Origin of the sequence: Actinacidiphila oryziradicis, assembly GCF_005047355.1 — a bacterium.
Taxonomy (GTDB): Bacteria; Actinomycetota; Actinomycetes; order Streptomycetales; family Streptomycetaceae; genus Actinacidiphila; species Actinacidiphila oryziradicis.
In genome coordinates this window covers 60503-118173 of record NZ_SUMC01000014.1, presented here as the reverse complement: position 1 = coordinate 118173, position 57671 = coordinate 60503, and the positions used below count along the sequence as shown (strand labels likewise).

Annotated in this window: 47 protein-coding genes and 2 pseudogenes (1 of these 49 cut by a window edge); 30 read left to right on the top strand and 19 right to left on the bottom strand. The window is 70.6% G+C overall.

What is annotated here, in order from left to right; all coding sequences use genetic code 11:
* The 9 genes from FCI23_RS17260 to FCI23_RS17220 all read left to right on the top strand — a co-directional run.
* Nucleotides 1-1403: the 3' portion of an APC family permease gene (locus FCI23_RS17260; protein ID WP_136724785.1), read on the top strand. The gene continues 175 nt to the left of window position 1, outside the view; 1403 of the gene's 1578 nt are visible here — the last part of the coding sequence; the start codon falls outside the window, past its left edge; it ends in the stop codon at nucleotides 1401-1403.
* A gap of 12 nt (nucleotides 1404-1415) precedes the next feature.
* The gene (locus tag FCI23_RS17255) at nucleotides 1416-3398 is read left to right on the top strand and encodes a primary-amine oxidase (protein WP_136724784.1); all 1983 of its coding nucleotides are present in this window, start codon (nucleotides 1416-1418) and stop codon (nucleotides 3396-3398) included.
* 481 nt (nucleotides 3399-3879) lie between these two features.
* On the top strand, nucleotides 3880-11292 hold the full coding sequence (locus FCI23_RS17250) for a type I polyketide synthase (RefSeq protein WP_136724783.1): 7413 nt from the start codon (nucleotides 3880-3882) through the stop codon (nucleotides 11290-11292).
* Nucleotide 11293: 1 nt separating this feature from the next.
* A complete protein-coding gene (locus FCI23_RS17245) occupies nucleotides 11294-16315 on the top strand; it encodes a type I polyketide synthase (RefSeq protein ID WP_136724782.1) in 5022 nt (1673 codons plus the stop codon).
* A gap of 65 nt (nucleotides 16316-16380) precedes the next feature.
* Nucleotides 16381-16635, top strand: coding sequence for an acyl carrier protein (locus FCI23_RS17240; RefSeq protein WP_136724839.1), 255 nt, complete (start codon nucleotides 16381-16383; stop codon nucleotides 16633-16635).
* Nucleotides 16636-16638: 3 nt separating this feature from the next.
* Nucleotides 16639-17460, top strand: a complete 822-nt coding sequence (locus tag FCI23_RS17235; RefSeq protein ID WP_136724781.1) for an alpha/beta fold hydrolase — start codon at nucleotides 16639-16641, stop codon at nucleotides 17458-17460.
* Nucleotides 17457-18668, top strand: a complete 1212-nt coding sequence (locus FCI23_RS17230) for a glycosyltransferase (protein WP_136724780.1) — start codon at nucleotides 17457-17459, stop codon at nucleotides 18666-18668. The genes FCI23_RS17235 and FCI23_RS17230 overlap by 4 nt, the downstream gene beginning before the upstream one ends.
* The gene (locus tag FCI23_RS17225; RefSeq protein ID WP_136724779.1) at nucleotides 18665-19768 is read left to right on the top strand and encodes a class I SAM-dependent methyltransferase; all 1104 of its coding nucleotides are present in this window, start codon (nucleotides 18665-18667) and stop codon (nucleotides 19766-19768) included. Before FCI23_RS17230 ends, FCI23_RS17225 begins: the two co-directional genes overlap by 4 nt.
* 563 nt (nucleotides 19769-20331) lie before the next feature.
* Nucleotides 20332-20709, top strand: a complete 378-nt coding sequence (locus tag FCI23_RS17220) for an RNA-binding S4 domain-containing protein (RefSeq protein WP_136724778.1) — start codon at nucleotides 20332-20334, stop codon at nucleotides 20707-20709.
* A 247-nt stretch (nucleotides 20710-20956) separates the two neighbouring features.
* Here FCI23_RS17220 and FCI23_RS17215 read toward each other — a convergent pair whose 3' ends face one another.
* Nucleotides 20957-21211 carry a DUF5372 family protein gene (locus FCI23_RS17215; protein ID WP_265737748.1) on the bottom strand — a complete coding sequence of 85 codons (255 nt, stop codon included), beginning with the start codon at nucleotides 21209-21211 and terminating at the stop codon, nucleotides 20957-20959.
* A 4-nt stretch (nucleotides 21212-21215) separates the two neighbouring features.
* Here FCI23_RS17215 and FCI23_RS17210 point away from each other — a divergent pair, with 4 nt between their 5' ends.
* From FCI23_RS17210 to FCI23_RS17185, 6 genes are all read left to right on the top strand, one after another.
* Nucleotides 21216-21389 (top strand): integrase core domain-containing protein, encoded by a 174-nt coding sequence (locus FCI23_RS17210; RefSeq protein WP_136724776.1) that lies wholly within the window; start codon nucleotides 21216-21218, stop codon nucleotides 21387-21389.
* Between the two features lie 145 nt (nucleotides 21390-21534).
* Nucleotides 21535-22434, top strand: a complete 900-nt coding sequence (locus FCI23_RS17205; RefSeq protein WP_136724775.1) for an ABC transporter ATP-binding protein — start codon at nucleotides 21535-21537, stop codon at nucleotides 22432-22434.
* A complete protein-coding gene (locus FCI23_RS17200; protein ID WP_246143772.1) occupies nucleotides 22434-23351 on the top strand; it encodes an ABC transporter permease in 918 nt (305 codons plus the stop codon). The genes FCI23_RS17205 and FCI23_RS17200 overlap by 1 nt, the downstream gene beginning before the upstream one ends.
* A gap of 54 nt (nucleotides 23352-23405) precedes the next feature.
* Nucleotides 23406-24512, top strand: a complete 1107-nt coding sequence (locus FCI23_RS17195; protein ID WP_136724774.1) for an ABC transporter substrate-binding protein — start codon at nucleotides 23406-23408, stop codon at nucleotides 24510-24512.
* Between the two features lie 394 nt (nucleotides 24513-24906).
* Nucleotides 24907-26514 (top strand): sensor histidine kinase, encoded by a 1608-nt coding sequence (locus FCI23_RS17190; protein ID WP_246143771.1) that lies wholly within the window; start codon nucleotides 24907-24909, stop codon nucleotides 26512-26514.
* The gene (locus FCI23_RS17185) at nucleotides 26511-27194 is read left to right on the top strand and encodes a response regulator (protein ID WP_136724772.1); all 684 of its coding nucleotides are present in this window, start codon (nucleotides 26511-26513) and stop codon (nucleotides 27192-27194) included. The genes FCI23_RS17190 and FCI23_RS17185 overlap by 4 nt, the downstream gene beginning before the upstream one ends.
* Nucleotides 27195-27279: 85 nt before the next feature.
* On the opposite strand, the gene FCI23_RS17180 is transcribed toward FCI23_RS17185, so the two are convergent.
* Nucleotides 27280-27963: a GntR family transcriptional regulator gene (locus FCI23_RS17180; protein ID WP_136724771.1), complete on the bottom strand. Its 684-nt coding sequence runs from the start codon at nucleotides 27961-27963 to the stop codon at nucleotides 27280-27282.
* A 187-nt stretch (nucleotides 27964-28150) separates the two neighbouring features.
* On the opposite strand from FCI23_RS17180, the pseudogene FCI23_RS59685 reads away from it, so the two are divergent.
* Nucleotides 28151-28453: pseudogene (locus FCI23_RS59685) on the top strand (cyclase family protein); the annotation flags it as partial.
* A 79-nt stretch (nucleotides 28454-28532) separates the two neighbouring features.
* A complete protein-coding gene (locus tag FCI23_RS59680; RefSeq protein WP_246143770.1) occupies nucleotides 28533-28859 on the top strand; it encodes a copper amine oxidase in 327 nt (108 codons plus the stop codon).
* Here the strand turns inward: FCI23_RS59680 and FCI23_RS63765 are convergent.
* Nucleotides 28842-29129, bottom strand: a complete 288-nt coding sequence (locus tag FCI23_RS63765; protein ID WP_407645978.1) for a hypothetical protein — start codon at nucleotides 29127-29129, stop codon at nucleotides 28842-28844. The two genes, FCI23_RS59680 and FCI23_RS63765, sit on opposite strands and share 18 nt — an antisense overlap.
* Before the next feature lie 260 nt (nucleotides 29130-29389).
* Between FCI23_RS63765 and FCI23_RS17170 the strand changes: the two genes are divergently transcribed.
* Entirely contained in the window at nucleotides 29390-30115 is a 726-nt protein-coding gene (locus tag FCI23_RS17170; RefSeq protein ID WP_407645977.1) for an IS200/IS605 family accessory protein TnpB-related protein, read from the top strand.
* Between the two features lie 55 nt (nucleotides 30116-30170).
* On the opposite strand, the gene FCI23_RS17165 is transcribed toward FCI23_RS17170, so the two are convergent.
* Nucleotides 30171-31535 (bottom strand): GH1 family beta-glucosidase, encoded by a 1365-nt coding sequence (locus tag FCI23_RS17165; protein ID WP_136724770.1) that lies wholly within the window; start codon nucleotides 31533-31535, stop codon nucleotides 30171-30173.
* 94 nt (nucleotides 31536-31629) lie between these two features.
* Here FCI23_RS17165 and FCI23_RS17160 point away from each other — a divergent pair, with 94 nt between their 5' ends.
* The 3 genes from FCI23_RS17160 to FCI23_RS17150 all read left to right on the top strand — a co-directional run bounded on the left by FCI23_RS17160 (nucleotide 31630) and on the right by FCI23_RS17150 (nucleotide 35127).
* Nucleotides 31630-32295: a TetR/AcrR family transcriptional regulator gene (locus FCI23_RS17160; RefSeq protein WP_136724769.1), complete on the top strand. Its 666-nt coding sequence runs from the start codon at nucleotides 31630-31632 to the stop codon at nucleotides 32293-32295.
* A gap of 396 nt (nucleotides 32296-32691) precedes the next feature.
* Complete coding sequence (locus FCI23_RS17155) at nucleotides 32692-33990, top strand: Dyp-type peroxidase (RefSeq protein ID WP_136724768.1); 1299 nt, start codon at nucleotides 32692-32694, stop codon at nucleotides 33988-33990.
* A gap of 84 nt (nucleotides 33991-34074) precedes the next feature.
* Nucleotides 34075-35127, top strand: a complete 1053-nt coding sequence (locus FCI23_RS17150; RefSeq protein ID WP_169316822.1) for a YVTN family beta-propeller repeat protein — start codon at nucleotides 34075-34077, stop codon at nucleotides 35125-35127.
* A gap of 31 nt (nucleotides 35128-35158) precedes the next feature.
* Here FCI23_RS17150 and FCI23_RS17145 read toward each other — a convergent pair whose 3' ends face one another.
* The 3 genes from FCI23_RS17145 to FCI23_RS59670 all read right to left on the bottom strand — a co-directional run bounded on the left by FCI23_RS17145 (nucleotide 35159) and on the right by FCI23_RS59670 (nucleotide 35802).
* Nucleotides 35159-35383 carry a helix-turn-helix domain-containing protein gene (locus FCI23_RS17145; RefSeq protein ID WP_246143769.1) on the bottom strand — a complete coding sequence of 75 codons (225 nt, stop codon included), beginning with the start codon at nucleotides 35381-35383 and terminating at the stop codon, nucleotides 35159-35161.
* A 39-nt stretch (nucleotides 35384-35422) separates the two neighbouring features.
* Nucleotides 35423-35608, bottom strand: a complete 186-nt coding sequence (locus FCI23_RS59675) for a hypothetical protein (RefSeq protein WP_246143768.1) — start codon at nucleotides 35606-35608, stop codon at nucleotides 35423-35425.
* Nucleotides 35609-35673: 65 nt separating this feature from the next.
* Nucleotides 35674-35802: an IclR family transcriptional regulator C-terminal domain-containing protein gene (locus FCI23_RS59670; protein ID WP_246143767.1), complete on the bottom strand. Its 129-nt coding sequence runs from the start codon at nucleotides 35800-35802 to the stop codon at nucleotides 35674-35676.
* A 132-nt stretch (nucleotides 35803-35934) separates the two neighbouring features.
* On the opposite strand from FCI23_RS59670, the pseudogene FCI23_RS17135 reads away from it, so the two are divergent.
* Nucleotides 35935-36087 (top strand): annotated as a pseudogene (locus FCI23_RS17135) (FAD-dependent oxidoreductase); the annotation flags it as partial.
* 403 nt (nucleotides 36088-36490) lie between these two features.
* Nucleotides 36491-38338 carry an ArnT family glycosyltransferase gene (locus FCI23_RS17130; RefSeq protein ID WP_169316821.1) on the top strand — a complete coding sequence of 616 codons (1848 nt, stop codon included), beginning with the start codon at nucleotides 36491-36493 and terminating at the stop codon, nucleotides 38336-38338.
* On the opposite strand, the gene FCI23_RS17125 is transcribed toward FCI23_RS17130, so the two are convergent.
* The 3 genes from FCI23_RS17125 to FCI23_RS17115 form a co-directional block, all read right to left on the bottom strand.
* Entirely contained in the window at nucleotides 38308-38733 is a 426-nt protein-coding gene (locus FCI23_RS17125) for a YchJ family protein (protein WP_136724765.1), read from the bottom strand. The two genes, FCI23_RS17130 and FCI23_RS17125, sit on opposite strands and share 31 nt — an antisense overlap.
* A 74-nt stretch (nucleotides 38734-38807) precedes the next feature.
* Nucleotides 38808-39623: an SAM-dependent methyltransferase gene (locus tag FCI23_RS17120; protein WP_136724764.1), complete on the bottom strand. Its 816-nt coding sequence runs from the start codon at nucleotides 39621-39623 to the stop codon at nucleotides 38808-38810.
* A 70-nt stretch (nucleotides 39624-39693) separates the two neighbouring features.
* Entirely contained in the window at nucleotides 39694-40497 is an 804-nt protein-coding gene (locus tag FCI23_RS17115; protein WP_136724763.1) for a trypsin-like serine peptidase, read from the bottom strand.
* A gap of 286 nt (nucleotides 40498-40783) precedes the next feature.
* Between FCI23_RS17115 and FCI23_RS17110 the strand changes: the two genes are divergently transcribed.
* Both FCI23_RS17110 and FCI23_RS17105 read left to right on the top strand, forming a co-directional pair.
* Complete coding sequence (locus tag FCI23_RS17110) at nucleotides 40784-41839, top strand: MBL fold metallo-hydrolase (RefSeq protein WP_246143765.1); 1056 nt, start codon at nucleotides 40784-40786, stop codon at nucleotides 41837-41839.
* Nucleotides 41840-42002: 163 nt separating this feature from the next.
* Nucleotides 42003-42248: a thioesterase II family protein gene (locus FCI23_RS17105; RefSeq protein ID WP_136724762.1), complete on the top strand. Its 246-nt coding sequence runs from the start codon at nucleotides 42003-42005 to the stop codon at nucleotides 42246-42248.
* A gap of 11 nt (nucleotides 42249-42259) precedes the next feature.
* Here FCI23_RS17105 and FCI23_RS17100 read toward each other — a convergent pair whose 3' ends face one another.
* The gene (locus FCI23_RS17100; RefSeq protein ID WP_136724761.1) at nucleotides 42260-42868 is read right to left on the bottom strand and encodes a GNAT family N-acetyltransferase; all 609 of its coding nucleotides are present in this window, start codon (nucleotides 42866-42868) and stop codon (nucleotides 42260-42262) included.
* A gap of 110 nt (nucleotides 42869-42978) precedes the next feature.
* On the bottom strand, nucleotides 42979-43437 hold the full coding sequence (locus tag FCI23_RS17095; protein ID WP_136724760.1) for a MarR family winged helix-turn-helix transcriptional regulator: 459 nt from the start codon (nucleotides 43435-43437) through the stop codon (nucleotides 42979-42981).
* A gap of 155 nt (nucleotides 43438-43592) precedes the next feature.
* On the opposite strand from FCI23_RS17095, the gene FCI23_RS17090 reads away from it, so the two are divergent.
* Together FCI23_RS17090 and FCI23_RS17085 are read left to right on the top strand one after the other, a co-directional pair.
* Nucleotides 43593-44822: an MFS transporter gene (locus FCI23_RS17090; protein WP_136724759.1), complete on the top strand. Its 1230-nt coding sequence runs from the start codon at nucleotides 43593-43595 to the stop codon at nucleotides 44820-44822.
* Nucleotides 44823-45027: 205 nt separating this feature from the next.
* The gene (locus tag FCI23_RS17085) at nucleotides 45028-46437 is read left to right on the top strand and encodes a putative hexosyltransferase (RefSeq protein ID WP_136724758.1); all 1410 of its coding nucleotides are present in this window, start codon (nucleotides 45028-45030) and stop codon (nucleotides 46435-46437) included.
* A 15-nt stretch (nucleotides 46438-46452) separates the two neighbouring features.
* Here the strand turns inward: FCI23_RS17085 and FCI23_RS17080 are convergent, their stop codons facing one another.
* From FCI23_RS17080 to FCI23_RS59665, 4 genes are all read right to left on the bottom strand, one after another.
* The gene (locus FCI23_RS17080; protein ID WP_136724757.1) at nucleotides 46453-46704 is read right to left on the bottom strand and encodes a hypothetical protein; all 252 of its coding nucleotides are present in this window, start codon (nucleotides 46702-46704) and stop codon (nucleotides 46453-46455) included.
* A 399-nt stretch (nucleotides 46705-47103) separates the two neighbouring features.
* A complete protein-coding gene (zwf, locus tag FCI23_RS17075) occupies nucleotides 47104-48588 on the bottom strand; it encodes a glucose-6-phosphate dehydrogenase (protein ID WP_136724756.1) in 1485 nt (494 codons plus the stop codon).
* Nucleotides 48585-49619, bottom strand: coding sequence for a phosphogluconate dehydrogenase (NAD(+)-dependent, decarboxylating) (gene gnd / locus FCI23_RS17070; RefSeq protein WP_136724755.1), 1035 nt, complete (start codon nucleotides 49617-49619; stop codon nucleotides 48585-48587). The genes zwf and gnd overlap by 4 nt, the downstream gene beginning before the upstream one ends.
* A gap of 26 nt (nucleotides 49620-49645) precedes the next feature.
* Nucleotides 49646-50320, bottom strand: coding sequence for a hypothetical protein (locus FCI23_RS59665; RefSeq protein ID WP_246143764.1), 675 nt, complete (start codon nucleotides 50318-50320; stop codon nucleotides 49646-49648).
* Between the two features lie 94 nt (nucleotides 50321-50414).
* Between FCI23_RS59665 and FCI23_RS56415 the strand changes: the two genes are divergently transcribed.
* Both FCI23_RS56415 and FCI23_RS17055 read left to right on the top strand, forming a co-directional pair.
* Complete coding sequence (locus tag FCI23_RS56415; protein WP_169316819.1) at nucleotides 50415-50561, top strand: hypothetical protein; 147 nt, start codon at nucleotides 50415-50417, stop codon at nucleotides 50559-50561.
* A 52-nt stretch (nucleotides 50562-50613) separates the two neighbouring features.
* Nucleotides 50614-51648, top strand: a complete 1035-nt coding sequence (locus tag FCI23_RS17055) for a Gfo/Idh/MocA family protein (RefSeq protein WP_136724754.1) — start codon at nucleotides 50614-50616, stop codon at nucleotides 51646-51648.
* Between the two features lie 268 nt (nucleotides 51649-51916).
* Here FCI23_RS17055 and FCI23_RS17050 read toward each other — a convergent pair whose 3' ends face one another.
* The 3 genes from FCI23_RS17050 to FCI23_RS17040 all read right to left on the bottom strand — a co-directional run bounded on the left by FCI23_RS17050 (nucleotide 51917) and on the right by FCI23_RS17040 (nucleotide 56197).
* On the bottom strand, nucleotides 51917-53344 hold the full coding sequence (locus tag FCI23_RS17050; protein WP_136724753.1) for a chitinase: 1428 nt from the start codon (nucleotides 53342-53344) through the stop codon (nucleotides 51917-51919).
* A 76-nt stretch (nucleotides 53345-53420) separates the two neighbouring features.
* Nucleotides 53421-54608, bottom strand: a complete 1188-nt coding sequence (locus FCI23_RS17045; protein WP_136724752.1) for an alginate lyase family protein — start codon at nucleotides 54606-54608, stop codon at nucleotides 53421-53423.
* 344 nt (nucleotides 54609-54952) lie between these two features.
* On the bottom strand, nucleotides 54953-56197 hold the full coding sequence (locus FCI23_RS17040; RefSeq protein ID WP_136724751.1) for an ROK family transcriptional regulator: 1245 nt from the start codon (nucleotides 56195-56197) through the stop codon (nucleotides 54953-54955).
* Between the two features lie 138 nt (nucleotides 56198-56335).
* Here FCI23_RS17040 and FCI23_RS17035 point away from each other — a divergent pair, with 138 nt between their 5' ends.
* Nucleotides 56336-57655, top strand: a complete 1320-nt coding sequence (locus tag FCI23_RS17035) for an ABC transporter substrate-binding protein (protein WP_136724750.1) — start codon at nucleotides 56336-56338, stop codon at nucleotides 57653-57655.
* The last annotated feature ends 16 nt before the right edge of the window (nucleotides 57656-57671 follow it).

Sequence of the window (57671 nt, the reverse complement as noted above, 5' to 3'; positions counted from 1 at the left end):
TGGGCGGCGGCTACGCCGCGCCGGCCGCGTTCCTGCTGGCTACCCTCGCGCTGACGATCTTCTCCGTCGGCTACATCGCGATGAGCCGCCGGGTGACCTCCGCCGGTGGCTTCTACACCTTCATCACCAGGGGCCTCGGCAAGATCACCGGCGTTGGCTCCGGCGTGCTGATCGCGCTCTGCTACATGCTCTTCTCGGCCTCGGTCATCGGCGTGATGGGCTACTTCGCGGCGACCAGCGTCGAGTCCTGGACCGGTGTGAAGATCCCGGTGTGGGTCTACATGTTCGCCGCGCTGGCCCTGATGACCGTGCTGGCCTGGTTCCACATCGAACTGACCACCAGGATCCTGGGCGTCTCCCTCGTCGCGGAGGTCCTGGCCCTGGTCATCCTCTCGGCGGGTGTGCTGTTCAAGGGCGGGGCACATGGCCTGTCCGCCAAGCCCATGAACCCGGCCGCGGTCTTCGGCAACACCGCCGCGGCCCACACCTTCGGCACGGCCGCCGCCGGTGTGGCGCTCTTCGCCGCTTTCTGGTCCTGGGTCGGCTTCGAAATGGCGCCGAACTACGCCGAGGAGTCCCGCGATCCGCACCGCATCGCCAAGACCGCCACCTACGGCTCGGTGATCGGCCTCGGCGTGCTGTACATGATCGTCTCCTACGCCTTCGTCTCCGGCTGGGGCCTGTCCCAGTCAGCCCAGGCGGTCAAGGACCAGATCGCGGGCAAGTACGCCTCGGCCTTCTACCCGCTGGCCGAGACCTTCGTCGGGCACTGGCTCGTGGTGGTGATGCAGGTGCTGGCCATCGTCAGCCCCTTCGCGTGCGCCATGGCGTTCTACAACACCGCCGCCCGGTACCTGTTCTCGCTGGGCCGCGAGGGTGTGGCGCCCGCGCCGCTGGCCCGTACCTCCAAGCACCACAGCCCGGCCGTCGCGTCCATGACCGTCACGCTCCTGGTCGGCGCGATCGTCCTGGGCTTCACCGTCTACGACAGCAGCACTATGGCCGCCCTGACCAAGCTGGGCACCTGGGCGCCGCTGATGGGCGTGCTCGGCATCCTCGGAGTGCAGGCACTGACCTCGTTCGCGATCATCCGTTACTTCCTCACCGCCGCCCGCGACAGCTTCCACTGGCTGACCACTCTGGTCGCCCCGGTCGTCGGCGCCGCGGCCATGATCGGCGCCTGCTATCTGCTCATCGACAACCGCACGGTGCTGGCCGGTGCGGGTGACGTGCCGTTCATCAAGTACCTGCCCGAGGTCGTCATCGTGATGTTCCTGCTCGGCGTCGGCATCGCTCTGTGGATGCGGGCGAAGAAGCCCGGACAGTACGCGGAGCTGGGCCACTTCAGCCTCGCCGATCCGGCTGACGAGGCCGCGGCCAAGGCCGAGCCCGTCCTGGGTTGAGGAGATCCCCGTATGACCGCTACCTTTCCGGCGCCCACTGTGCATGTGGGTCACCCACTGGAACCGTTGTCCGCCGGGGAGGTCGCGGTGGCGAGCGCCCTGCTGCGCGAGCTGAAGGGCCTCGCGCCGACGGCCCGCTTTGTCTTCGTCACCCTGCACGAACCTCCCAAGCCCGAGGTGACGGCGTGGCGGCCAGGCGACACACCGCTCCCGCGCGAGGCGTTCGTGGTGCTGTACGAGCGCGCGGAGCGGCACACCTACGAGGCGGTGGTGTCGCTCACCACCGGTGACCTAGTCGACTGGCGCCACATCGAAGGCGTGCAACCCTCCATCACCGCGGAGGAGTTCCTGTCCTGCGAGGACATCGTCCGCGCCGACCCGCGCTGGCAGGAGGCGATGCGCCGGCGCGGCGTCGAGGACTTCTCCCTCGCGATGATCGACCCGTGGGCGTCGAGCTGGACCGGCCCGGAGGACGACGCGTCGGTGCGGCGCATCGCCCGGCCGCTCACCTGGGTGCGTTCGGCGCCGGGCGAGCACGGCTACGCCCGGCCGGTCGAGGGCCTGATCGTCGTCGTCGACCTGGACGAGGGCGCGGTGGCCGAGGTGCAGGACCACGGCGTCGTACCGCTGCCGCCACGGCCGGGGAACTACGAGGCGGAGTTCCAGTTCGCGCCGGAGAACGTGCCCGCGTACCCGGCGTACCGCGACGGCGTCCGGGCGATCGAGATCACCCAGCCGGACGGACCCAGCTTCACCGTGGACGGACACGAGGTGCGCTGGCAGAAATGGCGGCTGCGGATCGGCTTCACACCGCGCGAAGGGCTGGTGCTCCACCAGGTCGCGTACGAGGACCGGGGCACCGTCCGCCCCATCCTCTACCGCGCTTCCCTGTCCGAGATGTACGTCCCGTACGGGGACCCGGCGCCGACCCACCGTTTCAAGAACGTTTTCGACCAGGGCGAGTACGGCGTCGGCTGGCTCGCCAATTCCCTCACTCTGGGTTGCGACTGCGTCGGGCACATCCGTTACTTCGACGGGGTCGTCAATGATCAGGACGGCAAGGCGGTCACCATCCCCAACGCCGTCTGTATGCACGAGGAAGACGCGGGCATCGCCTGGAAGCACACCGACTTCCGCACCGGTGCGGTCGAGGTGCGGCGCAGGCGGCGGCTTGTCATCTCCTCGATCGCTACTGTCGGCAATTATGAGTACGGCTACTTCTGGTACCTGTACAACGACGGCACGATCGAGTATGAGGTCAAGCTGACCGGTGTCATCTCGACGGCGGCGCTCCCGGTCGGGGAGAAACCCCGGCACGGGACGCTGGTGGCACCCGGCCTTTACGGACCGCACCACCAGCACTTCTTCTGCGTCCGTATCGACATGAGCATCGACGGCCCGGCCAACTCCGTTGTCGAGATCGACTCCGTCACCAGCCCGCCCGGCCCCGGCAACCCGCATCGCAACGCCTGGGAGACCCGGGCCACGGTCCTGGCGTCCGAGTCCCTCGCCCAGCGGCGGATCGACCCGTTCAGGGCCCGTTACTGGAAGATCGAGAACCCCGGCCGGCTCTCCGAACTCGGCGAGCCCACCGGCTACGCCCTGATGCCCGGCAGCAACACCGTGCCGATGTACGCGCCGGACGCGGTCTTCGCTGACCGGGCCGGCTTCACTGCCAGCCATCTCTGGGTCACCGCCTACGACCCCGCCGAGCGCTACGCCGCCGGTGACTACCCGTACCAGAGCCCCGGTGGCCTGGGCCTGCCCGTGTACGCGGCGGCCGACCGCCCGCTGGAGAACACCGACATCGTGCTCTGGTACACCTTCGGCGCCCATCACGTCGTACGCCCGGAGGACTGGCCGGTCATGCCCGTCAGTCATATCGGCTTCACGCTCAAGCCGAGCGGGTTCTTCGACGGCAACCCGGCGCTCGACTTGCCGCCGTCCGAAGCGGCGCATCACTGCCACGCCGACGCCGACGGCCATCGCCACTGAGAGGCCGCCCCGACAGTGCCCGCGGCCGCGCGGGGCTGCGCCTGGCGGCGCGCCTCCAACGTCGGCGGGATCGGCTTGTAGGGGGGTGGCTCGATCTTGACGATCCAGCATGGTCATGCACTGTTTACAAAGTTACGCCGCGCCCCCGGTTGTGTTTCGACGGCATGAGGGGTGCATGAAATCGCCGAGCATTTTGACGCGTTTGTACTGCTGCCGTCCGACTAGTCGCATAGCTGAGTAGAATTGGTCGGTTTTTCGGCGCTTGGGGCGACTGTTTCGGTGTGGCTGAATCGATTCGGTGGGGTGCCGAAAAGCTTCGGCGATATTGACCGACAGGTAACATCGGCGCTAGCTTCCGTGTGGCTTCGCACGTCAGTTCCTAGCACTGCTCAGGGCAAACACTTGACTTCGCACGTCGATGTGTCATTTGTGCGCCCCGAAATCCCCCCACCGCGCAATGCTACCGATTATTCGGAGAATCATGACGTCTGCTGTGCAGGTCGCGGACACAGTCATCGGTATCACCCCATTCGGTGAACCAGACGCCAGGCTTGCCGCTTCGGTAAGCCGCGCCGGTGGGCTCGGGGTGCTCGATCTGGGTACGGGCGACCGAAGGGCCAGGGAGGCGTTGGCGCGAATCCGACGTTGGGCGCCCGGCCCCTTCGGCGTACGGGTCGGCACCCACTGCCGGCTCGGCCCCGGCGATCTTGCTCCCGGTGAGGGGGCCGGTGGCGGCCCGCACACCGTGATTCTCGGCGTGGACTCGCCATGGCAGATCGGCGATGTCGCCGCCGGCTACCGGGTGCTGGCCGAGGTAACCAGCCTGGAGCAGGCCCTCGAAGCCGTCCGCGCCGGGGCGCACGGCCTCATCGCCCGGGGCAGCGAGAGCGGCGGCCGGATAGGGGAGCTCAGCACCTTTGTCCTTCTGCAGCACCTGCTCGCCGAGCCCGGCGTGGACCTCCCGGTCTGGGCCTGCGGTGGCATCGGCCCGCGTACGGCGGCCGCCTCCGTGGCCGGCGGGGCGGCCGGGGTCGTGCTGGACAGCCAGCTGGCGCTGCTGGCCGAATCCGGGCTTCCGGAGGCGACGGCCGCCGCGCTGCGTTCCATGGACGGCTCGGAGACGGTTGTCATGGCCGGTCACCGGGTGCTGCACCGCCGTGGCCCGGACGCCCCGAACATCCCGGCCGAGGCGCCGGTCTCCGGACTGCTCGGCGCACAGGACCTGCGCACCCAGCTGCTGCCGGTGGGCCAGGACGGATTCCTCGCCGCCCGCTTCGCCGAACGCTGGGGCGATGCCGCCCGGGCGGTCCGCGCGGTGAGCACCGCGGTGCGGGACCTCGTCCGGGACGACGCGCCGGCCCGGGCGCTGCGTCCCGGCTCCCCGATGAGCCGGGCGCTCGGCACCCGGCTACCCGTCGCCCAGGGGCCGATGACCAGGGTCAGCGACCAGGCGCGGTTCGCGGCCGCCGTCGCCGGGGACGGCGCCCTGCCGTTCATCGCGCTGGCGCTCGCCAACCGTGAGCAGACCCGCGCGACGCTGGAGGAGACCCGCGCCGTCGTGGCCGGGAAGCCCTGGGGCGTCGGTGTACTCGGCTTCGCGCCGGAGGAGACCAGAACCGCCCAGCTCGAAGCCGTGCGTGAGCTCCGGCCCTCGCACGCGATCATCGCGGGCGGCCGTCCGTCCCAGGCCGAGGCGCTGGAGCAGGCCGGGATCAGGACCTTCCTGCATGTGCCCTCGCCGGGGCTGCTGCGGCAGTTCCTGGACGCCGGAGCCCGCCGGTTCGTCTTCGAGGGCTCCGAGTGCGGCGGCCACGTCGGGCCGCGCAACAGCTTCCCGCTGTGGGAGGCGCAGCTCGCGGTGGTCGAGGACTTCCTGGCCGGCGCGGACGACGGCACCGCGGAGCGGATCGAGATGTTCTTCGCGGGCGGCGTTCACGACGAGCGCTCCTCGGCGATGGTCGCCGCGATGGCCGCTCCGCTGACCGCACGCGGGGCCGCCGTCGGCGTACTGATGGGAACCGCCTACCTGTTCACCGAAGAGGCGGTCGGATGCGGGGCCGTACAGCCCCTCTTCCAGCAGCAGGTCGTGGCCGCGACGCGGACGACGCTGCTGGAGACCGCGCCCGGCCACGCCACCCGTTGCGTCCCCAGCCCCTTCAGCGACGGCTACCGGGTGATCGAGGCGGAGCTGCGGGCCGGGGGAGTGCCCGACCGGCGGATCTGGGAGGAGCTGGAGCGGCTCAACGTCGGGCGGCTGCGGATCGCCAGCAAGGGGGTCGAGCGGGACGGCGGCGGCGAACTGGCGCCCGTCGACGAGGACCGCCAGCTCGCTGAGGGCATGTTCATGGCCGGAGAGGTCGCCGTGCTGCGCTCGGTGACCACCACTATCGGCGCACTGCACCGGTCGGTGGCCTCCGGTGCCGCGGACTTCCTCGTCGGACAGGCGGCGGTGGTCCGCGAGCGCCTGGGGATGGGCCCGGCCGGGGAGCAGGCCGAGCCGGCGCCGCCCGCGCCGCTGGACGTGGCCGTCGTCGGGATGGCCTGTATGTTCCCGCAGGCCCCCGACCTCGCCGCGTTCTGGTCGAACATCCTGAGCGGCACCGACTCCGTCGGCGAGGTCCCGGCAGACCGCTGGGATCCCGCCGTGCACTACTCGGACGAGCCGGGCGGCGCCACACCGTCGAAGTGGGGCGGGTTCCTGCCGCGGATCCCCTTCGATCCCCTGCGCTACGGCATCCCGCCAACCTCGCTGGGCAGCATCGAACCCGTACAACTGCTGGCCCTGGAGGCCGCCCGGCGGGCGCTGGAGGACGCCGGATACGGCGACAAGGGCCGTACGTTCGACCGCTCCCGTACATCGGTGGTCTTCGGAGCCGAAGCGGGCAGCGACCTCTCGAACGCCGCCACGCTGCGAGCGGTGCTGCCGTCCTACTACGGGCAGGTCCCCGAGAGCCTGGACGGGCAGCTGCCCCGGCTCACCGAGGACTCCTTTCCCGGCATGCTGTCCAATGTGATCTCCGGCCGGATCGCCAACCGGCTCGACCTCGGCGGGGCCAACTTCACCGTGGACGCGGCGTGCGCGTCGTCGCTGGCCGCCGTCGACGTCGCGTGCAAGGAGCTCGTCGGCGGCACCAGTGATGTCGTCCTGTGCGGTGGCGCGGACCTCCACAACGGGATCAATGACTACGTGCTCTTCTCCTCGGTGCACGCGCTCTCCCCGACCGGCCGGTCGCGGGCCTTCGACAGCTCGGCGGACGGCATCGCCCTGGGCGAGGGCGTCGCCTGCGTCGTGCTCAAGCGGCTCACCGACGCCGAACGGGACGGCGACCGGATCTACGGCGTGATCAAGGGCGTGGGCAGTTCCAGCGACGGCCGCTCGCTCGGCCTGACGGCCCCGCGTCCCGAGGGGCAGCGCTCCGCGCTGGAGCGCGCCTACCGCAACGCGGGGATCTCGCCCGCCGACGTCGGCCTGGTCGAGGCCCACGGCACCGGGACCGTGGTCGGCGACCGTACCGAACTGTCCATTCTCGGCGAGGTGTTCACCGAGGCCGGTGCCAGAGCGGGCGGTTGCGTACTCGGCTCGGTCAAGTCGCAGATCGGGCACACCAAGTGCGCCGCCGGTCTGGCTGGCCTGATCAAGACCACCCTGGCCCTCTACACCGGCGTCAAGCCGCCCACGCTGCACGTGGAGCGGCCGAACTCGGCGTGGGAGGAGGAGAGCAGCCCGTTCGCCTTCCACTCGCAGGCGCGGCCCTGGGCGGCGCCGCCCGCCGAGCGGATCGCCGGGCTGAGCGCGTTCGGTTTCGGCGGCACCAACTTCCACGTGGTGCTCCGCGCCCACGGGGACGCCACCCCGCCGGCCCACGGCCTGGACACCTGGCCCACCGAGCTTTTCACCTTCCGTGGGACGGACCGGGCCGCGGCCTGCCGCGCCATCGACGACCTGGTCAAGGTCGCCGAGACCGACGGCCGCCCGTGGCGGCTGCGCGACCTCGCGCTCAGCGCGTCCCGCCGTTCCGACGCCCGCCACGACCCGGTCCAGGTGGCGGTCGTCGCCACGGACCTCGACGGACTGATCGGCGCCCTGCGCAGGGCCCTGGCGGGCGAGCACGACCCGGCCGCTGGGATCCACCTCGCCGGCCAGGGACAGGCCGCGGGAACCGGTGGCCTGCCCGGCGGCTCGGGCCGAATTCCCGCCGCCGCGCGACCGGCCGCAACTCGCGGCGTCGTCGAGTCGTCCACGCACGACCAGCTGCGGGGACCTGGCGGGCCAGTTGCCGAGGCCGCGGCCGGCGCTGTGCCAGGTACCCGTCCCGAGGATGGCGCCGGGGCTGCGGCCGCGGAGCGGCCGGCGTTACTGGCACCCGCCGCAGCGGGCGGTGACGGCCCGGCTGCGGGGATCCGCCACACGCCGGCCGGGCCGATCCCGCAGGCCGGGCTCCCCGCGCCGGGGGAGGCTCATGCGGGAGCCGCAGCGACTGCCGGGCCGAGGCCCACGGCGGCTGGCCCGGCGCCCGTGGGAGCCGGCCGGCCGGCGGCCGGGGGTGGCGTGGCGACGGCAGACGCCGGGCAGGCCCTGGCCGGACCGCACCAGCCGGCGGCGGCCGAGGGCAAGGTCGCGTTCCTCTTCCCCGGCCAGGGCAGCCAGCGGCCCGGAATGTTCGCGGACGCTTTCATAGCCTTCCCCGAGCTCCAGCACTACCTGGAACTCGGCCGGGACCACGCCGACGCTCTGTACCCGCCGACCGCCTTCGACGACGCCGGGAGGGACCGCCAGCAGGCCGGGATCACCGACACCCGGGTCGCCCAGCCGGCCCTGGGCATCGTGGGACTGGCCGCCCACGACCTCCTCACCAGGGCCGGAGTGCGGCCGGACATGGCGGCCGGGCACAGCTACGGGGAACTGGTCGCACTGTGCGCGGCCGGCGCGATCACCCCGGAGACGCTGCTGGAGCTGAGCGCCGAGCGGGCGGCGGCGATCCTCGCCGCGGCAGGCGAGGACCCGGGCACCATGGCCGCCGTCGCGGCCGGTGCCGAGGACGTCGGGCGGGCGTTGCGCGACGCGGACCCCTCCGGGACGGTCGTCATCGCCAACCGCAACTCGCCCCGGCAGACGGTGATCTCCGGGCCGACGGAGGCGGTCGGCACCGCCGTCCGGCTGCTGCGCGAGGCGGGCTACGGCGCCAAGCGCATCCCCGTGGCCTGCGCCTTCCACAGCCCACTGGTGGCCGGCGCCGGAGACCGGTTCGCCGAGGCGCTCGCCGGCCGCCCCGTGCGCGCGTTCGAGTTCCCGGTGTGGTCCAACCGCACCGCGGCCCCGTACCACGATGACCCCGACGCGGTCCGCGCGGAGCTCGCCGCCCAGATCGGCGCCCCTGTCGGGTTCGTGGCGCAGATCGAGGCGATGTACGAGGCCGGGGCCAGGGTCTTCGTCGAGGCCGGCCCCGGCTCGGTACTCACCCGGCTGGTCGCCCAGATCCTCGGCGACCGCCCCCACCGCACCGTCGTGTGCGAGCCCCGCCGGGGCAGCGGCCTGCGGGGCTTCCTGGACGCGCTCGCCCAACTGGCCGTGGCCGGCCTGCCGGTACGCACCGGATGGCTGTTCCAGGGACGCGACGCCGTCGACGCGGGCCGGACAGGGGCGCCGAAGCGGCCCGGCTGGACGGTCGACGGGCAGCTGGTCCGTACCGCCGCCGGAGAACTCCTCCCCGGTGCGCTCGCACCGGCCCGACGAGTCGTGGAGATGACTGTGACGACGAACCACACGGACGACGCCTCAGCCGGCAAAGACGCGCTGATCTCTGAATTCCTGCGCACCAGCCGGGAGATGGTCGCCGCCCAGCGCGACGTACTCCTCACCTACTTCGGCGGGGTGCCCGGGGAGCGGATCCTCGCGCCCGCGGCGGTGAACCCCTTCCCGCAGGCCGTACCGGCCGGGCTCCCGGCGGCCCCGCAGCCGGTACTGCAGCTGGTACCCGAGCCCGAGCCCGAGCCCGAACCCGTGACCGCCCCCGCCGCCGGGGCGGTCACGGAGGCGGATGTGCTGCGGATGGTGCTGGAGATCATCAGCGAGCGGACCGGTTATCCGGTGGACATGATCGAGCCCGACCTCGACCTCGAGGCGGACCTGAGCATCGACTCGATCAAGCGGGCCGAAATAGCCGGCGAACTGGCCAAGCGGCTGGGCGCCGGGGGCGGTACGGACGTCGCCGGACTGGACGACGCGGAGCTGGAGGAGCTGGCGAAGGCCCGTACCGCAGCCGCGGTGACCGGCTGGCTGGCCGCGCGGCTGGCAGCCCCCGCCGAGCAGCCCGACGAGCCCGGGCAGCCTCAGCGGCCCGAACCGCCGGCCGCCCTGCCGCGCGCCGCCGCGGCCCAGGAGCCGGTGCCGGTGACCGGCGAGGCGCCGAAGCGGTTCCAGCTCCGGCCGGTACTCCTGGAGCAGCCGGACGGCACAGCGGACCTGTCCTCCGTACTCGCCGGAAACCGGTTCGTCCTGCTCGGCGACGGCGACGGCGGCAGTGCGGCAGGGGAGATCGCGACCAGGTTCGCCGCGTACGGGGCCGACGCGGTGGCCTTCGACCGGGAATACCTGATCACGGAGAACGACGGCCAGGTCGACGGGGTGCTGTATCTCGACCCACTGGCCACCGCCCAGCCGCCGGTGCTGCCCGACGCCTTCCCCGTGCTCCAGGCGGCCCTGCGGCGCACCCCGCGCTGGTTGCTCGCTGTGCGGGCCGCCGACGGCGACTCCCCGGGCCTCCGGTCGGCGGGACTGCACGGTTTCTTCCGCACCGTCGCCCGCGAGTACCCGGAGACCGTCGCCCGGGTCGTCGAGCTGGAACCCGGAGGTGCCGGGGCGCCCTCGGACGTCGCCGAGGCGCTGCTCGCCGAGCTGCTGGCAGCCGGCCGGGACCCGGTCGTGCTGCGCACCGCGGCCGGCCGCCACGGCCTCGAGCTCGTGGAGACGCCGATGGGAACCCTCGGCACCACCGGCGCCGGACCGGCCGGCGACGGAGCGGCGGAGGCCGCTGCCATCGGCCTCGACCGGGAATCCGTGGTGCTGCTGGTCGGCGGGGCCCGGGGCATCACCGCCAAGTTCGCCGCCGCGCTCGCCCAGGCCTCCCGGTGCCGTATCGAACTGCTCGGCAGGACGCCCGCGCCGACGGAAGCCGAGGAGCCGGCGACCTCCGCCGCCCGCAACCGCGCGGCACTGCGGGCGGTGCTCGCCTCCCGTTCGGGCGGCGGGTCGCCGGCCGAGATCAACCGGAGCGCCGATCTGATCCTGGCCCAGCGCGAGATCGCCGCCACCCTGGAGGAGCTGAAAGCACTCGGCAGCGAGGCCCGCTACCGCTCCGTGGACTTCCGGGAGGCGGACGCCGTGCTCCAGGCGGTCAAGGAGATCCACGCCGAACACGGCCGGCTCGACGGCGTCGTCTACGCGGCCGGTGTGATCGAGGACCGGCTGATCGCGGAGAAGACCGCCGAGTCCTTCCAGCGGGTGTACGGCACGAAGGTGAGCGGCGCCGGAACCTTGCTGACCGCGCTGGAGGAGCTGCCGAACGGGCCCTCGTTCGCCGTACTGTTCGGCAGTATCTCCGCCGCCCTCGGCAATCGGGGCCAGGTGGACTACGCGGCGGCCAACGACGCCCTGCAGAGCCTCGGCGCGTCCTGGGCCGCTCGTACCGGCCACCGGGCACTGACGGTCCACTGGGGCCCATGGGCGCCCACCGGCGGTCACACCGGCATGGTGAGCCCGGAACTCGGACGGGAGTACGCCAGGCGCGGGGTCAAACTGATCGACCCCGAGGAGGGGACCGCGGCCCTGCTGCGCGAACTCGCCTGGGGCGAGGAATCGGCCGGAACCGTCGTCTACACCTCCTCGGGCTGGTGACATGACGGACCGTCAACTACCGCCGGTCGCCCTGGTCGGCATGGCGGTGCTGCTGCCCGGCGCCGCCGACCTGGACGCGTACTGGCGGAATCTGCTGGACGGCGCGGACGCGATCACCGACGTGCCCGAGGGGCGGTGGGACGCGGACTACTACCGTCCGGGCTCCGCCACCGGGCCGGCCGTCGCCGACCAGGTGTACTGCCGGCGCGGCGGATTCGTCGACGACCTGGCCAATGTGGAGGTCACCCGGTTCGGGATCATGCCGAACTCGGTGGCCGGCACCGAACCCGACCAGCTCATCGCTCTGAGCGTGGCCGCCGCCGCCATCGCCGACGCGGGCGGCGAGGACCGGCTGCCCGACCGGCACCGGATCGGCGTCGTACTCGGCCGGGGCGGCTATCTCACCCCCGGCCTGGTCCGCCTCGACCAGCGGGTGCGCACCGCCGGCCAACTCGTGCGCACCCTTGGCGAACTGCTGCCCGACCTGGACCGCGGTCAGCTCGACCGGGTCCGCGAGGCGTTCACCGAGCGCCTCGGGCCCGACAGCCCGGAGTCGGCCATCGGCCTGGTGCCCAACCTCGCGGCCTCCCGGGTGGCGAACCGCCTCGACCTGCGCGGCCCGGCGTACACCATTGACGCCGCCTGCGCCTCGTCGCTGGTCGCCGTCGACCAGGCGGTCGGCGAACTCGCCTCGGGCCGCTGCGACCTGATGCTCGCCGGGGGTGTCCATCACTGCCACGACATCACGCTGTGGAGTGTGTTCTCCCAGCTCCGCGCGCTCTCGCCGAGCCAGCGGATCCGTCCCTTCCACCGCGGGGCCGACGGCATCCTGATCGGCGAGGGCACCGGTGTGGTGGCGCTCAAACGGCTGGCCGACGCCGAACGCGACGGCGACCGGATCTACGCCGTCATCCGGGGCACCGGCGTGGCGAGCGACGGCCGCGCCGCCGGTCTTGTCAACCCCGACCCCGGCGGCCAGGCGCACGCCGTACGCCAGGCATGGCGGGCGGCGGGACTCGACCCCTCGCAGCCCGGCTCCATCGGCCTGCTGGAGGCCCACGGCACCGCGACCCCCGCCGGGGACGCGGCCGAACTGGCCACCCTCGCCGATGTGTTCGGACCGGGCGCCGACGGCGACCGCCCGGTGATCGGTTCGGTCAAGTCGATGATCGGCCACACCATGCCCGCCGCCGGAGTGGCGGGCCTGGTCAAGGCCGCCCTCGCCGTCCACCACGGGATGCTCCTGCCGACGCTCCACTGCGACGACCCCCACCCCGCACTCGCGGCCACCCGCTTCCGTCCGCTCGACAAGGCGACACCCTGGGAGACCACCGCGGCCCAGCCGGTCCGCCGAGCCGCCGTCAATGCCTTCGGGTTCGGCGGTATCAACGCCCACGTCGTGCTGGAGCAGGCACCCGGCGCGACGGCCTCGCCCGGCTTCCCGACTGCCCCGGCCACCGTGACCGCCGCTGTCGCCGTCGCCGAGCCGGAGCGGGTGCTCATGCTCGCCGCAGACAGCCCCGCGCACCTCGCCGCCCTGCTGGAAGCCGACGACCCGGCAGTGCTCGCCGCAGGCCTGGACGCGGAGCGTACGCATCCGCAGGCGGGCCGCACCCGGCTCGGGATCGTCGACCCGACCGCCAAACGGCTCGCCCTGGCCCGCCGGGCGGTCGCCAGGGGCCGCGCCTGGCGCGGCCGCGGTGACGTCTGGTTCACCCCGAGCCCGTTGCTCGGGAGCTCCGAAGGGAAGCTGGCCTTTGTCTTCCCCGGGCTCGAAGGCGACTTCGAGCCCCGCGTCGACGACATCGCCGGCCACTTCGGCCTGGCCGCCCCCGCGTCCCCCCGGTCCGGCGAGCAGGCCCGTGTCGGCGATGTGGGCAGGCACGGCTTCGGTGTCGTCGGCGTCGGCCGGCTCCTCGACAGCGCGCTGCGCCGCATGGACATCGTCCCGGACGCGGTGGCCGGCCACAGCGTCGGCGAGTGGACGGCGATGGTGGCCGCCGGGGTGTACTCCGGGGACGCGGTCGGCGACTTCATGGCGTCGTTCGACCCCGACACCGTGACCGTCCCCGGCCTGGCCTTCGGTGCCATCGGCGCCTCCGCCGAGCGGGTGCTGGCCGAGCTCGGCGGGTGGGCGGACGCCGGAATCGTGCTCTCCCACGACAACGCGCCCAGCCAGTCGATGGTGTGCGGGCCGGTCGCCGCCGTCGATGAGTTCGTACGGTCCTTCCGTGCCCAAGGCGTGCTCAGCCAGGTGTTGCCCTTCCAGTCCGGCTTCCACACCCCGATGCTGGCGCCCTACCTCGGGCCCATCACGGACGCCGCGGACGGGTTCCGGCTGCACCCGCCGACCGTCCCCCTGTGGTCGGGGACGACCGCGTCGCCGTACCCCGAGGACGAGGCCGCGGTGCGCGAGCTGTTCGTCAGACACCTGCTGGAGCCGGTCCGCTTCCGGCAGCTCATCGAGGCCATGTACGCGGCCGGACACCGGGCCTTCGTCCAGGTCGGCACCGGGCAGCTCGGCTCGCTCATCGGCGACACCCTCGGCGGCCGGGACCACCTGGTGGTGGCCGCCAACTCGCCCCACCGCACCGGCCTCGCCCAGCTCCGCCGGGTGGCGACCGCGCTGTGGACGGAGGGCGCGGCGGTGGCTCCCGGCCTGGCTCCCGCCCGCTCCGCCGGCCCGGTCCGCGCGGCCCGGCCGGCCGCCACCCGGCCGCCGGTACGGCTCGATCTGGGCGGCGCGCTCGTCTCCCTCGGCGGCCAGACCCTCGCCGACCTGCGCGCCGGACTGTCGGGTGGCCGTACGCCCGCTGCCCTGGCCCTGCAGGATGTCCCCGTAGCGGGACGTGCTGCCGTCCCGGCCGGCGTTACCGTGAGGGCACATGCTGCCGTCCCCGGCGGCCTTCCCGTGTCGGGCGGGGCTGCTGTGGCGGGAGGCGCGGGGGGCCCTCTGGCCGCGGGCGGTCTTCCCCAGCTGGGTGGTGCGCCCCTGCCGGGGGGTGTTCCGGTCGCGGGTGGTGCGTCTGTCCCGGGCGGCGCTCTGGTCCCGGGCGGCGTTCCGGCACCGGGTGGTGCTCTCCTGCCGGGGAGTGCCCCTGTCCTGGCCGCCGCGGCCTTCCCGGCCGGTGCCCCTTCGCCGCTGGACGCGCTGGCCGGACGTTTCCCGGCCGCCGCCGAGTTGAGCGCCCTGCTGCGCGACACCGCGGACACTGCCGCGGCGCTGATCGCCGCGGGCAGCCGCCGCCACAATGCCATGGTTCCGGCCTCGGCCTCGGCTCGGGCGCCTGCCGCCTCCCGGGCCGCGCCGGCCGGCTCGCAGGCATCCCGGTCCTGGCCTGGCGCCGCGCCGCCAGGCGCACCCCGCACCGCGCAGGATTCCCCGGCCCCGCCGGCAGCCCGGACCAGGCCGGCCGACGCACTGCCCGGCGCCCCGGTGCCCGTAGCCGCGCCCGGGCAGCGCCAGGAATGGCGCACCGTCGTGCACGTGTCCCCGGACACGATGCCGTACCTCCTCGACCACTGCTTCTTCCCGCAGCGGCCCGGCTGGCCCGACGTGGCCGACCGCTGGCCGGTGGTCCCGGCCACCACGATCGTCCACCACATCATGGAAGCGGCGCAGCAGGCGGCACCCGGCATGAGGGCCGTCGCGGTGCACAGCGCCCGGTTCGACCAGTGGCTGACCGCCACCCCGCCCGTCGACGTGACCGTCACAGCCGTGGCCGACGGCCCCGGCCGTCTCGCGGTCTCCTTCGGCCCCCGCGCCCGCGCAACGGTCGAGCTCGCCGCCCGGTACCCGGACGCGCTGCCCGCCCCCTGGCGGACGGACCCCGCCTCCGAACGCACCCCCGAGCACACCGCGGCCCAGCTCTACAGCGAGCGCTGGATGTTCCACGGACCGGCGTTCCAGGGGGTCACCGAGCTCACCGCGATCGGCGACTCCCACGTTCGCGCCGTGCTCACCGCACCGCCCGCCCCCGGCGCTCTGCTGGACAACGTGGGCCAGGTCCTCGGGTACTGGATCATGGCGACCCGCACCGAGCGGACCGTGGTGTTCCCCGTGCAGATGCGGCAGATGCGCTTCTACGGGCCGCACCCGCGCCCCGGGACCGAGATGGAGTGCCTGGTGAGGATCGCCTCCCTCACCGACACCGTGCTCGAAGCCGACATACAACTGGTCGTCGAGGGCGAGGTGTGGGCGGAACTCACCGGCTGGCAGGACCGCCGCTTCGACAACGACCCGCAGACCAAGCCCGTCGAGCGCTTCCCCGAACGCAACACGCTCTCGCGCGCCCGGCCCGGCGGCTGGTCCCTCTGCCACGAGCGCTGGCCCGACCTCGCCTCGCGTGACCTCATCATGCGCAACTCCCTCAGCGGCGCCGAGCGGTCCGCGTACGAACAACATGCCCCGCGCGGCCGCAGACAGTGGCTGCTGGGCCGGATCGCCGCCAAGGACGCGGTGCGGCAGTGGCTGTGGGACCACGGCGAGGGGCCCGTCTTCCCGGCGGAGATCCGGGTGCTCAACGACGAGCAGGGCCGCCCGTACGTCACCGGCCTGCACGGCCGCACACTGCCCCCGCTGGACATCTCGGTGGCGCACCGTGCGGAGGCCGGGGTCGCGATCGTACGACCGCATGTCCCCGGCCCGGGGCCCGGAATCGACATCGAAGAGGTCACCGGGCGCGACGCGGAGACCCTTGCCACCGCCCTCGGCGAGGAGGAGCTCAAGCTCCTGCAAGCCCGGTGCGCCGCCACCGGAGAGTCCCAGGCGCTGTGGTTCACACGCTTCTGGGCCGCCAAGGAAGCGGTCGCCAAGGCGGAGGGCACCGGCTTCGGAGGGCGCCCGAGGGACTTCTCCGTGCTCGAAGCGGCCCCGGACCGGCTGCTGGTCTCAGGACGCCTCGAACGCGCCTACCCCGTGCGCTGCGAGCAGACCGGCAATCCCCCCGGACTGCCGGACAGGGACTACGTCGTGGCCTGGACGACGGGACCGACGGACGACGACGAGGAGAGCGATCAGTGAACACCAGTCAGCCGACCGGACCCGTGCGCGCCGACGAGAAGTCGGTACTCGCCGACATCGCCGGCATGCTCGCGACGCTCCTCGACGAGTACGGCCTGGAGGACGTCGAGATCGGCATGGAGACCAGGTTCAACCGCGACCTGGAACTGGAGAGCATCGACCTGGTCACCCTGGCGGGCCACCTGGAGGCCCGGTACGGCCAGCAGGTCAACTTCGCCGAATTCCTGGCGGGCATGGAACTCGACGAGATCATCGAACTTACCGTCGGCCGGCTCGTCGAGCACGTGGTCCAGTGCCTCAAAGCCACCGAGGTGAGCTGACCCATGGCGATGGTCGACACCGGTGACATCCAGCTGCACGTGCAGCGGCTGGCCCCCAGGAACGGCCGCCCCGCCACCGCCACCGTGGTGCTCATTCACGGACTCCTCACCGACAGCCTGGCCAGCTACTACTTCACCGTGGCACCGGCGTTCGCGGCGTCCGGGCTCGATGTCGTCATGTACGACCAGCGGGGCCACGGCCGCAGCGGGCGACCCGGGAGCGGCTACACCCTGGACACCTACGTCGACGACCTGGACGCGCTGCTCGACCGGCTGGAGGTGACCGGCCCGGTCCATCTGGTCGGCAACTCCTACGGAGGCACCGTCGCCTTCGGATACGCCGTCCGGCGGCCGGAGCGGGCGGCGAGCGTCTCGGTCATCGAGTCGGAGCCGGCGACCGAGGCCTGGGCGGCGAAACTGGGCGGCATCCTGCGGCGCGTCGTGACCGAACTGGCCCAGCACGAGGCCGACGCACTGGACTGGATCGCCGCGAACCGCAACCACAACACCGCGCGCCTGGCGAAGGGCGCGGCGCGGCTGGTGCGGGCCACCACCATCGCCAGTGACATCCCGGCCAGCCGGGTTCTGACCGAGCAGGAGATCCGGTCCGTGTCCTGCCCGGTACTCGCCATATACGGCGCCGAGTCGGACCTGGCGGAGCAGGCACCCTGGCTGGAGTCACTGCTGCCCGACTGCCGGACCGTCGTGGTGCCAGGGCACGAGCACTCGGTAATGGTCGAGGCCTCGGGCCTGGTCGGCGGACACATCCTGTCCCTCATCCACGGGCATGAAGGGGCATCAATGGCGGGAGTCGAGGCCCGGTGAGCGGATTCCTGTTCGTCGTGCCGCCCCTGGTCGGCCACATCAACCCGGCGGCGGGCGTCGCGGCCGAACTGGCCGCGCGCGGACACCGGGTGGCCTGGGTGTGCGCGGCCCCCGAACTCGTCGCACGGCTCGCCGGGGACGGGGCGGCGGTGTTCCCGTGTGCCGGGCCGGTACCGGGTTCGGGCGAGGGGGTGCGGCCACCGGAGATCCGGGGCCCGGAGGCGCTGAAGTTCCTCTGGGAACGGTTCCTCCTGCCGCTCGCGGAGGAGATGGCCCCCGGGGTCCGGGCGGCCATTGAGGAGTTCGGCCCCGATGTGGTCGTCGCCGACCAGCAGGCCCTCGCCGGCGGCCTGGTCGCCGAACGGCTGGGCGTGCCGTGGGCCACCTCGGCCACCACCTCGGCGGAGTTCACCGACGTGCTGGTGGGAATGCCCAAGGTCGGGGTCTGGCTCGAGGGGATCCTTCACGACCTGCGGGAGCGCATTGGCGATCCGTCGGGTACCGCCGACGCCCGGTTCTCCCCGCACCTCGTGCTCGCGTTCAGCACCCCGGAACTCGTCGGCCCGGGGGCCATGACGGGCGGGCAGATCCGCTATGTCGGCCCCTCGATCGCGGACCGCCCCGCCGCCCCCGGCTTCCCCTGGGACTGGCTCGATCCCGCCCGCAGCACGGTGCTCGTCACCCTCGGTACCGCCAACACCGACGTCGGAGCCCGCTTCCTCACCCAGTGCCTCGACGCGCTGCGCAGCCGCTCGGACCGGCTGCAGGCGGTGATCGTCGACCCGGCGGGCGCGCTCGGCGCCGCGGGTGCCGGTGCCGACAGCGACGACAAGGACGTCCTGATACTCCCCGGCGTCCCTCAACTCCCCCTGCTCGAACGGGTCGACGCGGTCGTCTGCCACGCCGGGCACAACACCGTGTGCGAGGCCCTGTGGCACGGCGTCCCCCTCGTGGTGGCCCCCATCCGTGACGACCAGCCCGTCGTGGCCGGGCAGGTCGCCGACGCGGGAGCGGGCATCCGGGTCAGGTTCGGCCGGGCCACCGCCGCCGGGCTCGGCGCCGCCATCGACGCCGTGCTCCACGAGCCCGGCTACCGTGTCGCGTCCGACCGGATCCGTACCGCCTTCCGCGCCGCCGGAGGCGCCCCCGCAGCAGCGTCCCACCTCGAAAAACTGGCCATCGGCGCGACCTCCAAGGCGGACCAATGAGTGACGAGCACGAGCCCGAGCCCCAGCCCGAGGCCCAGCCCGGCCCCAGCCGCGCCGAGCAGGTCGCCGCTCTGCGACCGGCCTACCAGGCCGACCTGGCCCGCGGCCTGGACCGCTTCTTCGAACCCGAACGCACCACCTGCCCCTGGTGCGGCTCGTCCCAGCTGAAGACGCGGCTGCGCACCACCGACCTGCTCCAGCACAAGCCCGGCCGTTTCACCCTCGACCGGTGCCAGGACTGCCGGCACACCTTCCAGAACCCGCGCCTGAGCGGCGAGGGGCTGGAGTTCTACTACCGCGACTTCTACGACGGGCTGGGGGAGAAGCAGCTCAGCAACACCTTCGCGGGACGGACCCAGATGTACCGGCAGCGCGCCGAGTCCCTGCTGCCCTTCGCCTCCGCCCCCAAGAACTGGCTGGACGTCGGCACCGGACACGGCCACTTCTGCGAGTCGGCCCGCACTGTCTACCCCGGGACGGCCTTCGACGGACTGGACTTCACCGACGGCGCCGAACTCGCCGAGCGCGCCGGACGGGTGGAGCGGGGCTTCCGCGGCAGCTTCGTCGAACTCGCGCCGGAAGTGGCCGGCAACTACGACGTGGTGAGCATGTTCCACTACCTGGAGCACAGCACGGAACCCGGCCTAGAGCTGGAAGCCGCGCACCAGGCGATCCGCCCCGGCGGCCATCTGCTGATCGAGGTTCCCGACCCCGACAGCCGCTACGCCCGCCTGCTCGGCCGCTGGTGGCTGCCCTGGCTCCAGCCGCAGCACCTCCACTTCGTCCCGGTGGCGAACCTGCGCCGCAGGCTGACCGACCTCGGCTTCACGGTGGTGGCCGAACAGCACGCCGAGCCGCACGACCCCGTCGACCTGCTCGCCGCCACCTGGCTGGCGCTGGACGCGGTCGCCCCGCGCGACGACTTCCCCTGGCAGCCCGAGCGGCCGAACGCGTTCCGCCGCACGCTGCGCGGTGCGATGGTGCTCGCCGGTGTCCCGGCCCTGGTCCTGGGCACCCTCTTGGACCGGTTCGCCGTCAGACCCCTGTCACATCGGCTCGGCGTGTCCAACGCCTACCGCCTACTGGCCCGCCGCGACTAGGGCGCCTGCGGCGCTTTGCCCTCCCCGCCCCTTCCCGGCTGCGGCCGATATACGGCGGGCGCCGCGTGGGGGCTCCGCCCCAGACCCGCCGCCTACGCCCTGGCGGGCGTGGCGGGACCCCAGTCCTCAAACGCCGGACAGGCTGGATAGTGCGACCGTGGTGGGCAGGCGTTCCGCAGGGCGAGCGAAGCGAGATGGGGGCACCTCCTGGGGGCACCTCCCGGCCGAAGGTTGGGGGAGGTAGCTGGGGGAGGGTGGGCACAACGCGGCCACCGGCACGCACATGGCCAGGGGTCCAGGGGCGCAGCCGCTGGTTTCGGGAAGGGGCGGGTCAGGGGACAAGCCCGCCGGAGGCGCCACGCCGGACCCGGTAACGGTGCTCAGGGCGCCCGGTCGCCTTCGGAGACTGCGCAGGCATCCGGCAGCGGTCCGCCGTCGCCAGCGACGAGGAGGCCCGCGCCGCCCTGTGTCGCGCAGTAGAGCCCTGCCCGGTCTGCCGCAGCGCGGCTCCTCCGTCGCGCCCGGGGAGCCGACGAGCGCCTCACCGTAGATATAGTCGTGGTATGGCTCCTCCAGACGACGGAGTCGTACGGGTCGACAGCTGGATCTGGTCCGTACGGCTCACGAAGACACGTTCGCTGGCCGCCACGGCCTGCCGTGCCGGTCACGTCCGCGTCAATGGCGAGCGCGTCAAGCCGGCCCACGTGCTGCGGTCCGGGGACGAGGTGCGGCTGCGCGATGCCGGGCGCGAGCGGATCGTCGTCGTCTCGCGCATTGTGCGGAAGCGCGTCGGGGCCGCTGTCGCGGCGGAGTGCTTCATCGACAACAGCCCGCCGCCGCCACCGCGCGAGGAGACCGCGGTGGTCGCCCACCGTGACCGCGGTGCGGGTCGCCCTACGAAGCGTGACCGGCGCGAGATCGAACGCCTGCGTACCAGCTGAGCGAGGCGTCGATGCCGCCCCGGCGGTCGGCAGCGGACAACGCCTTCACCGTTCCACCCACCGCCATCACCATGGCCGCCTCCTGTCGGGAACCCTGTCTCCAGGATTCGGGCGCACACAGTCGTCGACAAGAGCGCAAGACCAGCGACCAGGAGCGAAAACAGCAGCTCACAGGTAGTGATTCGCACACGCACGCCCCCTGTCTGGGCAACCGCGCTCCCTCCGCCGAGCGGAATCAGTCCGACACTTATGGCATCAACCCCGCGACACCCTCGGCCGGGCCGTGGCCCGGCCCGCGCAGCGCGTCCATCAGCGCGCTGAGCTCCACCAGGTCATCGGTGCGAAACGGGCACCGCCCCGCAGCCGCCACCACAAGCGGATCCACCGGTGCCTCGTCCGTCCACTCCGTTGGGATCCTGGCCCGGCCACCGGACCCGTCGAGGTAGTGCATCAGTTCCCCGCGCCAGCCGAGACGGGCTCGATGAACTCCAACTCCCGCCAACGCTGTGAGCGAGGCGTTCAACAGCCTCCTGAAGGTCGAGTACGTCTACCGGCACACCTTCGCCACCCGGGCCGAGGCCCGGATCAGGATCGCCACCTGGATCACCGACTTCTACAACGCCAGGCGGCTGCACAGCGTGTGCGACTACAAGAGTCCGTCGAGAACGCCGAAGCCCTGACGGCGGCGGATGCCGGACCGTGTGAGCACAATGCACAAAAGTACAGGCAAAGAGCTTAATGGCAACTTAAACACGAAACATGGAAGTTACCTGCGGGCCGTCCTAGCTTCAGAGTCCTCAGCGGCGAGGACGAAAGGAGACGGACATGACGGCTGTACGCAGTGACCAGGCGGTGGGCCCGGCGCCCGATCCGGGCGCCAAGGCGCCGGGGCGTGAGAGCGCCGGCATTGAACTGTTGGGTGTGACAAGGCGCTTCACCTCCCCGGCGGGAAAGCTGTTCACCGCGCTTCGCGATGTGAACTTCACTGTCGAGCCGGGCCAGTTCTGCGCGGTGGTAGGACCGACCGGCTGCGGCAAGTCGACGACTTTGGGCATGGTGGCCGGTCTCGACAAGCCGAGCGGCGGCACCGTCCGCGTCGGCGGCAAGGAGGTGAACGGGATCACCGACGGCGTCAGCTTCATGTTCCAGCAGGACGCCCTCCTGCCCTGGAAAACGGTGCTCGCCAATGTGGCGCTCGGCCCGATATTCCGTGGTGTCGGCAAGAAGCAGGCGCAGGCCAACGCCCGGGAGTGGCTGGGCCGGGTGGGCCTGCGCGGGTTCGAGGACCACCACCCGCACCAGCTCTCCGGCGGTATGCGCAAGCGCGTCGCCATGGCCGCCGCGCTCATCAACGAGCCGTCGATCCTGCTGATGGACGAGCCGTTCGGGGCACTGGACGTGCAGACCAAAGCGATCATGTCGAACGAGTTGCTCGGCCTCTGGGAGGAGCTCAAGCCCTCGGTCCTCTTCATCACCCACGACCTGGAGGAGGCCGTCGCCCTCTCCGACCGCGTGGTCGTGATGACCTCCGGGCCCGGCACGATCAAGGGTGTCTACGACATCGACCTGCCGCGCCCACGCGGTGCGGTGCAGGAGATCCGCTTCGACCCGCGCTTCCTCGAACTCCACCACCAGATCTGGGAGTCGCTCAAGGACGAGGTGCAGCGCGCCTACGCGCTGACCGGCGGCACCTCGGGCACCTCGAAGGCGGAAGGAGACCGCTGATGAACACCACGTCCGAGTCCAAGGAGCGGGAGATGCAGACCCCCGACCAGGTGCGCTCCGTGCTGCAGTCCGAGATCGCCGCCGACGAGGCCACCGTCAAGGCCAGGGCGCTGCGCCAGGCCCGCAACCGCAAGATCAAGGTCAACGTCGGCCGGGCGCTCCTCGGCATCTTCGTGGTCGGCGGCTGGCAGCTCTTCACGCAGTGGAAGATCATCGATCCGTTCTTCTTCGGCCAGCCGTCCGGCATCGTCAAGCAGTTGGGGGACTGGTTCCAACATGGCACCTCGTTCGGCTCCATCTGGACGCAGATCGGCGTCACCATGGAAGAGGCCCTGCTGGGCTTCGTCTACGGCGTCCTGGGCGGTGTCGTGCTGGGCGTGCTGCTCGGCCAGGTGCGCTTCCTGGCTGATGTGATCGGGCCGTACATCAAGATCGTCAATGCCGTGCCGCGCATCGTGCTCGGCTCGATCTTCTTCGTCTGGCTCGGGCTGGGCACCCCCGCGAAGGTTCTGCTGGCCTCCGTCCTCGTCTTCTTCGTCGTCTTCTTCAACGCCTTCCAGGGTGTCCGTGAGGTCGACCAGGTCTTCGTCAACAACGCCCGCGTCCTCGGCGCCTCGCGGCTGCAGATCACCCGCCACGTGGTGCTGCCCTCGGCGTTCACCTGGATCACCGCGAGTCTCCACGTCGCTTTCGGCTTCGCCGTCATCGGCGCGATCGTCGGCGAGTTCCTCGGTGCCCAGCAGGGCCTGGGCCTGGTCATCTCCGACGCTCAGAACCACTTCAACCCCAACGGCGTATTCGCGGCGATGGTGATCATCGGCATCATCGCGCTCACCGCCGAAAGCGGGATCAGCCTCCTGGAGAAGAAGCTGCTCGCCTGGCGCCCCCCGTCCTCGACCGAGGTCGCGGGTCTCTGAACCGACTGAAACTCAGCTCTCGATCCACCCTCACCGTACAAGGGAGTACCGGTCATGTTCACCACCAAGCTCACCAAGAGAGCCCGCCGCACCCTGGCCCTGGCGACGACGGGCGGTCTGCTCGCCACCCTCGGGCTGACGGCCTGTGGCTCCTCCACCAGCAGCTCCAGCAGCTCCAGCAGTTCCAGCGGCGGCGGCAGCCTGCCGAAGGTCTCCATGATGGTCGGCGGCATCGACAAGCAGATCTACCTGCCGTACGAGCTGGCCCAACAGCTCGGCTTCTACAAGAAGTACGGCGTCAACATGCAGCTCAGCACCGAGACCTCGGGCGGTGTCGGCGCCGAGACCGCGATGGCATCCGGCCAGGTCGACATGGCCGGTGCCTGGTACATCCACACCTTCGACTTCCAGGCCAAGGGCAAGGACGTCATCAACCTCGCCCAGCTCAGCGGCGCCCCCGGCGAGCGCGTGATGTGCTCGAAGAGCTCGGGCGTCACCACTCCCGCGGACTTCAAGGGGAAGAGCATCGGTGTCACCGACCTCGGCTCCGGCACCGACGACCTGATCCAGCAGGTGGCCGCGCACTACAACCTGTCCACCACCCAGTTCCACCGGGTGGGTGTGGGTGAAGGCTCCACGCTGCTCGCCGCCCTGCAGCAGAACCGGGTCGCCTGCGCCATCACCACCCAGCCCACGGTCAGCGCCATCGAGAAGGCCGGGGCGGGCACCTCCGTCCTCGACCTCTCCAGCTCGGCGGGCGCCACCAAGTGGCTGGGCGGCACCTGGCCGGCGGCCGGCGTGCTCACCCTGAACAGCTGGGCCCAGTCGCACAAGGACACCGCGCAGAAGGTGGTGGACGCGCTGGTCGCGACGATGCACTGGATCAACACCCACACGGCCGCGGACATCGCCAACGCGCTGCCCGCGTCCTACACCAACAACGGTCTCATCACCAAGGCCGTTTACACCACCGCGCTCGCCCAGGACAAGGGCCAGTTCCTGCCGGACGGGATGATGCCCGCCAGCGGCCCGGCAACCGTCGAGGCCACCGCGAAGATCTCCGGGGTCGACGTGAGCAAGGTCAAGGTGAGCGACACCTACACCAACCAGTACGTCATCGCAGCCAACAAGCTGGAGGGCTTCAAGGTCAGCGGCGGCTGACCCCGACCACGTAACCAGCGTCGGATCCAGTCCTGGACAGCCTGGATCCGACGCTGGTTACGGCACCTCTCCGGCCGCCGCCCGGTGCCCCGAGCCCGGGTGCCGGCCGTTCTTCCTGTGCCGGCTGACCCGCCCCGTGTCGGACAGCCCCGCGAACCAGGTCGGGAGGGCGCCGGGTGGCGGCCAGGATCTGGACTGCGCCTCCGGCACAAGCACGTTATGCGCGTTCTGCTCAGCGGTCAGGGGCTGGGCAAATCATCCCTGACCAGTGATAATCGCTCCACGGGCGTGGCAATGGTGCCAGTCGAGAGTCAAGCGGTGAGAGACGATGTTCCCAAGGACACCAAGACGGCGCCAAGGCCGAAGGCTGTCCACCCGGATCCTGGCCAGTCAAGTGGCGATCCTCGCAGTGACCAGCGTGATCGGCTTCATCCTGTTCGCCTGGGCGCAGCGCGCTCAACTCGACAACGAGTACGAGCAGCGCGCGCTGTCCATCGCCCAGGTGGCGGCCGGGGACCCGCAGATCCGCGAGGGCATGACAGACCCAGCCAGCGGATCCCTTGTGCAGGCGACCGCCGAGCGGATCGCCCACTCCGCCGGGGCCTCCTACGTAGTGGTGATCGACCTGAACGGCATCCGGCACTCCCATCCGGTTATCGGACTCGTCGGGCGGCGGGTCGCCGAACCGATCGTCGTACTCGACGGGAAGGGACACGTAGGCATCGACCAGGGGGCCACCGGTCGATCGGCCAACGGGAAGGCACCGCTCCTGGGCCCCTCGGGCGGCGTGATCGGCGAGGTCTCGGTCGGTATCCCGGAGAACAACGCCGCGGGAAAGCTCTGGCGGGAACTGCCCACCTTCGCGCTGTACGCCGGCATCGCCCTCGCGGTCGGCTGCGCCGCCTCGTACGCGCTGGCCAGGCAGCTCAAGCGGTCCACGTTCGGCCTGGAACTGGAGGAGATCGCCGGGCTGCTGCAGGACCGGGAGGCGATGCTGCACGGCATCAGGGAAGGCGTGATCGCCTTCGACCCGCGTGGCAGGATCACCCTGGTCAACGACGAGGCCCGGCGGCTGCTGCAGATCGACACGGCGCTGGGCTTGCAGCCGAAGGAGGTCCTCCCGGAAGGCCGCCTGCGCGATGCCCTGGACGGCACCCTCACCGGCAACGATCTCACCGTGCTCACTGACCGGTACTGCCTGGTCGTCAACCGGATGCCGGTCGGGCTGCACGGGCGCGAACTCGGGGCGGTGGTGACCGTGCGCGACCGCACCGAGATGGTCGGACTGCTACGCGAGCTGGACTCGGTGCGCGGGCTCACCGACGCCCTGCGCGCCCAGCAGCACGAGTTCGCCAACCGCATGCACATCCTTGCCGGGCTCCTGGACCTGGGTGAGCACGAGGCTGCTTTGGAGTACGCGGTGGAGTCGGCCGGAGCCGAACCCGCCTTGACGGAGTCGGTACGGCAACGAGTCGGCAACCCTCTGATGGTCGGACTGATCGTGGCGAAGTCCACGGTCGCCGCCGAGCGCGGGGTGAGGATCACCCTTACCGAGGAGTCGCAGTTCGGTGAGCAACCGCCTCATCTGCGCGGGCTGCTCACCATCGTCGGCAACCTTCTGGACAACGCGGTGGACGCGGCGGTGTCCGAAGCTGCTGCACCGGGAGCCGCACATGTGCGCCTGTCGCTCCTGGAGACGCGATCCGCGATCACGGTCCAGGTCGCGGACTCGGGTCCGGGCGTGCCGTCCGAAGCCGTCGAATCGATCTTCGAGGACGGTTGGTCGACCCGGCCGGACCGGGGAACGGCACGGCGTGGCCTCGGGCTGGCCCTGGTCAATCGACTCGTTCAGCACCACGGCGGGACGATCACGGTGAGCAGGGGGGCCGGCGCCGTGTTCACCGTCACGCTTCCGCTGTACGACAGCGACCCGGCCCCTGCCGCTCAGATCGCCAAGGCAAACCTGTTCGAACTTGCAGCGTTGGGAGACGATCGCTGGTGATCAGAGTTCTGGTCGTGGACGACGACTTCCGAGTCAGCGGCATCCACGCCCGTTACGTGGCCCGCACCGAGGGATTCGAGGCGGTCGGTCAGGCATCGACGGTCGAGATGGCCGTGCTGGCGGCTCGCGAACTCCAGCCGGATCTGCTGCTTCTGGACGTCCACCTGCCCGACGGAAGCGGACTCGATGTGCTGCACCAGCTGACCGGCAACGCGGGGGGTGCCCGGCCCGACGCCATTGTGATCACTGGAGCACGGGACGTGGCCACGGTCCGTTCGGCGATGAAGCTCGGTGCGGTGGGGTACCTGGTCAAGCCGTTCGGCTTCGCCGCGTTCAGCGAGCGGCTGACCGCCTTTCGGGAACTGCACGACCGCGTCCACTCACTGGGCCTGGCCGCAGAGACCGACCAGGCCGAAGTCGACGCCCTGTTCAGCGTCGTCCGTCCCGCGCCCGTGCCGCAGGCGCCGGCGAAGGGACTCTCCGCCCCTACCCTCGCGCTGGTCCGCGAGGCGGTGCGGGAACGCGACCTGTCGGCAGCAGAGGTCGCCGAGGCGACCGGGATCTCCCGCCCCACCGCGCAGCGCTATCTGTCCTATCTGGTCCGCCAAGGGCTGGCTCACCTGGAGTTCCGCTACGGCGCCGCCGGCCGCCCCGAACACCGCTATCGCGCGGCGGTCTGACCGGGTGCAATCGGCGCGGCCCTGGCCGACATGGCGTGCGGGCTGCCCCGGCCGGACCTGGACTTCCTGTCCCCGGCCCGGCTGTTCAGCCCCGGAAGACCGACTGCGAGCGGCGCTCGTACCACGCGGCCAGATGCCTGCCCGAGCTGATGATGTGCGCGTGCATGGCGTCCCGGGCCCGGTCCGCGTCACCGGCGGCCAGCGCGGTGATGATCGCGTCGTGCTGCTGGACGTTCTCCTGCCGGTGCCGCTCGTTCTCGGTGAGGACCAGCGACGAGACGTTGCGCGGGAAGCTCTCGTTGACCTGGGCCACCATTCTGACCAGCCAGGCGTTGTCGGCGGCGGCACATACAGTGGTGTGGAACTCGTCATTGGCCTTCGCCGTGACCGGAGAGCCGCCCTCCCCGAGGGCGGCGCGCAGCACCTCGTTGTGGTGCCGCAGGCGGTCGAGCTCGGCGGAGGAGAGCCGGTCGGCGGCGCGGCGCGCGGCCAGGCCCTCCAGCTCGGCGCGTACCTCGTACGCCTGCCGCACCTCCCACGGCGCGGGCACCCGGACAACGGCGCCGCGATGGGGATGGACCTCGATGAGGCCGCCGTGCTGGAGCTGGCGCAGGGCCTCACGCACAGGAGTGCGGCTCACCCCGAACTCCCCGGCCAGCGCTGCCTGGCGGAGCGGGGCGCCGATCGCGAACTCACCGCTCATGATCCGATCCCGGATGCTGGCCGCGATCTCGTCGACGAGGGGGGCTTCGCCGGTCTCTGGGGTCATCGGAGTGTGTCCGGCCTTTCGGTCATTCGGCCCGGTCCGGGCACGACTGCGGGGGGAGTGTGTCACGCACATCCGGGTGGATCAACTATGGCGATTTTGGATCCAAGATGATTCTATATGTATCCAGTAGCAGGTTGCAGTGGACTTGGCAAGGGCGCTCGACATCTCCGTGCCGATCAGGCCCGGGATGCTGCACTGGGGTCGCCGCCCCGAGATCGAGATCGTGGAGTCACGGGCCGATGGTGCTGTCTCGAACGTGAGCAGATGGCGCATCGGGGCACACACCGGCACGCACATCGACGCACCGGCCCACTTCGTCGACGGTGGCAAGACCGTCGACCAGATCGACCTGGCCGCGCTCAACGGACCGGCCCGGGTCCTGGACCTCACCCACGTCGAGGAGCAGATTACCGCCGCGGACCTGGACACAGCCGGTCTTGGCGACATCGGCGACGAGGTCCGGGTGCTGCTGCGGACCACCAACTCCGCGACCGTGTTGCGCACTCCGTGGAAGTCCGCCGCGTGGGTCGGCCTGGCACCCGGCCTACGCCCGCCGGGTCGCGCCCAACGTGGCTGTCACCACCCACCAGCACTTCTTCGCGGTCCGGCTCGACATGGCCGTCGACGGCCCGCTGTGCCGGCTCAAGGAGGTCACCGCCCAGCCCGAGCCGGACCGGGCGCTGGACCCGTACGGGAACGCCTGCCGTACCCTCTCCACACCGATCGCCAGCGAGGCCGCGGCGGGCCGGCGCAATGACGCCGACCGGGCGCTGCACTGGCGGATCGAGAGCGCGCAGGCGCGCAACCGGATGGGCGAGGCCACCGCGTACCGGCTGCACGTCGAGAACACCGCGACGCTGCCGGTGCGCGAGGACGGTTCAGGTCTCCTGGGGTGAGGGGGTGGTTGGGGTGGGGGTGTTGCGGGTGATGGCTGCCCCGTTCGTGGCGCCGGGGCCTTCCGGGGTGTCGGTCCGTACCCGGCTGCGGCTGACCGCTGATGAGGAGCGGGGGCTGCGTGCGGTGGGCGGGCACCTGGGCGGCTTGGCGTCGGGTGACATGGCGCGGCGGTGCCGGGACGGGCTGGGGCACGACAAGGACACGTGGGCGGCGCGGAAGCGCGCGCTGACCGCCGCCTCCTCATCGCGGTGGGCCGGAAGTATCACCAAGGCCAGCCATGACCAGTGGGCGCTGGCGCGGCGGGGGCAGGCCGCGCACCCGCCCGGCGCCCGCTTGGAGCCCTTCGCGCCGATGGGCTGCGACAGGCGGTGGGTGAGGGTGGCGATACCAGCATCCAGGTCTTTCAGGTCCGGCGGGCCAAGATCGCGGCAGACACCACCGCGGGCCGGGTCCGGGTGGTGCGCGGCGGCAAGACGAGCGCTGGTATCTCACGGCCTGCTGGCAGCCCGCCCCGGCGCCGCAGCTCTCTGTGGAGGCCGCGCTGGCGGCCGGCTGCATCGGCGTGGATGCCAACGATGATCACCTGGCCTCCTGGCAGCTCGACGTCCACGGCAATCCCGTCGGGCAGCCGCACCGGTTCTTCTACGACCTGTCGGGCACCGCCGGTCACCGTGACGCGCAGATCCTCCCCCAAACTTCGTCCGGGGGCGCCCCCATCGCCCTGACCCGGCTGCTGCACTGGGCCCGCCGCACCGGCGTGAGCGCGATCGTGGTCGAGGACCTGGACTTCGCCGAATCAAAGACCCGTGAGAGGCACGGCCGCAAGAAGCGGTTCCGGCAGCTCATCTCCCGCTTCCCCACCACCAAGCTCCGCACCCGCCTGGTGACCATGGCCGCCGAACGGGGCATCGCCATCGTCGCCGTCGATCCGGCGTACACCTCCCGCTGGGGCGCGCGGCACTGGCTCACCCCGCTGCGCGCCACCCACCCCCAGACCACCGGTCACGACTGCGCGAGCATCGTGATCGGACGGCGCGCCCAAGGACATCCGGCCCGGCGTCGGACGCCACCGCCCCCGCACCACCAGAGCGATGGTGCCGGGCATCGGAGCGCCCAGGCCCGGCCAGACGCCCTCGGGCGCGAGGAAACCCGCCCACCTCGGACCGGACCACCCGCACGACGGGTGCCGCCACCAGGTACGCGAACGCGGGCGACCAGCGCATCCAGCCGTTCGGCGTCGGCGGGGTCCTTGTAGCCGTCGCGGTAGTAGCCCCCGCATCGCGGCACACCGCACACCGCGCCCCGGCCGCTCAGCGCGGTGTGCGGTGTGCCGCGATGCGGTCCCGGTACCAGGAGTACGAGGCCTTGGGCGTGCGTGCCTGGGTGTCGTAGTCCACGTGGACCAGGCCGAAGCGCTGGTGATAGCCCTCGGCCCACTCGAAGTTGTCCAGCAGTGACCAGGTGAAGTAGCCCCGGACGTCGACGCCTTGGGCCACCGCCTCCGCCACCGCGTCGATGTGCGAGGACAAGTACGAGATCCGGGCCTGGTCGTCCACCACGCCGTCGACCATCTCGTCCGGCTGGGAGCAGCCGTTCTCGGTGACCCAGACCGGAGGCAGCGCATCGCCGTAGCGGTCCTTGAACGCCACCAGCAGCTCGGTCAGGCCGTCGGGGACGACCGGCCAGTCGAAGGCGGTGCGCTCGTACTCCTCCTTCGGCTCGGCCATGTCGAAGGGCAGGCCCGCCTCGGGGCCGGGGGCCGTGATCCAGGTCGGGTTGTAGTAGTTGATCCCGAGGCCGTCCAGCGGCGCGGCGATGACGGCCAGATCGCCGTCGCGGACCACGCCGCCCAGGTCCTCGCTCCTCCCGTACGCGGACATGTCGGGGTAGCGTCCAAGCAGCAGCGGGTCGTTGAACAGCCGGTTGTGCAGGGCGTCATAGGCCTGCGCGGCGGCGCGGTCGGCCTCGTCCGCGCCGGGGAGCAGCCGGACCGGGGTGCAGTTGTTGGTGATCAGCACCTCGCTCGCGCCGTGTTCGCGCAGGGCCGCCGCCGCCAGGCCGTGGCCGAGCAGTTGGTGGTGGGCGGCGGGCAGCGCGTCCACCATGAGGGCCTGGCCGGGCGCGTGCACGCCGAAGGCGTAGCCGAACGCCATGTGGATGAAGGGCTCGTTGAGGGTGATCCAGCGGCCCACCCGGTCGCTGAAGCGCTCGGCGAGGATCCCGGCGTACTCGGCGAAGCGGTACGCCGTGTCGCGGTTCATCCAGCCGCCACCGTCCTCCTCGAGGGCCTGCGGCAGGTCCCAGTGGAAGAGGGTGGGGACGGGGGTGATGCCGGATTCCAGCAGCTCGTCCACCAGGCGGTCGTAGAAGCCCAGGCCGCGTGGTTCGACGGCGCCGCGGCCCTCGGGCTGGATCCGGGTCCAGGCGAAGGAGAAGCGGTAGGCGTCCACGCCGAGGCCCTTCAGCAGGGCGACGTCCTCGTGGCAGCGGTGGTAGTGGTCACAGGCCACCGCGCCGGTGTGGCCGTCGCGGACGACACCGGGGCGGGTGGTGAAGGCGTCCCAGATGGAGACGCCCTTGCCGTCCTCGGTCGCGGCGCCCTCGATCTGGTACGCGGCGGTGGACGCTCCCCAGCTGAAACCGGCGGGGAGCTGCGGGGGTTGCGGTGCTGACATCGGCGGTCCGATCCTTGCCCCGGGCGGGAGAAATGTGAGTGGCGCTCACGTTAGTCCTTCGCCGACCGTGTGCTCAATGGGGCAGAGTGGTGTCATGCAGGCTTCCCTCCCCGCTGACGGTCCGGTGCGCCGCCGTCCCGTCCAGCAGCGCAGTCAGGAACGCGTGGAGCGGATCCTGGACGCTTGCGCCGTCCTCCTTGACGAGGTCGGTCACGGCGGCCTCACCACCAAGGCCATAGCCCTCCGTGCCGGGGTGCCCATCGGCACGCTCTACCAGTTCTTCCCCAACCTCCAGGGACTGCTGGGCGCGCTGGCCCACCGCAACCTGGAGCAGTACATCGACCGGCTCGCCCGCCGGACCGAGGCCGAACGGCCCGCGCACATCGGCGCCCTGGTGGATCTGGCGGTGGAGGAGTACGTCGCCATGCGCCGTGCCCTTCCCGGTTTCGGCGTGGTGGACTTCGGCCTCGTCGGCGGCGACGATTCCGGCAGCATCCACCTGCTGGACGCCGTCCTGGACAACAACGCCGCCGTCGCCGAACGACTCTGGGTCTTCGGCGCCGACCTCCTCGCCCCCGGCGCTCCGGGCGCCGGGCAGGACCGCTCCGCCGTCCGCACCGCCATGCGCGTCGCACTCGAATGTGCCGACGCCGTCCTCCGCCTCGCTTTCCGCACGGATCCCCAGGGCGATTTGGCCCTGATCGCCGAATGCAAGCGCCTCCTGCGCGGCTATCTCGGCGGCGAAGCCCGCCGGGAATGAATCCCCGTTCCGGGTCTCCTGCTCGAAGGCGTGGCCGGCCTGCGGGAAGGCGAAGTCCGCGCGAGGGGGTCCGACGAGCTGGACCCCGACCGGCAGGCCCCCGGCCGTGCAACCGCCGGGGCCGCTGAGGGTGCGGCCTTCTGCGACGGGCACAACATGTGGGGCCTGGCCCTGGGCCCGCTCACCGGACAACTGCTCGCCGAGTCGATCGCGACCTGCACACCCGCTCCCGAGCCGGCCCCCCGGCACCCGCTGCGCCAGGCACTGGGGACCAGGATGCGGCTGAACACTCACCGTGGTTCTATGTCGCTGTTGGTAATCAACGGGTCTGCGGCCGGCCGCGGCCCGGATTCCAAGACGCTTCGCTCCACCGTGCTCCTTCCGAGAGGGAAAGGCATGACTGACGACAGGCTCCGTGCCCAGGAAGACCAGTGGCGCGGCGATGGGTGTCCGGCCAGTCTCTTCGCCCGTCGGTCATTCCTTCAGGGCACAGCCGCGGGTGTCGTCGGGGCGGCGGGTGGAAGCCTGCTGGACGGTAACGCGGCCCTCGCCGACGGGGCGAACGGCAAGCAGGCGAGCGGGAAGCTGATCCCGTTCCACGGACGCCACCAGGCGGGCATCGCCGATGCTCCACAGTCGGTCGGGGCGTTCACCTCCTACGACGTGACCGCCTCCGGCCGTACGGAACTCACCTCGCTGTTCCGCACGCTGACCGCGCGGGCCCGCTTCCTCACCGCCGGCGGGACGGGGCCGAAGGCGTCCCCGGACGCACCGCCACCGGACAACGGCATCCTGGGACCCGGGGTCGTGCCGGACGATCTCACCATCACCGTCGCCGTCGGCGCGTCCCTCTTCGACAGCCGCTACGGATTGCGTGCGCGCAAGCCTGCCCAGCTCAAGACCATGACGCCGTTTCAACACGACGACCTCGACTCCACCCTGTCCCAGGGCGACCTGCTGCTACAGGTGTGCGCCGGACACCGCGACACGACGGTGCACACGCTGCTCGACATCCTGGAACACACCAAGGGCGCGATGAAGGAGCGCTGGCGCTTCCACTGCCAGCGCAATCCGCCGCGTCCCACAGGTATTCCACGGGACTGGTTCGGCTTCAAGGACGGCATCACCAACCCGGACACCTCGAACACTTCCCAGATGGACCAACTGGTCTGGGCGCAGCCGCACACCGCCGAGCCCGCCTGGGCGGCGGGCGGCACCTACCAGGTGGTGCGCGTCGTGCACTTCTACCTCGAAGCGTGGCAGAAGGTATCCGTCGCCCAGCAGGAGCGGATCTTCGGGCGACGCAAGATCAGCGGCGCCCCCATGTACGCCGTGTCCGACGATGCCTCGGACACCCTCGATCCCATCTACACCAACGACCCTCAGGGCCTGATCACCGCGCTGAACTCCCATGTCCGCCTCGCCAATCCGCAGACCCCGGATACCGCGGCGACCAGCACCATCCTGCGTCGCAGCTACGACTACGAGCGGAGCCCCGACGTCAACGGCGGCCTGGACCTGGGGCACGTGTTCTGCTGCTTCCAGCGCGAGCTCAACACGTACGTCGCCATGCAGACCCGGTTGGAGGCCGAGGCGCTGGTGCCGTACATCAGTCCGCGGGGCGGCGGCTACTTCTTCGCCCTTCCGGGCGTGCGCGACGACAAGGACTACTACGCCCGCGGGCTGCTGACCTGACCGCTGATTCCGGGCCGGCCGTGCGAGAGGCGAGAGCCGGCCCGGGCCACCGTTCGACGTTCCGTGATGTGCCCAGGAGGCGAGATGCATTTCCCCCGGCGAACCCGAACCGCCGCCGACCGGCAGCGCAGCAAGGTTTTCCGGCCACTGCTGTGGACCGGCATCGGGCTCGTGGCGGCCTCCGGTCTGCTCGCCGTGTGGCTTCTCCAGGCGTCGTCCCCGGAGCCCTCCGCCAACGCGCTCGCGGCTACCGGCGGCCATGTGTATGTCACCAACCAGCTCGACAACACCGTCTCCGTGATCGATGGCCGGACCAACAAGGTCGTCGCGACCGTACCGGCAGGCAAAGCCCCCGAGGGCATCGCAATCGCCCGGGACGGCAGGCACGCGTACATCGCCGACAACGGATCGGCCGCGGTCTCGGTGCTCGACACCCGGACCAACAAGATCGTCGGGACTGTGCCGGTCGGGAAAAGCCCCACTGGTGTCCGCTTGAGCCCGGACGGCAAGACCCTCTACGTTGCCAACGGCGGTTCGAACAGCGTCTCGGTGCTCGACACCCGGACCAACCATGTCACCGCGTCCGTCCCGGTCGGCGTCTCTCCGGTGAGCGTGGCGGTCAGTCCCGACGGTGCCACGGCCTATGTCGCCAACACCGGGTCTCGGAGCGTGTCCGTCATCGACACCCGTACGCATCGGGTCGTCCGGGACCTTCCGGCCGGCAACTCGCCGGTAGGCGTCGCCGTGACCCCGGACGGCGGATCGGCCTACGTCGCCGATGAGACGGCAGCGAAGGTGTCGGTCGTGGGAATCAAGAGCCGCACGGTCGTGGCGACCGTGCCGGTCGGCGAGGGCCCCTTCGACGTGGCGCTGGCCCCCGACGGCTCGAAGGCCTACGTCGCCGTTCTCGGCCCGGGCAATGTGTCCGTGGTCGACACCCGCAGCCACCGCGTCTCCGCGACCGTTTCCTTGGGCCCCCCGGGCACCGACCCGTTCAACGTGGCGGTTACCTCCGGCGCGGTGTACGTCACGAACCAGGGAGCGGGCACGCTCGCGGTCATCAACCCCAAGACCCTCAAGGTCGTCGCAACCACCACGGTCGGCACCAGCCCGTTCGGCGTGGCGGTGAGTCCGTGACGACAGGCCCCAGGACCCTGGTCGCGGCCCGTTACCCGGCGGAGGCGGAGGGACCGCCACCCGCAGGCCGCAGCACGTCCAGGGCCGTGACGGCCACATGGAGCCGAGCACGCTGTTTCCCGGATTCCAAGTCGCAGCCCAGCAGGTGCTCGGTGCTCCGCAGGCGCTGGTGGAACGTCTGCCGGGACTGGTCGCCACGTCGCCTGCTGGAAGGAGCGGGCGCCCTGTGCGATGTCCGCGACCTCGGAACCGACACTGACCACCGCCTGCGGACGGAAGGCACGAACGCTGCGGCTCAGCCGTTCGACGACCGGCCGCCAGGGGCGCGCGAGGCCCAGCGCCATCCGAGACTCCAGCGCCCCCGCTCGCTCTCACTCCAGGCGCCGGGTGCGATCTCCGTGGCGGTGTCGGCGACCATCCGGCCCCACTGCTCCAGCTTTCCGGCGTCGTAGCGGGAGTCCGGCATGGAGATGGCGCACACGTCCGGCAGGGCCTGGTTGCGGTTGAGCGCGTATTAGAGGCCGCGCGAATAGGTGGGGCGGCCTCTTAGTCCTGCCGTACGCGGGGGAGCTCGGCCCGCAGTTCCTGCGGGTCGGTGATGGCGGAGTCGCCGTAGCTCTCCAGCCCGCCGTCGATGACGGCGTCGACGTCCGCTCTCGGGAGGTGGGCGGGCACCACATGTCCGGTCGCGGTGGCGAGGTGTCGCCGACCTGGTGGTAGGTGCGCACCGTCTGGTCGCAGTCGACCCGGTCGACCATGACGACGCAGTGCGGGACGGACAGGTGGATCGTCTCATTGACGGCGTCCCGGGCCATGGCCGAGGTCATGGACGGCCACCCGGAGACCGACCCGCTGCGCGGCCTCGGCTTCCCGAAGGTGCCGGTCCCCTTCTACAACGGCACCGCCTGGTTCCTGCCGTTCGCCGGCGCGTACTACAAGGCCAAGGACCGTCTGCGCTGAGCATGCCGCCGCCGGGCCCGCGCCGATGCCGCGAGTCCGGCGCACACCCCGTTTACGGATCAAGTATTGATCGGGATTTGCCCTGCGCTTACTTCGTGGAGGCCGGTGCCACGTGCTCAGGTTGTGTACAGGTTTGCCGTCGCATTCTTGGCACGACCATGGACGCACCTTGCACCTGCACCACGCGCCTGCGAAGGAAATGCGCGGGAATTGAAAGGCCGATCCCATGTACACCCCCACTCAGGGCCGCCCGGCGAGCACCGGGACTGCTGGAGCGACCGGCGCGAAGCCACTTCCGCGCGGCGCGGCGGCAGCTGCTCTTCCGCGACCCGCGGATGGCGGTGGGGGACAGTCCCCGAAACCTTGGAAACCCCGGACAACGCAGCCGAGGTACGAACTTCCGGTGCTGCTGCTCATAGCGGCGACCGCCGCCGTGCTCTTTACATGGGGCATCGACCAAAGCATTTATCATGTGTTCTACGCGAGCGCGGTACGCAGTATGACCGACAACCCGGTCGCGTTCTTCTACGGCTCGTTCGACCCGGGAAACTCCATCACCCTCGACAAGCTGCCCGGCTTCATGTGGCCGCAGGCCGTCTCGGCCATGCTGTTCGGCTTCCATGGGTGGTCGTTGGTACTGCCTCAAGGGATCGAGGGCATCGGCTGCGTACTCCTTCTCCACCTGCTGGTACGCCGCTGGGCAGGCGTGGTCCCCGGGCTGCTGGCAGCGGCATTCCTGACGCTCACCCCCGTGACCGTGGGGCTCGGGCGTTCCATCGTGGAGGACGCGCCGTTCGTACTTCTGCTGCTCCTCGCCGCTGAGGCCACCCAGCGGGCCGTCGAGCGGGCCCGGCTGCGCACGCTGCTGCTGGCGGCAGTCTGGGTGGGGGTGGCCTTCCAGTGCAAGATGGTGGAGGCCTGGGCGGTGCTGCCGGCGCTGGGCGTGACCTACCTGGTCGCCTCGCCCACCACCCTGCGCCGCAGGCTCGGCCATGTCGCGCTGGCAGGCGTGGTGACCCTCACGGTATCGCTGTCCTGGATCGCGGTCGCCGCCGTGACACCCGCCCAGGACCGCCCCTACATCGACGGCACCACCAACAACTCGGCCCTCAGCATGGTCGTTGGCTACAACTTCCTGAACCGGTTCGGCACGGTCGGTGTCGACGCGGCCAAAACGGGCAGCATCAGCGCTGTCCAGGGCAGCGCACAGACCGCGGCCCACACCAGCCACCCCGCGATGGGCAACAGCGTGCTGAAGATGTTCAGCCCGGGGCTCGCCTCGCAGACAGGATGGCTGTACCCGCTGGCCGCGCTAGGGCTTGTCTGGGGCCTCGCCGTCGCATGGCGGCGCCGTGCGGCCCGCACGGACCGGGTGTTCGCGGGCTACCTCATGTGGGGGGTGTGGCTCGCCACTTTCTTCACCGCTTTCAGCTTCGGCAGTGTGACGGGTCACACGTACTACATGGGTGTCGTCGCGGTGGCGCTGTGCGCGCTGAGCGGGGCCGGGCTCGCGCGGTGCTGGCAGGCCTGCCGGTCCGGTGGCCGACGAGCCTGGGTGCTGCCGGCGGTGACCCTTGTGAACGTCAGCTGGAGCGCGCTCCTGACCTTGGACTATCCTCGTTTCCTGCCCTGGCTGGCCCCCACCGCCATCGCGCTCTGCGTCCTCGCGCTGGCAGCGCTCGGTGCGGCCCGGCGGCCGAGCGTGCCCCACCGGCCGCGGATCGTCGCGGCCGGTCTTGTCGTCGGCCTCCTGTCGATCCTCCTCGTGCCGGCCGCCTGGTCGGCCTCGGCGCTTTCCCCGCGCTACAACACGATCGGCAGCATGGGCAGGGTCGGCCCCACCAGCAGGGTGGAACGCGGATCCGCCCGGCTCACCTCATCGCAGCGGCAAATGCTGACATACCTCGAGGCGCACCGGGGCGGAGCCAAGTACCTCGCAGCGGTGCCCAGTTGGAACGACGCCGCGGCCTACATCCTCTCGGCCAACGCTTCCATACTCCCCATGGGCGGTTTCACCGGCCAGGTACCGTTCCCCACGCTGGGCCAGTTCCGTCACCTGATCGGCTCCGGCGAGCTGCACTACGTCATCATCCGCGGCTCGGAACTGGTCGCGAGCCGCTGGGCGCAGTCTCCGACCGCTCCCGTCCTGCGCTGGGTCCAGTCCCATTGCGCGGTCGTCACGGACGTCCGCCACAGTGGTGCGGCCTCGCAGGCGCTTTATCACTGCGGCGTGGGGAGCGCCTCCACGTAGACCCAGGCGCCTTCGTGCCGGACGAACCGGCTGTGCTCGTGGAGTTCGCCCGCGCTCCGCCGGTGGCTGTAGCGGGCACGGAAGGTGACGGTGCCCGTGGTGTGGAAGGCGCTGCCTTCGGTGACATCCAGGATGTCCAGGCCCAGCCACCGCAGCCCGGTGTCGAATTCGACGCGACGCGGCCGGGTGCCGGGATGCCAGGTCCGCAGCAGATACCCCTCGTCCTGGACGACGAACGCGCTGAAGCGCGAGCGCATCAGCAACTCGGCACTGGGGGCGGCGGCCTGTCCGGCATGCAGACGCCCGCAGCAGTCGTCATACGCCGCGGGCAGCCCGCACGGGCAGGACGAGGCGGAGACGGGGGGCCGCTGCGGGCGTGAGCTGCGTCGGGACATGTCCTCCATTGTGCCGGTAGCGGATTGCCGGCTGCCCCGACGGGCGTCGGGGCAGCCGCCGTGCCGTCGGAGCGTTACCCTTTGCGACCGACGCCACCGTGAACGTTCGTCGGTTTCGGTTCGCCGAAGGGCATGGCTTCGGGACGCCACAGGGGGCAGGACACGATGCCGGGCTCCAGCAGCTCCAGGCCGTCGAAGTAGCGGGTGATCTGATCGAGGCTGCGCAGGACGTACGGGATCGCGCCCGTGTCGTCGTAACCCTGCTGGGCCGTTTTCAGCTGCTCGTCGGTGTCGATGCCGTCGTAATGCACCAGGTAGCTGCCGGAGGGCAGGGCGTCCAGCAGCCGGCGCACGATCACCCGCGCCTCGTCGTAGTCCTGGATGTGGCCGAGGATGCCCATCAGCATGAGGGCCACCGGCTCGCCGAAGTCCAGGGTCTTCGCCGCCTCGGCCAGGATCGTGTCCGGGTCGTGCAGGTCGGCGTCGACGTAGTCGGTGGCGCCCTCGGGGGTGCTGGTGAGCAGGGCGCGGGCGTGCGCCAGCACGAGGGGATCGTTGTCGACATAGACGATGCGCGCACCCGGAGCCGTCCGCTGGGCGACCTCGTGGGTGTTGTCGACGGTGGGCAGCCCGGTGCCTATGTCTAAGAACTGGCGCACCCCCTCCTCGCCGGCCAGATGGCGCACGGCGCGGGTCAGGAACACCCGGGAAGCGCGCGCCATGTCGACGACGCTCGGGGCGACCTCCCGGTACAGGTCGCCGGCCTGGCGGTCGACGGGATAGTTGTCCTTACCGCCCAACCAGTAGTTCCAGATCCGGGCGGAGTGCGGCACGGTGGTGTCTATCTCGGACGACGTCTCCGGGCCGGAGACGGACGGGTCACTTTTCATGGGATACCTCTCCTGCTGCGCTTTGTGTCACAGAGTTGATATCGATCAACCTATCGTGACCGCGCCTCGGTTAACCGCCCGCGTTGACGGCCTGTTGGTACAGGGCCGCGACCTCCCTGCCGAAGGAGGGGCTGTAGGAGACGTCGGGAGTGTCTCCGCCCTGCTGGTATCCGCCGATGACGCCGATCACGGTGCCGGCGCCGGTGCCGGGGTCCAGGCCGGTGACCCAGGGGCTGCCGCTCGTGCCGCCGGTGAAGGCGGTGCAGGCGATGCGCAGTTGGTGGGCGGTGTAGGGGGCGATGCGATTGGTGCAGGTGAGGGGGGCCTCGGCGGACGACGGATAGCCGGTGAGCCGGACGGTACTGGTAGAGCTCTTGCCGATGCCGAGTTTGTAGCCGCCGACCACATCCTGGACGTGGCGGCCGCCCAGCGGCTGGACGATCGCGAAGGCAACGTCGAGGTTCTCGTCCGAGTCGCTGGTCCATTTCGGGCTGACGATCACCTTCTTGATGGTCCATGTGCCGTAGGGGGCCGCGCCGTTGAGGTAGCCCGGTACGAAGCGGGCGTTCGCGGTGCTGCCGCTGAGACAGTGCGCAGCCGTCACGAGCAGGTCTCTTCCGGAGCTCCGCACCACGCCGGCGGTGCAGTGGTGCCCGCCGGAAAGGCCGGACCGGAAGAGGGCACCGACCCTGGCGGTGCTGCGCTGCGTCGTGAGCACGGAGTGCGAGATGCCGGGGAGGGTTCCCCCGTCGCCTGCCGCTGCGGAGGTGGCGCCGCCGCTGCCCGTATTGGCGATCGTGATGAGCAGACAGGCCAGGATCAGTGCGGCGGCTCTGGAGAAGCCGCGCCGCCTGCGCTGCTGGTGACCCTTCATGCGGTGCGGCCTCCCGTCGGTGGTGCGAGCGGGCCGACAGCTCGGCGGTTCCGCCCTACCGACTGTCGCGGGGGAGTCTGAGAGGTTTGTGCGAGAAACCTGAGAGGCGGCTGAAATCGAACCAAGGCGGATGTCGGCGGCAGCTCATGATCCTCAGGAGAGCTTAGTGTCCGTCGTCACCTGGGCAGGCATTGACCTGCCGATCAGTCACCTCGTAGTGTTTTAGCGATCGATAGGTAAGTCATCTCGCGGCACAGGCAGGGCGAGCAAGCGGAGAGGGGCGCCCGTGCGGGTGACCGGAATGGCGCAGTGGGAAGCTTGGCAGGCCCGTACGGAACCGCCGGTCGAAGAGGTGCGGCCGGGTCTGTGGTCCATCCCGGTGCCCATCCCGGACAACCCGTTGCGCTACACCCTGTGCCACCTGCTGACAGGCAGCACCGGCCTGGTGGTCGTCGATCCGGGATGGGACAGCGACGCCGGATGGCGCGCGCTGGAGGAGGGGCTGAAGTCGGCGGCCGTCACCCCGGCGGATGTCACCGGGATCGTGGTCACACACGTACACCCCGACCATCACGGCCTGACGGCACGTCTGCGCGACGCATCGGGGGCCTGGGTGGCCATGCACCCGGCCGAGCGTGACTCGCTCCCCGCGCGCGCTTGGCGCGCCGCCCCCGACACCGACGCCGACGGGGTCTGGCTGGCGGAGGCGGGTGTGCCGGCCGGGGTGGTGGCGGAGCTCGGCTGGAAGGCCGGGATCGTGGCCCTGCTCATGGGTATGCCCGAGCCGGACGTACTACTGGAGGACGGCGACGCCGTCCCACTGCCCGGCCGGCGGCTGACCGCGGTGTGGACTCCCGGCCACACTCCCGGCCATCTGTGCCTGTACGAGCAGGACGAGGACGTCCTGCTCACCGGCGACCACGTACTGCCGCGCATCAGCCCGAACATCAGCCTGCACCCGAACAGTCCCGCGCCCCCGCTGGGCACCTATCTGGCCTCGCTGGAGCGCACGGCGAGCTATGACTCGGCCGAGGCGCTGCCCGCCCACGAATACCGCTTCCACGGCCTGGCCTCCCGGACCGGGGCCCTGCGCGCCCACCACGAGGACCGCCTGGCGGAGATCCTCGCCGTGATCGGGGCTCTGGGCCCCACGACCGCCTGGCAGGTGACGGAGCGGCTCACCTGGTCCCGGGGCTGGGACTCCATCCAGGACACGCTCCGACGCTCTGCGCTGGGCGAAACCCTCGCCCACCTGGTCCTGCTGGTCGAGCGCGGGCAGCTGGCCCCGCACCACCCGGGGAGCGGCAGCCCCGTGCTGTACACCCTGGCCGGACCAGGCTGACCGTCGTTGACCGATGACGACGCCTCCAGGCGCCGCCCGTCGGCACGCTACGCCGCCCCACCTGTTCGCGCGGCCGCTAAGCTTCCTGAGCTGTTTGCCGCCGTCCCGGCCCTCGGCGTCCCGCCCCGAGGCGCTCTTCGTCTCGGGCCGCAGGGCCCCGACCGTGCCCCGCGCAGACCGTCTGCATCTTGAGACCGACGACCGCCTGGTCGCCGAACTGCGCAGGCAGGTCACCGCCCTTGCCGGGGACGCCGACCCGAGGGTCACCCCCGCCGAGGCGGCGGCCTGGGGCGACCACACCACCGCATCCTTCGGGCTGGAGGTGTTCAGCGGCGGCCATTTCTACCTGACAGAACATCAGGAAAAGCTGGCCGCCCTCCTCCGGTCCCGGCTCACTTCCCGTGTCTGAGCCCCGGCCGATCAGCGCCAGTCGAGGATCAGGCCGGCCATCCACCGGTCCCGGGCGGCGGGCCATTCGGAAGCGAGCAGCGAGTAGAACACCGTGTCGCGCCATGAGCCGTCCGTCCGTCTGAGGTGGCGCCGCAGGACGCCCTCGGGGATGCCCCCGATACGGGTCACGATCTCCTGGGAGAGCTGGTCGAGATGATCGAGCTGCCACTGGACCCGCCCGAAGTTGAGATTCTCGAAGGCGTTGTACATCAGCATGAAGTGCGTCTCGAGGTGTGCCGGAGTACCCCACAGGTACCGTCCCAGCCACTGATAGCCGATGTCGAGCCGCTCGTCCGCGATCGAGATGTCCGTGTAGGCGGCCCAGCCCGTCGGCCGGTTGGTCGTATGCGGAACAACGGTGAACATCACCGCTTCGCCGGCGGCCTGCTGGGCGAGCCGCTGTTCCACGACCGCGCTCAGCTCCGCCTGCGAGCGCGGCGTGATCGTCGGCAGCCAGTTCCACACTCCGTCGTCGTCGCCTCCGGCCTCGAACAGGTCCGGGACCTGGAGTGGGTCCAGGGGCACCAGCCGGATGTACCGGCCCTGAATGAAGACAGGAGCGGGGAACCGTACTGTCATATGCGCACGCTAATCGGACCGGCGACCTCGTAAGGCGCTTTTCCCGGTATCTGCGGGGCCGGACCGAGCGGGGCCGGGCACGGCCTCGCCCACCGGTGACGGGGCCCGGGTCATGCGGGGACGTTCAGTGATTCGACGGCCCTGACCAGGGGCGCGAGCTCCGGGTTCCGGGCGGCCTGGGCCAGGGCTTCGCGGAGGGCGGCGTCGTTGGTGGGCCGGGCCTCGGCCAGGAGCCTGAGGCCGTCCTGGCTGACGTCGGTGTAGATCCCTCGGCGGTCGGTCGGGCAGAGGTAGCGGGACAGCAGCCCCCGTTCCTCCAGGCGGGAGACCAGGCGGGTGGTCGCGCTCGGGCTGAGCACGACGGAGTCGGCGACCTGGGTCATGCGCAGGTGGCCGCCTTCGCCGTTGTGCTGGCGGCTGAGCACGTCCAGGAGGGAGTACTCGCGCACGCTCAGGCCGTGCCCGGCCTGCAGGGCGCGCTCGACATGCGCCTCGATCCTGCCGTGCAGCAGGGACAGCGCGCACCAGCCGCTGGAGAGGGCGGTGAGCGCGGGATCCGTGGCGGTCATGGAAGCTCCTCCTGCGGCCTGGTACGGGCGGTTGGGCGCCCACAGACCAGGATAGGACATCTTCGCAATATCAGGCGCTTGCAAGTAGTGCGCGTCTGCAAGTATTGTCTGCGCAGGTAAGGCGCGTATGCATTCCTGCTTGGAAGGTGACCCCCATGCCTCTCGCACTACTGGCCCTCGCTATCGGGGCCTTCGGGATCGGCACCACCGAGTTCGTGATCATGGGGCTGCTGCCCGAGGTCGCCGCCGGCTACGGTGTCTCGATCCCCACGGCCGGCCTCCTGGTCACCGGGTACGCACTCGGTGTCGTCATCGGCGCACCGCTGATGACGATCCTCGGCACCCGCGTCTCCCGCAAGCGCATGCTGATGCTGCTGATGGGGCTGTTCATCGCGGGCAATGTGCTCTCCGCGCTCGCCCCCACCTTCGGCCTGATGCTCGCCGGGCGGGTCGTCTCCTCACTCGCGCACGGCGCCTTCTTCGGCATCGGCTCGGTGGTCGCGTCCGACCTGGTCGCGCCGCAGAAGAAGGCCGGCGCGATCGCGATGATGTTCACGGGCCTGACGGTCGCCAATGTGATCGGCGTCCCGCTGGGCACCCTGGTGGGCCAGCACCTCGGCTGGCGCGTCACCTTCCTGCTCGTCGCCGTGCTCGGTGTCATAGGCCTCGCCGGCATCGCCAGGCTCGTCCCCGGGCAGCCCAGGCCCCAGGGCGTACGGCTGCGCCATGAGCTGGCCGCCTTCCGTAACGTCCAGGTGCTCCTCGCGATGGCAATGACCGTCCTCGGCTTCGGCGGGGTATTCGCCGCCATCACCTACATCACGCCGATGATGACCGACGTCGCCGGCTTCGCCGACACCTCCGTGACGTGGCTGCTGGTTCTCTTCGGCCTCGGCATGGTCGGTGGCAATCTGCTCGGCGGACGTTACGCGGACCGTCACCTGATGCCCATGCTGTACGTCTCCCTGGGCTCCCTCGCCCTGGTCCTGGCCCTCTTCACCTTCACCGCCCACAACAAGGTCACGGCGGCGGTCACCGTCACGCTGATCGGTGCCCTGGGCTTCGCCACCGTGCCGCCGCTGCAAAAGCGGGTCCTGGACCAGGCCGCGGGCGCCCCCACCCTCGCCTCCGCCGTGAACATCGGCGCCTTCAACCTCGGTAACGCCCTCTCCGCCTGGCTCGGCGGTATCGTCATCGCGGCCGGCCTCGGCTACACCGCCCCCAACTGGGTCGGCGCGGCCCTCGCCGCTTCCGCCCTCGTGCTCGCGATCCTCTCCGGCGCCATCGAGCGCCGCCACGGTGGCGCCGGATCCGTCCGGCTGCCCGCCGGCGAGACGGGCGAGCGGCGCGGTGCGCTCGCCGGAGGCGTCCGCGATTCGGGCTGAGACGCGGGCTGAGCGGCGGCCTGAGAGGCCTCGCCGACCGGCCAGTGGCGCCGCGGCCGGTTTGACTTCGGGGAATGGGAAGATACGGGGCGGATCAGGGCAGTCGCATCAGTGTCTACAGTGTGTAGTAGCTTACATCGCGGCTTGGCCGATCGCCCGGGCCATCCGAATCCCAGCGGGCGCAGGAAGGCGGTGAGGAGAACCGATGCCCCCGAGCCTCTCCCCGGCCCCGTGGCGGGAGGATGCCGCGGAAGCCCGGGAGCCATCTTTCGCGCCCGTCTTCCCCACCTCTCTGGACTGGGCGCTCCTTCAATGGCTCTGCTACCGGGCGCTCACCCGCCCGAGGGTTGCCGTATCCGTATCGGCGGCCAGCATCGTACTCCTGGTCCTCGTCGGCGCCGGCGCGCCCAACAACAACACCCTGGGGATGGCTCTACCGCTGCCCCTGCTCGGCCCCATGTCGGCGCTGGTCTCCACTACGGTGACCACTGCCGCCGTCCTGCTGTCGGGCCTGGGGCTGGTGGGTCTGCTCGGGGCGCACAGCAGCGGTTGGCGCCCCAGCCCCCGAAGACTGTTCGCGGCCGGCGCCGTCACGGTGGCGGTCATCACCAACCTGACGCCGGTCGGCTCGTCCGATACGGCGAGCTACGCCGCCTACGGCCGGATCGCAGCTCTCGGCGGCGATCCGTACGTGATCACGCCCGGGCAGCTGGGCGGGGACTACGCACACCTGGTCAGCCACACATGGCTCGCGACAGCGTCGGTGTACGGGCCGGTCGCGACCTGGCTGCAAGCCGCGGCGGCCCAGATCGGCGGTCACCGGCCCTGGCTGACCGTCTGGCTGCTGATGCTCGCGAACGGTGCGGCGTTCCTTGCCACCGGGTACGTCCTCATCCGCACGGCCGCGGACCCGGTCAGGGCCGGCCTACTGTGGGTCGCCAATCCCCTGCTGATGGTCGTGCTCGTCGCGGGTGGGCACCTGGACACCATTGTGGCCGCCCTGGCGGTCTGCGCCGTCCACTGTGCCCGCAACTACGCCCGGCCCCGCGACGACCTCATCGTCGGTCTGCTTGTCGGGCTGGCCTGCAGCATCAAGATCAGCGCAGCCCTGCTCGGCATCGCTCTGCTATGGCCGCTGCTGCGCGAACGCGCCTGGGGACGAGTCGCCCGGCAGGGGCTTTCCGGTGCCTTCGTACTCGCCGCTGGGTACAGTTGGTACGGGACGCATGCGCTCGCCCCGCTCTCGGCGGCCTCACATCTGGTTGCGATGCCCTCACTGTGGTGGGTCGTCCAGAAGCTCGGCCAGGTCACCATCGGCCGAATGGGCACCAGCGCCGCCATCGGCATCGTCTGGCCCGTCCTGGCGCTCGCCCTCGCGTGGCTGATCCATCGCCGCATGTCGCCGAAGGCCCCGCCGTCCGTGGCGGTGTTCATCGCGCTCACCTTCGCCTGGATCCTGGCGGCGCCCTGGTCGATGCCCTGGTATTCGGCGGTCGTCTGGGTCATGGTGGCGCTGCTCCCCAGATGCTCGATGGTCCGCTGGCTGATCCTGACGACCACGGCCCTGGCGCTGGTCCACGACAGCGTCGGCCACGACTGGAGTTGGCTGGGGTAGGGCGGTGGGTCCCGCTTACGAGAAGGGGGTGAGCGTCAGGCGGATGCCGGTGGGCGCGGTGTCCGAGGCCCCGGCGACGTCGGCGCACATGTCGCCGATGCCCTTGATCGCACCGGTCTGCGATGTGCCGGAATCCCAGGCGGAGGCGCGGACGGAGTCGACGGTCATGGTCTGGCTGCCCGCGTCGGCGGGCGTACGGAACTTTTTGCGGTGCACGCGGGCCGCGGCCGCGCCGGGGGCATGCCCGGAGTTGGGCAGGAGACACATGATCTTCCTGGCCCGGCCCCGTCAGCAGCGTCGGTACCAGCTCAGCGAGCACGACGTCGACCGTCGGCAAGTCTCAGTGAACAACCGATGATCAACCCCGATCGTGAGGTTGACTGTCGCTCCCACCGTATGAGGCGTTCAGCTTCACACCGTGCGGGGAACGCCGCCCCGCGTACGGCGCACGCCCCTCTCTGACAGTCTCGGCTAAGAGGCCGCGCGAATAGGTGGGGTGGAGGAAGGAGCGGGGCGAGGGGCAAGTCTGGCAAGGCGGAGGAGGGAGGCGACGCGGAGCGTCGTTGACCGACGACAACGCCGCCAGGCGCCGCCCATCGGCACGCGACGCCGCCCCATCTATTCGCGCGGCCTCTAAGACACCCGCTTGGTCGGGTTAGCCTGGGGTTACCTGCCTTGCGCACTTTCAGAGCCGGCCTCGGCCAGGACCTCGATGGCGTCTCCGTCGGCGTCCGGCAGGTACCACTGGTGTGGTGCGATGAGTTCGGTGACAGCCGGTTCGGGGCCCCATGAACCGGGGGCGTACGGCTGGAGCGGTGGTGGGTTGCCGAGTAGAGGGGCCGATGCCTCCCAGATGTGCTCAATGCCATCCGACCGGGTGAACAGCGACTGGTCGCCCAGCATGGCGTCCAGAATCAACCGCTCGTAGCCTTCGAGTCCGTGTTTCTGGCAGAAGGATTCAGCGTAGCGGAAGGTCATCGTTGCCGGTGCGAGGCGCGCGGTGGGGCCGGGCTCTTTCGCGAGGAAGCAGGCGGCGATCCACCCGGGGTCCCCGAAATCGATCACGATCTTGTTGCCTCGGTCCTTCTCCCGCCGGGGAAGATCGGCACGGAACATCCTCAGGGGCGGCTCGTGCAGGCCGAGAGTGATCACCTCGCGGTGCTGTGCGAGGTTCTTGCCGGAGCGCAGGTAGAACGGCACTCCCGCCCAGCGCCAGTTGTCCACCTCCAGCCGCAGCGCGGTGTACGTCTCGGTCTGTGAATCGGGGGCGACACCCGGTTCCTCGCGGTAGCCGTCGTACTGTCCGCGTACGACATGCCCGGGTTCGATGGGGCGCAGCGCCTCGAAGACCTTGGCCTTCTCGTCGCGCAACGGCTGAGCGGCGAGCGAGACAGGCGGTTCCATCGCCACAATGCCGAGCACCTGGATCAGATGCGTGACGATCATGTCCCGGAAGGCTCCGGTTCCTTCGTAGAAGTGGGCACGGCCCTCGAGGCCGAGCGTCTCGGGCACGTCGATCTGCACATGGCTGATGTGGTCCCGGTTCCAGATGGGTTCGAGCATGCCGTTGGCGAAGCGGAGGGCGAGGATATTGTCCACCGACTCCTTGCCGAGGAAGTGATCAATGCGGAAGATCCGGGATTCGTCGAAGACGGCGTGGATGGTCTCGTTGAGCGCTCGTGCTGAAGCGAGATCGCTGCCGAAGGGCTTCTCCACGATCACTTTCGAGTTCTCCGCCAGGTCCGTGTCGCCGAGCATTCGGATGACGGATGCGAACGCGGAGGGCGGAACGGCCAGATGGAACAGTCTGCGTGGCTGCCCGCCGAGGGAGTCCTCGGCCGCTCGTACGGCCGCGAGCAGCGGGGCAGGATCCTGGGGGTCGGCCGCGCCGAAGGACAGCGAGTCCTCGAAGGACTGCCACACCGGCCCGGACGGCTCGGACCGTCCGAAGGCGGCGATCGCATCGTGGGTGTGTTTGCGGAATGCATCGTCGTTCGGCGCATACTGAGCCGGAGCCGAGCCCACGATGCGGTAGCCGTCCGGGAGGAGGCCCGCTCTGGCGAGGTGGAACAGTCCAGGGAGCAGTTTGCGCTTGGCGAGGTCGCCGGTGGCGCCGAAGAGCACGATCACATGGTCGTCCGGGCGTGTCACGGCCGGCTCCTCTTCTCGGCGTGTCCGCCGAACTCACCGCGCATGGCGGACAGGACCCTGTCGGCGAACTCCCCCAGGCCCCGGGACTGGAATCGGTCGGTGAGCGCCGTGCTGATCACGGCGGCGGGTACGCCTTCATCGACCGCCGCCAGTACCGTCCATCGCCCTTCGCCGGAGTCCGAGACACGCCCGGTGAATTCCTCCAGCTTCGGTGACCGGGCAAGTGCGTCAGCGGCGAGGTCGACGAGCCAGGAGCCCACGACCGAGCCGCGGCGCCATACTTCGGCGACCTCGCCGACGTCGATCTCGTACTGGTAGGCCTCCGGCTCGCGCAGCGGGGCGGTCTCGGCGTCGGCGGTGCGCTTGCGACGCCCGGCGTCCGCGTGCTCGATGATGCTGAGTCCCTCGGCGATCGCGGCCATCATTCCGTACTCGACTCCGTTGTGGACCATCTTCACGAAGTGCCCGGCTCCGCTCGGACCGCAGTGCAGATAGCCGTCCGGGGCTGTCCCGTTGGCGTGTCTGCCCGGTGTCGGCTCGGCGGAGCCGACACCGGGCGCGATGGTTCGGAAGATGGGGTCGAGCCGGGCGACGGGCTCGGGCTCGCCGCCGATCATGAGGCAGTAGCCGCGATCGAGTCCCCAGACTCCGCCCGAGGTCCCGCAGTCCAGGTAGTGAATGCGGCGAGGAGCAAGCTGCGCTGCACGGGTGATGTCGTCGCGGTAGTAGGAGTTGCCGCCGTCGATGACCGCGTCGTCCGGATCGAGGAGCTCGGTCAGCTGGTCGAGTGTGGGTTGTACGACGGCGGCAGGCAGCATGAGCCAAGCGGCCCGTGGCCGCTCCAGCTTCGCCACCAAGTCGCCGAGCGTGCCGGCCGCGACGGCGCCCTCGCCCTCCAGCTCCCTCACGGCGCTTTCGTTGAGGTCATAGACCACACAGTGGTGGCCGTCGCGCATGAGCCGGCGCACGAGGTTCGCGCCCATCCGGCCGAGTCCGATCATGCCGAGCTGCATGGGGGTGTCGGTAGCCATGGCTGCTCTCCTGTGGGGACGAGGCCCTAGCGTTTCAGGGCGCGGTAACGACGGATGAGGGCGTTGGTCGACGAGTCGTGGGCGAGCTCCGGTTCGGCGTCGGAGGCGAGTTCGGGGGTGATCCGGGCCGCAAGTACCTTGCCGAGCTCCACCCCCCCCACTGGTCGAAGGAGTCGATGTCCCAGATCACCCCCTGGGGGCTCCAGGATCACTGCTTGGAGGCGTTGGACGAGGTCGATGTGGTCGGCTGTCCAGATCGTTCTGACCGCCGCCGCGGTTCCGTGTCCGTCTGCCGCGGTGAGGTCGCGGCAAACTGCCTCGATGAGGCGGTCGGCTGCGAGCGGCATCGCCTCAATCGCCGGCGCGGCGGTGATCGGCACCGCCGTCGCAGCCGAACGCGTCGCCACTCGACGATCACGGCCGTCTGCGGGATGGATGCACGCCGGTAGCCTCCTTACGTGTCGGCTCGGACGATAGTGGCGAGGACGTCGTTGAAGGCTTCGGTGGAGGTGGGGTGGGTGTAGACGGCGTCGCGGGAGTTCGGCCGCCTTGATGCCGTGCCGCATGGCGAGCGCGACGGTGTTGATCAGTTCCTGCGCGTCGACGCTGAGCAGGGCGGCGCCCAGGATCTCGTCGGTCTCGGCGTCGATCACGAACTTCATCACCCCGCGGGTGTCCTCGACGATGTACGCACGCGGCATGGCGATGATCTCGGCGACCGGCTGGCCTGCACCTCCGCACTCTCAACAGCACCACCAACACCGTGCCACCGCAACTGGCCACCAGTGTGGAGCGGTGGACTGCTCCGTCCGGCTGGCGCAGCGCTCTGCGGGAGACGAGGGCCGACCCATCGCGATCGCCGGTGAGCTGCTCGCCGATGAAATGGTGACCGGGGACCGCAGCCCGCTCCTCGCGGCGTTCCGTCCCGGCCGTTTCCGCTGATGTCATAATCCCCGGTGATCGTAGAGCGATCATCGTAGAGAAGGAGAAAACCGTGACGGAGCCAGTGCGCATCGGTCTTGCCGGCTATGGCTTCGGGGGCAGGTATTTCCACGCGCCGCTGCTCGCCTCCGCCGCAGAGTGCGAGTTCCTGGGCGTGGTCACCAAGAACTCGCCCGAGCGCCAGGAACAGGTCACCCGGGAGCTGAACCGCCCTACGTATACCTCGCTGGAGGAACTGGCCCGGGCCGGCGCCGAAGCGGTGGCGATCTCGACACCGGCGGCGACGCACATCCCGCTGGCGCAGCAGGCTCTCCGCCTCGGCCTCGCTGTGGTCTGCGACAAGCCGTTCGCCCTCGATGCCGGCAGTGCCCAGGAGACCGTCGAGTTGGCCGAGCGGCTCGGAGTGGCCCTGACGGTCTACCAGAACCGCCGCTGGGACTCAGACTTTCTCACGCTGCGAGGACTGACCGACTCCGGAGCGCTCGGCACACCCACCCGGTTCGAGTCACGGTTCGAGAGGTTCGCCCCCGAGCCCGGGCCGCCGGCTGCCGGTGGCGGCACGCTGCTCGACTTCGGCAGCCACCTGGTCGACCAGGCGCTGGTGCTCGCCGGACCGGTCGAGCGGGTCTACGCGGAGATGCACAGCCACGACGGCGAGGACGGGCTCGACGACGACGTCTTCGTCGCGCTGAGCCACCGCAGCGGCGTGCAGTCGCATCTCTGGGGCAGTTGGCGGCAGGGCGCGCCGGGTCCGCGCTTCCGCGCGAGTGGTACCTCCGGCACCTACGTCGTCAACGGTGTGGACGGGCAGGAGGCACTGCTGCTCGGCGGTGCCACGCCGGCGTCGAAGGGCGACCGCTGGGGCGTGGAGCCCAAGGAGCGCTGGGGACAGGTGCTGCGGGGAGACCACGCCGAGACGGCGCCCACCGCCCGCGGCGCATGGGACCTGTTCTACCCGGCATTCGCGGCCGCGGTCCGCGGCACCCGACCGGTACCCGTCGATCCGTGGGACGCGGTGGCGACCGCCACTGTCCTGGACGCCGCGCGGGCCAGCGCGCTCAGTGGCGAGGTCGTGCGTCTGCCCTGACCTTCCGTGGCGGGTGTCCGTCCTTCCGCGCGACGCGCTGGCGCTCCCGTCATCATGGAACCGCAGCCGCTGACGGGTCAGAACCGCGGCTGGCTGCACCGTTCCCTGGTAAAGCCGGCCGGCCGGGGGAGCGGAGCCTGGGAGCAAGGCGACCATCCGGCGGGCGCGGTAGGGCGGCGCGCTCTGCTTCCCGGACCGGGGCGCTGGTTCCGCCCCTGCCACCGGAAGCGTGATCCCGCTGGCAGGGGCGGCGTAGTGGCCGGCCGGACTACGCGGCCGGCAGGGTCCACATCTGGTTGGACGCTCCCGTGCAGTCCCAGATCTGCAGTCGGGTGCCGTTGGCCGAGCTGGGGCCGGCGGCGTCCAGGCAGCGGCCCGACTGGGGGTTGACCAGGCTGCTGTTGGAGCCCTTCTGCCACACTTGCGATCCGGTGCCGTTGCAGTCGTACAGTTGCGTCAGCGTTCCGTTCGCGGTGCCGGCACTGGTGACGTCGAGGCACTTGCCGAGGACCTGCAGGGAGCCGTTGGAGGCTACGGTCCACTGCTGGGCTGCGGTGCCGTTGCAGTCGTAGAGCTGGATGGCGGCGCCGTTGGCGGTGCTGGCCGAGGCGACGTCGGCGCACTTGCTTCCGTAGCCGGTGATCTGGCCGGTGGGCTGGGTGCCGCCGCCCGAGGACCCACCGGTGATCGCGTTGAAGGTCCGGGAGAACTGGTACGCGCTCTGCGAGGTGCCGCTACAGGTGTCGGAGAGCGTGCCGTTGGTGGAGCAGGCCTTGTCCCGGCCGAGGGACCAGAAGGAGAGTTCCTGGATGCCGTTGCTCGCGGCGAAGCTCTCCAGCGAGGAGGCGTTGCCGGTGCTGAAGACTTCGTTGGTGGAGTCGTTCACACCGATCATGGGGGTGTTGCCCTCCATCGCCCACAGCTGGGCGGAGGTCTTGGAGGTCCAGAGCTGCCCCAGCTGGGTGTGCAGCGCGGTAGCGGCGCTGATGGCCGCCTGGCCCATGTCCATGGACGCCCCGTAGTCCATCGTCATGATGTTGACCAGGTTGACGTTCAGGCCGTTGCTCTTGGCGTTGTTGAGCAGGTTCAGCGAGTTCTGCAGCAGACCGGTCGGGTCGACGGGCAGGGTGTACTGGACGTCCAGTTTCTTGCCGGCCGCGGCGTACTCCGTCTGGAGCTGGGCGAGGGCCTGGTTGCGGCGGTCGTTGGCCGTGGTGTTGTCGAGGGCACTCCCCTCGATGTCGAAGTCGACGCGGGTGAGGTTGAGGGTGTCGATGACGTACTTGTACTGGGCCTTGAGTGCGGCGACCGAGCCGCAGGACAGGCCGATTTCGGTGCCCGCCGCACCGCCGAAGGAGGCGATGACGTCACCGCCGGAGGCCCGCAGGCTGTTGATGGCCGACTGCCAGCTGCTGTCCGATATGGAGGTGTTTCCGTTGAAGGTGGCGTTGCAGCTGCCACCGTCGATGACGAAGGCGAGGGTGAAGTACTTCAGGCCTGTGGCGGACTGGGCACTGGCCATCGCTGAGGGCGAGTTCCAGGTCTCGACGTAGGGCGCGGCGTACCGGGCGGGGAAACCGGGGCCGGCGTTGGCCGCGCTCGCGGTCGTGCTGGAGCCGAGCAGCAGCCCGGCGGCGAGGGCCGTGACGGCGGCCGCGGCCGAGAAAGATCTGAGCCGGAAGCGTATTTTTGGCATGTGGGTAGCTCCTGTCCGCGAATTCGCGTGAGGGGGGAAGGAGGCGGTGGTGGTGCGGGGAGGGCGGGCCGGTCGCTCAGCTGATGTTGTTGGCGTGGGTGAGGGTCTCCCAGGCGACGAACAGATTGTTCGAGCCGGCCGGTCGCTGCTGCTCGGTGAGCGCCTGGGTGTTGGTCATGGCGATGCCCAGGCGGTTGTGCAGGGCGTTGAAGCCGACCTCGGTGATGGGGCCGAGGCCGAGGTTCAGGCTCCCGCCGCACAGCCAGGACGGGACGGAGGCGCCGAGCTGGTACTTGGACTGGAAACCGAGCGCCTGCCGCAGACGTTCGCCGACCTGCGGATAGAGATCCTGGCCCTGGATGCGGGCGGTCTCGGCGACGTGTGAGATGGCGGAGATGCCGTAGCCGGTGTGGGTGAAGTCCCGGCAGGTCTCCTGGGTCAGCCCGGTCACGAATGTGGACTGGCCCTGCCAGTAACTGACGATCTTCGCGCTGGTGTCCAGCCCGCTGCCCGGCACTGTCTTGGGCAGGGATCCGTCGGTGGCCAGGTAGATGTACGCCTGCACCCGGTTCAGGTACCGGGTCACCGCCTTGTCGTAGCTGGTGCCGTCGTTGAGGAAGACGGAGATGCCGACGGCGGCCTCCATCATGCTCAGCTCCCAGTTGCCGTTGCTGTTGGAGCCGTTGATGACCTCGGGCAGGTAGACGGTGCGCAGCATCGTCGCGAAGCGGTCCACATTGGGCCAGCTGGTGTAGGTGTAGCGGATGATCTCCGCCGCCCGCGGCCACACCGATCCGGCCCAGCCGGTCTGCAGCGGTGCGTTGCTGTTGGTGTGCGAGGTGATCACTGCCGACCAGGCGTCCATGAGCTGGATCGCCTTCTGCGCGTACCGCGCGTCCTTGGTGATGTACCAGGCCAGCGCGTCGGTGTACGCGGCGATCGCGTCCTCGCGCTCATCGGTGCACCCGTAGTTCGGGTTGGAGTACGACCCGCACTCCACGACCGCCCGTGGCGCCGGCGTCCGCGACAGCGAGGCGTACGTGGACGCCATCATCTGGTCGTACGCGCTCTTCCAGGGCTGCGCGCCCGCCTGCACCTGGGTGCGCACGAAGTCTAACTGTGACTGGCTGACCAGGACGCCTGGGTGGGTGAACGTGGTGGGCGCTGCGGGGGTCACGACCGCGGCGGCAGTGGCGGCGGCGGGCGACGGTTTCGCCGCGGATGCCGGACCCGCGAGAACTGCGGCCAGGAGCGCGCCGGACATGACGGTGACCAGGAGAGAGAGAACCTTTCGTCTGCGCGGCTTTGGTCGGAGCGGGCGCAGGTGTATGTCGGGCATGGGCGAGGCCTTCCCGTGTGGATGCCGTGAGACTCGGCGTATTCACGTACATGAATACGTCTCTCCCCCGTGAACGGCTGGATGACCGAGAAGGTAGGACTAGACCAATGGACACGTCAAGCCCCCCGCCTTCAATGCCTGGAGCCGTGGTCCGGCGTTCAGTAAGAGGCCGCGCGAATAGGTGGGGCGGCGTCGCGTGCCGATGGGCGGCGCCTGGCGGCCCGGCCGGCGGACGGCTCATCGGGCGGCGTGAGCGTGATGCCCCGGATTCAGGACGCGGGTTCGAAGTCTGTGGTCCCGGCCACCCGGTCCCGGCCGTGGGCACCCGCGCCTCCGGCGTCCAGGAAACGGGCCAGCGGCAGTGTGGCCGCGCCCACCGTGACCGCGTCCGGCCCCAGCCGCCCCAGTTCGACCGACGCGCGGTCCCACGGGTGCCGCAGGGAGTACGCGGCTGTCGCCTCGCGCACGGCGGGCAGCAGCCGCGGACCGATCATGAGTCCGGTCCACCCGGAGAGCACGATGAGCTCGGGGTTGAACAGGTTGACCAGGTCGGAGATCCCGGCGCCGAGGTACTCGGCGGTCTCGTCCAGCAGGGCCCGCGCGGAGGCGTCGTCCTCGTCGGCTGCGCGGAGCAGCGCGGCGATGGCGGCCTCCTCGCTGGCCCCTTCCGGGGCGCCGCCCCAGCGTTCGACGAGCGCTTCGGCCCCGACGTAGGCCTCCAGGCAGCCGCGTGCCCCGCAGCGGCAGCGTCGGCCGCCGACCCGCAAGGTGGTGTGCCCCCACTCGCCGGCGCTGCTGGTCGCGCCGCGGTACGGCTTGCCGTCGGCGACCACGCAGGCGCCGACCCCGGACCCGAGCAGGGCGATCACGGCGTTGCGGGCCCCCCGGCCGGCGCCGAACCACATTTCGGCCTGGCCAAGGGTCTTGGCGCCGTTGTCGACGTGGAGCGGCATGCTGGTGCCGTCGCGCAGCAGGGCGCCGAGCGGGACCGCGTCCCAGCCGATGGTCTGCCCGTGCACGACGGGCCCGTCGTCGCCCTGTTCGACGATGCCGGGCACTCCGACGCCGACGCCGACCACGGCCGCCTGGTCGATGCCCGCCTCGCGCACCACCGCCGTCAGGCCCTTCAGCACCAGGCTCACCACCTGGCCGACATCGTGGCCGCTGTCGGACAACGGGTGGTCGGCCGTGGCCAGTTCGGTCAGCGCCAGGTCGAAGAGGGCGACCCGCACCCGGGTCTCGCCGACGTCGACGCCGATCAGATAGCCGTTCCGGCGGGCGACCTGGAGCAGGACGCGGGGCCGGCCGCCGTCGGACTCGACGGATCCGGCCTCCTCGACCACCCCGTCACCGATCAGGTCCCCGACCACGTTGCTGACGGAGCCGGAGCTCAAGCCGGTGTGCCCGGCGAGTTCCTGGCGGCTCAGGGGCCCTTCGAAGTACAGATGGCGCAGCAGCGCCGAACGGTTGCCTCTTCGCAGGTCACGTACGGTCCGCCTGCCTCGCTGCGTCATGTTGCCTCCTAGCGCTCCAAATCTATCGCTGCGCGAAGTCTTGACGCCATCTTTTCTCATAAGTTAAATCACGACGTGAATTAAGTCGTGTCACAGTTCACTTCCTGAAGCGATCCCACCCCTGAGAGGGGACCGGTCATGCTCAACTACCGGGTTCTCGCGGCCGCCGCCCTCGCGGCCGTGCTCACCGGAACCACCGCCGCCTGTGGCGGCGGCAGCTCTACCAACGGCAGCGGCGGCAACAGCAGCCCCAAGACACTGACGTACTGGGCGAGCAACCAGGGCGCCAGCCTGGAGAACGACAAGCAGGTGCTCACCCCGGAGTTGAACAAGTTCGAGAAGCAGACCGGGATCAAGGTCAAGCTCGAAGTCGTCCCCTGGTCGGACCTGCTGAACCGGATCCTCGCCGCCACCACCTCCGGCCAGGGCCCGGACGTCCTCAACATCGGCAACACCTGGTCCGCCTCCCTGCAGGCCACCGGCGCGCTGCTACCGTGGGACAGCGCGAACCTGGCCAAGATCGGCGGCAAGGACCGCTTCGTACCGGCCGCCCTGGCCGCCGCCGGCGCGCAGGGCAAGGACCCGGCCGCCGTGCCGCTGTACTCGCTGGCCTACGGCCTGTACTACAACAAGAAGATGTTCCAGGCCGCCGGGATCGCCACCCCGCCCACCACCTGGGACGAACTCGTCGCCGACGGCAAGAAGCTCACCGGCAACGGCCACTACGGCCTCGCCATGGAGGGCGGCAACCCCTCGGAGAACATCCACCACGCCTTCGTCCTCGGCAAGCAGCACGGCACGGACTTCTTCGATGCCTCCGGCAAGCCGCAGTTCGACAGCCCTCAGGCGGTCGCGGCCGTCAAGCAGTACATCGACTTCATGGCCAAGGACAAGATCGCCGCACCCGGCAACGCCGAGTACGCCGCCAACCAGTCCGTCAGCGACTTCGCCACCGGCAAGGCCGCGATGCTGCTGTGGCAGGCCGCCGGCTCCTCCTTGAAGTCGCACGGCATGAAGCCCGCCGACTACGGGGTCGCCCCGGTCCCCTTCCAGACGGCCAATCCCAGCGGCAGCACCAAGATCAACTCGATGGTCGCCGGCATCAACCTCGCCGTCTTCAAGAACACCAAGAACCTCGACGGCGCCGTGAACTTCGTGAAGTTCATGACCAGCGACAGCGAGCAGAAGATCCTCAACGGCACCTACGGCTCGCTGCCATCGGTCAAGACCGCGCAGGGTGACAAGGCCTTCAGCGCCCCCGAACAGACCGTGCTCGCCGACACCCTGGCCTCCAGCGCCGCCCCGCTGCCCCAGGTCCCCAACGAGAGCCAGTTCGAGACCCTCGTCGGCACCGCCATGAAGGACCTGCTCGCCGACGCCGCCGCCGGCAAAGCGGTCACCACCGCGAGCGTCAAGACGGCCCTGACCAAGGCACAGCAGCAGATGCCGGCTTCGTGAGGACCCGTCCGATGAC

Coding starts and splice junctions, on each gene's coding strand:
- FCI23_RS17155 (WP_136724768.1), top strand. CDS start 32,692: ATGACTGACGACAGGCTCCGTGCCCAGGAAGACCAGTGGCGCGGCGAT.
- FCI23_RS17220 (WP_136724778.1), top strand. CDS start 20,332: ATGGCTCCTCCAGACGACGGAGTCGTACGGGTCGACAGCTGGATCTGG.
- FCI23_RS17095 (WP_136724760.1), bottom strand. CDS start 43,437: ATGACCGCCACGGATCCCGCGCTCACCGCCCTCTCCAGCGGCTGGTGC.
- FCI23_RS17150 (WP_169316822.1), top strand. CDS start 34,075: ATGCATTTCCCCCGGCGAACCCGAACCGCCGCCGACCGGCAGCGCAGC.
- FCI23_RS17165 (WP_136724770.1), bottom strand. CDS start 31,535: ATGTCAGCACCGCAACCCCCGCAGCTCCCCGCCGGTTTCAGCTGGGGA.
- FCI23_RS17045 (WP_136724752.1), bottom strand. CDS start 54,608: ATGTCCGGCGCGCTCCTGGCCGCAGTTCTCGCGGGTCCGGCATCCGCG.
- FCI23_RS59665 (WP_246143764.1), bottom strand. CDS start 50,320: ATGCCGCGTGCGTACATCGTCGAGGACACCCGCGGGGTGATGAAGTTC.
- FCI23_RS17100 (WP_136724761.1), bottom strand. CDS start 42,868: ATGACAGTACGGTTCCCCGCTCCTGTCTTCATTCAGGGCCGGTACATC.
- FCI23_RS17195 (WP_136724774.1), top strand. CDS start 23,406: ATGTTCACCACCAAGCTCACCAAGAGAGCCCGCCGCACCCTGGCCCTG.
- FCI23_RS17035 (WP_136724750.1), top strand. CDS start 56,336: ATGCTCAACTACCGGGTTCTCGCGGCCGCCGCCCTCGCGGCCGTGCTC.
- FCI23_RS17240 (WP_136724839.1), top strand. CDS start 16,381: ATGCTCGCGACGCTCCTCGACGAGTACGGCCTGGAGGACGTCGAGATC.
- FCI23_RS17090 (WP_136724759.1), top strand. CDS start 43,593: ATGCCTCTCGCACTACTGGCCCTCGCTATCGGGGCCTTCGGGATCGGC.
- FCI23_RS17255 (WP_136724784.1), top strand. CDS start 1,416: ATGACCGCTACCTTTCCGGCGCCCACTGTGCATGTGGGTCACCCACTG.
- FCI23_RS17235 (WP_136724781.1), top strand. CDS start 16,639: ATGGCGATGGTCGACACCGGTGACATCCAGCTGCACGTGCAGCGGCTG.
- FCI23_RS17050 (WP_136724753.1), bottom strand. CDS start 53,344: ATGCCAAAAATACGCTTCCGGCTCAGATCTTTCTCGGCCGCGGCCGCC.
- FCI23_RS17040 (WP_136724751.1), bottom strand. CDS start 56,197: ATGACGCAGCGAGGCAGGCGGACCGTACGTGACCTGCGAAGAGGCAAC.
- gnd (WP_136724755.1), bottom strand. CDS start 49,619: ATGGCTACCGACACCCCCATGCAGCTCGGCATGATCGGACTCGGCCGG.
- FCI23_RS17080 (WP_136724757.1), bottom strand. CDS start 46,704: ATGTGTCTCCTGCCCAACTCCGGGCATGCCCCCGGCGCGGCCGCGGCC.
- FCI23_RS17120 (WP_136724764.1), bottom strand. CDS start 39,623: ATGAAAAGTGACCCGTCCGTCTCCGGCCCGGAGACGTCGTCCGAGATA.
- FCI23_RS17160 (WP_136724769.1), top strand. CDS start 31,630: ATGCAGGCTTCCCTCCCCGCTGACGGTCCGGTGCGCCGCCGTCCCGTC.
- FCI23_RS17205 (WP_136724775.1), top strand. CDS start 21,535: ATGACGGCTGTACGCAGTGACCAGGCGGTGGGCCCGGCGCCCGATCCG.
- FCI23_RS17200 (WP_246143772.1), top strand. CDS start 22,434: ATGAACACCACGTCCGAGTCCAAGGAGCGGGAGATGCAGACCCCCGAC.
- FCI23_RS17125 (WP_136724765.1), bottom strand. CDS start 38,733: ATGTCCCGACGCAGCTCACGCCCGCAGCGGCCCCCCGTCTCCGCCTCG.
- FCI23_RS17245 (WP_136724782.1), top strand. CDS start 11,294: ATGACGGACCGTCAACTACCGCCGGTCGCCCTGGTCGGCATGGCGGTG.
- FCI23_RS17115 (WP_136724763.1), bottom strand. CDS start 40,497: ATGAAGGGTCACCAGCAGCGCAGGCGGCGCGGCTTCTCCAGAGCCGCC.
- FCI23_RS17085 (WP_136724758.1), top strand. CDS start 45,028: ATGCCCCCGAGCCTCTCCCCGGCCCCGTGGCGGGAGGATGCCGCGGAA.
- FCI23_RS17180 (WP_136724771.1), bottom strand. CDS start 27,963: ATGACCCCAGAGACCGGCGAAGCCCCCCTCGTCGACGAGATCGCGGCC.
- FCI23_RS17225 (WP_136724779.1), top strand. CDS start 18,665: ATGAGTGACGAGCACGAGCCCGAGCCCCAGCCCGAGGCCCAGCCCGGC.
- FCI23_RS17250 (WP_136724783.1), top strand. CDS start 3,880: ATGACGTCTGCTGTGCAGGTCGCGGACACAGTCATCGGTATCACCCCA.